This window comes from Psychrobacter sp. PSi21, from assembly GCF_054960615.1.
In genome coordinates this window covers 113,518-163,867 of the sequence record NZ_JBHNYR010000007.1, presented here as the reverse complement: position 1 = coordinate 163,867, position 50,350 = coordinate 113,518, and the positions used below count along the sequence as shown (strand labels likewise).

Here is a 50,350-nt window from a genome sequence, read left to right as displayed (position 1 = left end):
TCAGAGGGCTTTTTTTTGGTTGCGGCTTTGACACAGTATTTTGCCATAGTGACCATGAGTAAACAGACGTTAACATAATTGGTAAGGTTGAATAACCGCTTTTACCCAGCGATACGCTACAATAAATGCCAGTTTTAAGCGATACAGATACTTTTATCGGTATTTAAGAACCGCGCTAACAAAGTGATATAGCGCATAACAAGCGCGGACGATAATAACAAACAACCAGCAGTAATGATTATTAAATCAATACGATCAAGGAGAAGACGATGTTAGGTGAACCTGATTACACAATGAATGATTTGTTTGCCCAGTTGGGGCTCGATAGCTCAGATGAAGCCATTGATGACTTTATAGCCAAAAACAAGCTGGCTGCGGATGAAAAACTGGTCGAGTCTGATGTTTGGGATGAAAAGCAGCGCATGTTCTTACAAGAAGAATGGCGAAAAGATGCCGCATGGGTTGAGTTGATTGATGAGCTGAACGTCCGTATGCACCCCAGTGCTTAATAGCATCTTACTTTGCAGACCTATTTAAGCGATAAAAAAGCCACAAGAGAACTTGTGGTTTTTTTGTGGCGTATGAACAATATTGAGATACTGAGACGTGTTCCTCATTCAAACGTTTATCACTATTTTTAAAATAGAAACACGCCCTAAAAATATCTGCCTTTCGCTTATGAAGAAAGCTGCTTTTCGCGCCAATCAAGCAAGACTTCCACGTCATTGGTAATTCCTGCTTTTAGCGCCGCAAAATTTTCATAATGACGTTCACCATGTAAAAAGTGCAAAAAGCGAACTTGTAATGTCTGATCGTATAGATCGGCTTGTAGCTGGGGGAAGTGCACTTCGAGTCGCCACGCTGAGCCTTTGTCAACAGAGGGGCGCGTGCCAATATTGGCTGTGCCAAACAAGCTGTTTGGGCGCAGTCCAGCCAGTCCTGTTTTGCCATCCACGGCTTTTTCTAACAGCCCATCAGGTATGATTTGACCCTGTTCATCCAAGCGCACCACATCCACGGCATAGATACCGTGCAAAGCAGGTTTTATTCGATCTAGTGCAATGTTGGCAGTTGGGAACGCCATGGTACGCCCAATCTGATCGCCGCGTACCACATCACCGGTAATGGCATAATCACGACTCAGTAGATGTTTAGCCGCATCAAGCTCACCTGCCAATAGACAGTCGCGCACCCGTGTAGAGCTGATCCGTTCGTCAGTGCCGCTATCGGTCACGGTGTCAAGATTGGTCACCTCTAGGCCATAGTTGCGCAAAAATTGACTGTCGCCTGTGCGGTCGTGACCAAAACGGAAGTCATCACCCAGCACCAATGCCTGTACATTCAGACACTGAGCCAGCATATCAGCAAACGCTTTGGCACTCAGGGCACGAAAGTCTGCATCAAAATTGGCCACGATTAAGGTTTCAACACCTTGTTCGGCCAAAAGCGCCTGCTTTTCAGCCAAGTTGGTTAAGCGGGCGGGAGCTTTGGCTGGCGCAAAAAACTCACGCGGCTGCGGCTCAAATATCATCACCGCCGAGCTGAGCTGCTTTGCCTCTGCCAGCGCGTGCATTTTTGCCAGCATGGCCTGATGACCCAGATGTACGCCGTCAAAATTGCCAATTGTTAATACACAAGGTGGCAGCACCACGCGCGCTGCACCGCTCGCGGGGTTTGCTACAGCATCTTTAGGGGTAATCAGTTGCTCAAGAAAATAAATATTCATAAATTTGCAGCTATGATAAGACCTTGTAAAAGCGAAAAAACAACAGTGTTTGTGGCGGTTTAGGCGCTCAAAGTCTGTCATTATAAAGTAAAATAGCGCCACTCACATCACTAACCATTGACCATCTATAATAAGGATAGCCATGTCTAATGATTTAAAAGCGCAAGTAGCCACACGGCTGACGGATGACTTTACCATAACACATGCCAGTCACGATGATCTGCCTGCGATTTTGGCGGTGTACAATCAAAGCATCGCTGGGAAGACCGCAACTGCGCAGCTGACGCCAGCGACCCCTGAAGAGCGCCGCGCGTGGTTCGATGAGCATCTCAACAGCCATGCGCGCCCCATTTATGTGGTCAGAACCCATCCAGACGAAAATGGCAGCACTGACATGGTCGCTTGGGGCAGTTTTAGTGACCTATACGCGCGTCCTGCTTATCATATCAGCACCGAAATCAGCATTTATTTGCACGATGATTATCAAGGCCGAGGGCTTGGCAGCGCACTGATTCGCTGGATGATCGCCGAAGCGCCAGCACTGGGTATTTGTAATGTGGTGGCGCTGATTTTTGCCCACAATCAACCAAGCCTTGCGCTGTTTAAAAAGTTTGGCTTTGCCCAATGGGGCTATATGCCGCACGTTTGTGACATGCAAGGCTTTATTGCCGATGTGGTGATGCTGGGCAAAGCGGTCTCACCCTCTGACCAAACGCAAGCCATATAGTCAGGGTTGTTAGCCTAAGATTTTCCAGCGGCCATCGATTTTTTGTAGTTGGTAAGTCAAGGGTTCGCGGGTATTTTGGCCTTTGAGCTTGATCTCACCGTCAATGGTGGCGCGGGTTTTGTCATCGTTGTAGGTGGTATCCATGAGGGTCACGCTTTCAACCGTTTGTTGAAAAGCGTCTTGGGTGTTGGCCAGCTCTTCTGCAAAGTTGGCCATATCCACTTGATAATAATTCGCTGCGTCTTTGGCACTACCATAATATAAGCTGTCTAGGGCTTTTTTGACGGTATCTTCTGGGCTACCTGTGGTGGTGCTGGGGTTGGTTAACAGGCTTTGCTGATCTTGGGTGCTGCTTGCTGGTGCTGTGCCGACAGGGTCAGCGCTGGCTGTATCGGTAGCTGCGGCGCTGGCAAAGGCAGCGTCATCGGTTTGATTGTCCATATCCATGCTGTCACTCATGGCCGTATCGGTTGTCTCTGCGCTCTCAGGGGCGGCGTCAGTTGGCGTTGCCACCGCTGCTGTGTCTGTTTGTACTTCTGCAGCTGGTTCGCTGGCAGCGGCTTCGGTACTCGCTTTATCGCTACAACCTATCAATAGCCCTGTGCCCAAAATAGACGTTGCGAGCAAGGTAGGCAGTCGTTGACCCATCAGGCGTTTTGCGTTCATATCAAACCTCAAGTTTACCAATGAATAAAACCAAAATATATGAATGGGTCATTATGACGGTTCACACGCCTGCTGACAGTGCAAAATTGCGCGCAGCGTGTGTTGGTTTGGTAAACAAAGCCAAACCAACCTTGCTGTTTTAGCCGTGTTTGAGTTGATGCGGTCTAAAGCCAGTGGCGATCAGCACAACGCCATAAACCAATGCACCACCAACACAAATCAGCAGTAGGGCAATCAGCCGTTGCCACTGCGCCGCGCCAGTAGGGAAGTAAGGCAGCATCAGGTACAGCGCAGCGACCATCGCACTGGTCGAAAGTACAAATTGTGCAAATATTTTTTTCCAGTGCGGGCCAAACTGGAAGATACCGCGCTTGTGCAAGAAGTAATACAACAAGCCTGCGTTAACAAAGGAGGCTCCTGTCGTTGCCAGCGCTAAGCCGCCATGTAAGGGCATGTCAAAAAAGTAAAAAATACCGATAAATAGTACACTAAAGAGCATATTGGCAAAGACAGAAATGATGCCAATCTTGACAGGGGTACGGGTATCTTGCCGCGCAAAAAAGGCGGGGGCAAAGATTTTGATCAGCATAAAGCCCAAAATACCGCCTGCCATACTGCGCAGCGCCAGCGCACTCATTTGCGCGTCACGTAGCGAAAACTCGCCGCGCAAAAACAGCGCTTCCATCAGGGTTTCTGAGAGGACAAACAACGCTGCAGCGGCAGGCAAGCCGATTAAAATAATCAGACGTGCTGCCCAGTCGATGGTCTTTTTAAACGTTACATCGTCTTTTTTGGCTTCACTGGCAGAAAGGCTGGGCAAAATCACCGTACCAATTGCCACACCAATCAGACCGAGTGGCAACTCACTCATACGCTCAGCCGCATATAGCCACGATACTGAGCCACCAATCATCAGTGATGCAAAGACAGTATTTAATAGCAAGTTAATCTGCGTGACTGATACCCCAAAGATCGCAGGTAGCATCAGCTTAAGAATACGTTTGACGCCTTCGTGCTGAAAATCAATTTTTGGGGCGACCAGCAGTTTTTGTTGCCATAGCTGAGGCAGCTGGAGAAATAACTGGAGCAACCCTGAAATGGCCACCGCATAACCAAGTGCCATGATTGGCGTGTCAAACATTGGCGAAAAAATCAGCGCCGCGCCAATCATACATAAGTTCATCAGCACAGGTGCAAAGGCAGGCGCAGCAAAACGGCCATAGCTTTGCAAAATACCGCTGGCAAACGCAGTCATCGAAATAAAGAGTAAGTAAGGGAAGGTGAGTCGCAGCAGCTCTGAGGTAGTGGCAAATTTTTCAGGTTGATCGGCAAAGCCTGGGGCAAATAAGGTCACCACCCACGGCGCAATCAAAATCACCACCACGGTCAGCATGGATAAAATCAGCAATAGCGCCCCTGAGGTGCGACTGATTAAAATTTGTACTTGTTGCAGGGTGTATTTTTCTTTGTATTCTGATAATACGGGGACAAACGCTTGGCTAAATGCGCCTTCGGCAAACAACCGCCGCAAAAAATTGGGGATCTTAAAAGCGACCAAAAAGGCATCCATCAAGCCGCCAGCACCAAACACACTTAACAACACCACATCACGTACCAGTCCCAAAATACGAGACAACATGGTCATACTACTGACCACCATGGTAGAACGAAACAATCGACTTTTTGCCATGAGAACCTATTGTGCTTAATTTGCTAACGTCAAAAAACTGACGGATTATAGCATCTTCAGCATAGGGATAAATGGATTGCTGATGAAAATGCCGCGCGCGTGCGCGTCATCACTTCGGCGATAGCGGTCTTAAACGGGCTAAGCCTCGCTATCGACATGATCATACGCCCTAGGTTATTTTTCTCAAGCGTTTATACTGTCTTTTGGTGTATCCTCAGCAGGCGTCTCGCCAGTTTGGTTGCGACTTGCCAGCAGCGCCCGCAGTCGTGACCATTCAAAATAGTCGCCAGGGTCGGTTTTTCGCTTGGGGGCAATATCACTATGGCCAGTGAGATGTCGCCGCGTTTTGGGATAGGCTTGATAAATGGCCGTGATAACCTGTGCCAGCACCTCATATTGCACCTCAGTGAAGGCAGTAAAATCAGAGCCTTCAAGCTCAATACCAATGCTATAATCATTACAGTCAGTGCGCCCAAGGTAGCTTGAGCGGCCTGCATGCCATGCGCGTGCGTCACAGTTGACAAACTGGGTGAGATGGCCATCGCGCTCAATCAGTAGATGTGCTGACACCTCAGCGCCTTTGATGGTCTGAAAATAGGGGTGAGCATCCCAGTCTAACTGATTGGTAAATAGCGCCTTGACATAATGCTGCCCAGTATCGTCACACGCGCCAAACTCATTGGGCGGTAGACTGATATTATGAATGACGATGGTATCGATACTCATGCCGTCAGGGCGTGTATTTTGATTTGGCGAACACAGCCATGTGGCGGCAGACAAGCGGCCATGAGTGATGGTCATCGGTGCGGCAGTGGGGGTAGGGCTTGGCATAGCGATCTCGGTGGTGGTGCGAAGTGGTGAAAAGTGGTCGTGTGGCAAGCGCAATAGGTGCGCGCCACGATTAAAGTAAACGCCGATTTTAGCGTAAATACGATTAAGGCGCAGCGCCGATAGCGGCAAATACGCCTATCGGCTACAAAAGTCCTTTAAAACCCGTGCAAAAATACCTTGGTATGCAAAATCCAATAGCGCAAGCAGTCAGCGATCTGCTATATATATAGCCCATCACCTTTATGATTCCAGAAATTAGCCCATTAACGCCCAAACGTGAGTGCTGCACCATGCCAACCACAAATGACCTTGTTACTGCTTTGCCAGCCAATCTTGCATCTGCTTACCGCTCGTGGGTTGTTGCTGGTGTGTCTATGATGCTGGCCACGTCACTACTGTCGCTATCCGCGCACGCCGTTTTGCCCACGCCGCTGTCGGTTGTCCAGACGGGCACACTGGCTGATACCGTGCCGACACCAGAGGCCCAGCGCATCGCTCTGAATCAACCTGCTGCTACATCCCAGCGACTGGCCACATGGCGCGCCGCTGCCACAGCAGCCAATCTGGCTGAGCAGACCACATGGCGACGACTGTTGTACTTTGTCGATAACAATAAAGGCATTCAAGACAAAAAAGCAGCATCGAGCTTGGTTGCTGATCCGCGCTTTTATCTGTCCGATAACGGTCAGCATGACGCGGCAGCGGAGCTTGATGCTTTATTGGTGGCCTTGGACCAAGAGATGAATAGTGGCGTGGCAGAGGCGTCATCTAAAAATGCAACCGATTCTGTGCTTTGCCGCTTTCCTGCGCGTGTGCACTGGGTTAGTCGCATGCTAAAGATAGATGATCCTGACTTACAAAACATACAAAGCGCATGTCCTGAGTTTGATGAGTGGATGACCATGTTGTCACCCAAGCAGTTGTCAGTGATGTTTGCTCAAGAGTATTTGGACAACCCGCAGTCGGCCTTTGCCCATACATTGCTAAGGATTGATTCGCAAACGGGCGCTGCCGATTTTGATAATATTCAAGACGCGCATGCCTTAAATGATACGGTCGACGGCAATCCTGATGATCCGTTTGTGCTGTATGCCGTCAAGTCAATGACAGGTGGCTATGACAATATCATCGAGATCGACCCCTATCCCAAAAAGTTGGCGCAATATCTAAAAGATGATGAGCGTGATGTGTGGACTTATGCGCTGGCGTTGACTGCTGCTGAAAGACAACAGATCATGCGCCATGTTTGGGAGACTAAAGATTTATCACTGCCGTATTATTTTACCACTGACAACTGTGCGTCTGAGATTTTGCGGCTGATTGATGTGGTGCGTCCGCAGCAGCAGTTGCTCAGCCAGCTGCCTTATGCGGTGATTCCTTCCGATGTGATTCAGCTGCTTGATCGAGAGCAACTGTTAGGCGCGCATCATTACACGCCGTCAGACGGCACTGTCAGACAAGCGCAGCGCAATCAAGCCGCTAAGCAAGATTTATCACCAGCATCTAATAGCAAGATTGACAGCACCTCAAGCGTTTCTGCTGGTGGTCAACGTCTGCTGGATTTGCCCATCAGTCCGTCAGATAACAACCCGTTAGATCGCCATCCACTACAAATGGCAAGCATCGGTGTCGGGCAGCGTGGTGAGCAGTGGTATACCGATCTTAAGGTGCGCGCAGGCTATCATGATTTGCTTGATCGTCCGTCAGGGTTTTCTCAGTTTTTTAACCTAGAAGGTGCGGCGGCGACCTTGCGACTGTATGACGCTGACCATGGGCAGGCGGGTGCAGCGTCTGATCGCGTGGTGTTACAGAACGCGACGTTGATTCGTGGCCGTTCTTTTAACCCAGTCAATACCGCCAAGAAGGGCAAAAGCTGGGGCACCAGCATTGAGGCCAAACAGGTCAATGATGGCTCTCAGCAAGGAGGTGAAGCGCATTTGGTCGGTAGCGCCAGCTACGAGACGGGCTGGTCGTGGGCATTTGGTACGCCGCATGTCTATCAGCAGCAGGCAAGCGAAGTAACGGGAGAGATGCCGCCGCAATTGTGTTACACCTTAGCCGCAGGTACAGCACAAGTGGGCAAGGGTATCAACAAAGGATTTCGCGTCGGGGCTGGGCTACATGCTGGCTGTGACTACCAGATTAACAATCAGTTACGCGTACAAGCCCAATTACAACTGCCATATTGGTATCATGGCAGCAGCAAAGATTCAGACGTGCGCGGCCACTATTGGCAGCCTGTCACCATGCTGGGGTTACAGTATGATGTTGACCGTCAGCAAGCGCTGCGTCTTGAGGCCAATTATGATTGGCAAGACCGCGTTGCTCAAAGCAGTGACGTGCAGGTGTCTTATCGACGCTATTTTTAATACCAGACAATACCAGAACAGAAGGAATCACGATGCGTACTTGGCAAGGCTTAATCATCGGGCAGGGCGATATTGGCTTACCCGTGACCAACACGCTGGCGGTGCAGGATAAAAAAATCACTGGGCTGGCACGCCAAAACCGCGCCCATTATGCACTTGATGCCAACGCCGATTTTATCCAAGCGGATGCGTTGACTGTGAGTGCTGAGCAGCTGAGCGATTTTACCCATATTGCCGTTATCGTGACTCCAGATGAATACTGCGCCAGTGGTTATGAGCGCAGCTATTTGCACATTTGCCAGCATTTGGCCTCGCTTGCGCCGCAGCTGAATGCGCTTGAGCGTGTGGTATTTATCTCCTCAACAGGTATTTATGGGGAGGATGCAGGCGAGTGGATAGATGTGCATACCACACCGAAAACGCCGTCACGGGCTGCCTCCAAAGTAATTTTGCAAGCAGAACAAGCCTTACAGCAAGGTTTTGGTGACAAAGCGGTCATCATTCGCCCAAGCGGTATTTATGGCCGCGAGCGCTTGATGCGGCTGCGTCATGCCAAAGAGACGGACAAAGCGCCCATGCCGCAAACGCACTGGAGCAATCGCATTATGGATCGCGATCTGGTGACCATTGTCAGCCGTGTATTGACGAGCGACAACCCTGAGCCACTATACATCGCCACCGATTATCGACCTGTGACCACGCTGACCCTGAGCACATGGTTGAGTCAGCAGTTGGGTACGCCTGTCCCTACGGCGGACAGCACGCAGACGGCGGTAACGGGCAAACGACTGCACAGCAATATTCCGCTGACGTGGCTTGCTTATCCTGATTGGCAAACGGGATATGCTGATATTCTGCAACAGCAACAGCAACAGCAACAGCAACAGCAACAGCAACAGCAACAGCAATAAAGCCAAATACCCTTTATCATCATGATTGAATTGATCTTACCGCTCACGGAGCCACTATGACCCAGCCCCTTACTTCTGATGATGGTTTGCCCGTGTCCAAAGAGGCAGTCGGACAGGACAAGCCAACAGAAGCGCAGGCTGAGTCAAGTGGTCAGCCTGCCATCGTGCACCCCAACTTTGACCCTAAACAAACGCCGCTTGATCCGGCGCGCTCGCTACAAGACATTCCTGAGCCTGCGCGGCGGATGAACCGTCAGCTGCGCCGCTTGTATGGTCAAAATGCTGTCTACCAGCCCAGCCGCCGTAACTTATCCAAATGGCAACTGATGGCATCTGAGCCTTTTGCCGAGCATTTGGCATTACTACAAGCGGCCAAGCTGATTGAGCTGCCTGACAGCTTTTATTACAACCACAGCAGCCAGCCGTTATTGTCCTCGCTTGAGCCGCTTTTGCTGCTCGATATGGCCGATATTCAAAGTGCGCTGCGAGATTATCCCGCGCTGACGCGCTATGGCTTTGTGACTGAGTCTAAACAACCTGAGTCTGACCAAACCAGGCTTGAGAAAGACAAGCTTGAAAAAGCCAAGTCCGACAACACTATGTCAGCCAAAGCAAATGATACGCAAAACAATATGAGCCTACGCGCCGTCACCAAGCGCTATGACCCTGATGAGCTGCTCAGCAGTGCTTATGCTGATGATTGGCAGGTTATTTTGCAGCCACAGGATTTTGATAGCGGTTTGGGTAGCTTAAGTACCGATATCATGGCGTGTAGCGTCGCGGTACAGGCACTTAAGCAGTGCGACACGCGTCAGAGCATCAATACCAGCTATTGTGCTACCGACATCTGCCAGCATGTGCGCAGCTATTTGCTCAGTCAGATTACGGTCTCACCCGCCCGCCGCGACCATTATCGTCAGATTCGCTTATTCGCAGGTCACATCATCGTCGCTGCCCACTATTTGGGCTGGGATATACAGGTGCGTGCCGATGGCGAGTGTTGTTTTAACCTCTCGTCACGCTGCGGGTTGCTGACGCGCTACGCCAATATGCAGGACTACCACATCAATGGTTGGTCAAGCTGAGCAATAATGCGTACAATAATGCCAATTTTTTGCTGATACATATTTGACCATAAGGACGCTTCATGCATACTGACTCATTTTCATCGCACCGTTTTATCCAGCTGGCTTTAGACAATGGCGTGTTAAAGTTTGGCGAGTTTATCCTCAAGTCTGGCCGCATCAGTCCTTACTTTTTTAATGCAGGCCTATTGGCTACTGGGGAGATGCTCTCGCTATTGGCACGCGGCTATGCACAAGCGCTTGCGGATCAAATCCAAAGCGATGACCGTACCAGCAACGATGAACTGGTCATTTTTGGTGCCGCGTATAAAGGCATCCCCTTTGTGGCAGCGACCGCGCAGGCATTATGGCTACATCATGGTATCAATGCCAAATGGGGTTATAACCGCAAAGAAGCCAAGACTCACGGCGAAGGTGGCAACTTGGTCGGCACAGACGTGAGCGGCAAATCAGTCTGGATTTTAGATGATGTCATCACCGCAGGTACCGCTATGCGCGAAGTGGTCGATATCCTAAATGCTGCTGGCGCGAGTGTGGCAGGTATTATCGTCGCCCTAGATCGTAAAGAAAAAGGCTTGGCTGAGCATTCTGCCATTCAAGAGCTTGCAGCAACCTTAGAGGTGCCTGTCCGTGCGCTTGTTGACATGGACGATCTGATTGGCTATTTGGCCAATACCAGCAGCGCGCATCAAGACGCTACCCAACTTGCAAAAATGCAGCATTACCGCGAACAATACGGCGTATAATTTTTAATTTTTCGCCTTTGGTCGCCATTTTTATCCTTTTATGATTACTATTAAGTGAGCGCTCTCATGACCCCAGCGAATACCAAGCAGTCGTTGCACATACTTGTCATTATGGACCCTATCGAGCGGGTGAATTATCAAAAAGACACCACGCTTGCGATGATGTGGGCGGCGCAAGATCGCGGCCATCAGCTTGGCTATTGTCAAATTCATGACTTGTGGCTCGATCAAGGGCAACTGCGCGTTGACGCACAAGCGGTCAGCGTGCAGCGTGATCCTGATCACTTTTATACGTTAAGTGATAAAAAGACGGCACCCATCTCAGATTATGATGTGATTTTGATGCGTAAAGACCCGCCGTTTGATATGCGTTTTATTTATGCAACCTATATGCTCGACCATGCCAAAGCTGCGGGCGTACTGGTGGTTAATGATCCAAAAGCGATTCGTGATTGCAACGAAAAGCTGCTTGCTACGTGGTTTAGTGAATACATGAGCCCCACCATTGTGACCAGCAAGCAAGCACATATTCGCCAGTTTATCAGTGACTACCAAGACGTGATCGTCAAGCCGTTAGATGGCATGGGTGGCACTGGTATTTTTCGATTGACCGAAGACAGCCCCAACATTGGTGCCACGCTCGAAATGCTCACTGAGCTTGAGACCCTACCGATTATGGCGCAGCGCTACTTGCCAGAGATTGCAGACGGTGATAAGCGCGTATTGATCGTTGATGGTGAGGTGGTCGATTACTGCTTGGCACGTATTCCAAGTAAAGGCGAGACGCGTGGCAATCTGGCCGCAGGCGGTCGCGGTGTGGCCATGCCCATCACCGATGCTGAGCGTAAAGTGGCCGAAGCTGTCGCACCGATTGTCAAAGAAAAAGGCCTTTTGTTTGTGGGGCTTGATTTGATCGGCGCGCGCATTACGGAAATCAACGTGACCAGTCCAACGTGCGTCCGCGAGATCGACAAACAGTGCGGTACCGACATTGCCACACAATTGATGGTGGCGATAGAAGCACGCTGCTGATAATCGCAGATATTGATGCCCGTATTGCCTGCGCTGCGTGATGATGATCACCATTTTTATGGTAAGTGTTCGGCATAAACAAGGGCGAAATCAGAAAAATTACGGTTGTTATTTTGCCCAAAAAATGAGTAACAAAACACGGTGTATGTGCGCATGGTTTGCTCTATACTATGCCAAATTTTGCGCCCACAGCGCCGTGTTTGGCACAAGCAAACCAGCCACTACCTCCCATAGATTTAGACAATAAAAAGGCAAGCGTTGATGAAGACACCGCACATATTAATGATGGCTGCTGGTACAGGTGGGCATGTGTTTCCAGCTTTGGCAGTCGCAGAAGTATTGACGCAGCGCGGCGCGGTCATTCATTGGCTGGGCACGCCCAATGGGATGGAAAACGACTTGGTCAAGCCTGTTGGCTACGCGTTTCATCCCATTGCCATGCAAGGCTTACGCGGTAAAGGCATGGGACGCATGCTTAAGCTGCCAGTCACGCTGTTGTCGGCGACCATGGCCGCCATTAAAGTGATTCGTAGCAACAATATCGACATGGTGGTCGGCTTTGGTGGTTATGTTTCCGCGCCGGGTGGTCTTGCCGCACGGATGACGGGCACGCCGCTGATGATTCATGAGCAAAATGCTATTGCGGGTATGAGTAATCGCTATTTGGCCAAAATTGCTACTAGGGTCATGCAGGCATTTGAAAATACCTTTGCCAACAGCCAGTTAGATCACAAGTTGGAAACCGTTGGAAACCCAGTACGCAATACCATCACGGGTGTCAGTGCACCAGAGACGCGCTATGATCTTAATGATACTTCACCGCTGAGATTGTTGGTGGTGGGCGGCTCACTGGGCGCGCAAGTGCTCAATGAAACTGTGCCAAAAGCGCTGGCATTATTGGATCGCCCCTTTGACGTTCGTCATCAATGCGGACGCAATAACGAGCCAGCCACGCGGTCTGCTTATGAGCATGAAGCGCTGGACAATCATCAGTTTACCGTACAGCCCTTTATCGATGATATGGCTGCCGCTTACAACTGGGCTGATATTATCGTTTGCCGTGCTGGGGCGCTGACCGTAACTGAGATCCAAAATGTCGGTATCGCTGCGATTTTTGTGCCGCTACCGCATGCGGTTGACGATCACCAAACGGCAAACGCGCGTACCCTAACCGCGCATGATGCCGCGATTTTACTGCCACAGCGCGACATGACGGCGCAGCGACTCAGTCAAGAGCTTGCGTCGCTTGATCGCCAGCGCTGTCTGGACATGGCTAAAAAAGGCCATGCTTTAGCCCATCGCGGTGCCAGTCAGCAAGTTGCTGATCTTATTGAAAAGACGCTCGCGTCTAAAGCTTAATATAGCCAGTATTAAAAAAACCAATTATCATGACCGACTATCGGTTTTTTTGACCTTTGGTTTTGCTAGCGCTATTTCACATTGTCTGATTTTACTCCCCTTATTATAGAGAAACCGTTATGTCTCCCACAGAATTTGCCAACCAGCCAGCTACCACGCCAGCCAGTAAAACGTTGCCAAAACGCTTGATCGAAATTCCTGAAATGCGCCGTATTCAGCATCTACATTTTGTTGGCATTGGTGGCTCTGGTATGTGCGGTATCGCTGAGGTGATGTGCAATCAAGGCTATCACGTGAGCGGCTCAGACATTAACGAAAGCCCAGTTACCCAGCGTCTACAGAGTATTGGTATCGAAATATTCATCGGCCATGACTCAAAAAATATCGCCAACGCAGATGTGCTGGTGGTGTCTTCCGCCATTGACCGCAGTAACCCTGAAGTGATGGCCGCGCTCAAAGCCCGCTTGCCTGTGGTGCGCCGCGCAGACATGCTTGGTGAGCTGATGCGTTATCGTCACGGTATCGCCGTTGCGGGCGCGCATGGCAAAACCACCACTACCAGCTTGCTGACTACCATGCTTGCTGAAGGGGAGCTGGATCCAACTTATGTCATCGGTGGTAAGCTCAATGCGTCAGGTAAAAATGCCGCGCTTGGTAGTAGCCGCTTTTTGGTTGCTGAAGCGGACGAATCGGATGCGTCATTTTTGTCCTTGCATCCGATGGCGGCGATCGTGACCAATATCGATCAAGATCATATGGAAACCTATGAAAACAGCTTCGATAAACTAAAAGCAGCCTATATTCAGTTTTTGCAAAACATGCCGTTTTATGGTTTGGCAGTTGTTTGCGGTGATGACCCTGAACTGTACGCGATGATTGATGACATCTCACGTCCCGTGTTGACCTTTGGTCTTGAGCCTTATAATGATGTCCAAGCCATTGATGTGGTGAGTGAGGGCACCAAGACGCATTTTACCGTGTTGCGCCGTGACCGTGAGCCGTTACGCCTGACCTTAAACATTCCTGGTATTCATAACGTGTATAACGCCTTAGCCGCCATCACCATGGCCACCGATGAAGGCGTAGACGATGAGGCCATCAAGCGGGCACTACAAAAATTTGCAGGTGTTGGCCGCCGCTTTGAGCAACATGCTTCAGTCGCCCTTGATGATGGCAACGTATTACTAATCGATGATTATGGCCATCATCCAAAAGAAGTGGATGCCACCATCAAAGCGGCGCGCCAAAGTTTCCCTGACCGCCGTTTGGTCATGTTGTTCCAGCCGCACCGTTACAGCCGTACGCGTGATTGTTTTGATGATTTTGTTGAAGTGCTGTCGACGGTTGACGAACTGCTGTTGCTCGATGTGTATTCTGCTGGAGAAAGCCCAATTATCGGCGCAGATACCAAGACACTGGCACGCAGTATCCGTCTGCGCGGTGCTGTTGAGCCGACGATTATTGACAAAGACCATATCGCGCCAGTCATGCAGCGCTTGTTAAAGGCCAACGACCTATTACTGACGCAAGGCGCGGGTAACGTGGGCCAGATTGCTATTGAATTGGCGGCCAATGAGTTATATCTTAACGCCTAGACTAATGTCAGATATGCCAATACGCTTTCATTGTAATTTATAGTCGCGCGCCGTTATTGGTGCCAGACCGCACGATAGGATTCATCATTATGATCGATCAAAGCTTAAAGACGTCCGCTGATAACCACAAGGGCAGCCAAAATACCGACTTTGCTACTGAGCCTTTAGAGGCCAAGAGTAGCAACGAGGCGATATCAAAAGACCCCAGTATTTTTGGTCGTGTGGCTGTGGTATATGGCGGCAGCAGCAATGAACGCAGCGTGTCACTCGACAGCGGCGCCGCGGTGTTACAAGCGCTACAAAACCAAGGCGTCGATGCTGTACATTTTGATCCCAAGTATCAAGACATCACCGAGCTGCGCGAGTATGACCGAGTCTTTAACGTCTTGCATGGCCGCGGCGGTGAAGATGGGGTACTACAAGGCGTACTACAGTGGATGGACATTCCGCAAACGGGTTCAGGCGTGATGGCCTCAGCGCTGGGTATGGATAAAGTACGTACCAAGCAGTTGTGGCAAGGCTGCGGTTTGTCTACCGCGCCGTTCTCACTGCTGACTGCGGATACCGACTGGCAACAAGTGGTCAATACTTTGGGTTTACCGATCATTATCAAGCCTGTTCATGAAGGCTCAAGCATTGGTATGACTAAGGTCAATCATTTAGATCAGCTGCCTGCGGCTTACGCCACTGCGGCTGATTGCGGTGACGCGGTCATGGCGGAGCGCTGGATCACAGGCCGCGAATTTACCATCGTGATTATCGACGATGAGGCCTATCCTGTGATTCGCTTAGAGCCAGCAGATATTACCAATTTTTATGATTTTGAAGCCAAATACAACCGTAATGACACCAGCTACTATATCCCTTGCGGCTTAAGTGACAGCGAAGAACAGCACTTACAAGCCTTAAGCTTAGCTGCTTTTCGCGCAGTCGATGCCAAAGGCTGGGGCCGCATTGATGCCATGCAAGATCACAATGGCAACTTTTGGTTGTTAGAGATCAATACCGTGCCTGGTATGACCAGTCATAGTCTGGTGCCGATGGCGGCCAAAGCGCATGGTATGGACTTTGATAGCCTATGCTGGCACATTTTATCGCAAACATTAGCGACGGATACTGCAGCATAATTGGTGGTTAACACTTTGCTTCATACCGTCAAGATGATGGCAATGGTCACTAGGTGCACAGGTAGGAAGCTATCTCATTGTGGTCATTGCCAATTTTAATGTAAACTTGTGTAACTTCATGCGCTGCAGCCAGTGTTGTGCTATTGTTTATAGGCAAAATGCGTTAATATTGCAAAGGACGCGTCTATCAATATTGACTTTACTGAATTTTTCGTGAAAATGTCAAAAACTCATGTAAAATCAATAGCCGTTGATTAAAAATCGACGGTCATTATCAATGGCGATAGCAGGTTTTAGGCAGCGGTGATCGCGGTTAGCAACATCAGATTTGGATATAGGAATACAAACAATCATGGCTCAAACTGTCAATGACGTAGCTGACGTGATGAGTAATAATGACCGCCGTCCAAAACGCAGTATGCCAATACCAACCTCTGCCAAATATCTCATTATGGCCGTCATGGGTGCGTTGCTGCTGCTGATATTATTTATGGGCGGCAAAGCCCTACGCGACGCCCCGCCTGCCAAGATTGAAATCAGTGCCGAAAACTTAAACAGTGCCCAATATCAAGTGCTCCAGCGCACGATGGATCAGCAAGCCGTGAGTAATTTTTTTACGACTGACTTGCAAGCCTTACGTGATATCGCTGTTGGTTTGCCTTGGGTTGATCAAGTCAGCGTCACCCGTGATTGGCAGCGCGGTATCGTATTGACGGCACTGCCTAAGCAAGCGGTGGCCAATTTTGGCACTGAGCGTTTGATTGATGCCAAAGGCTCGGTATATGTCCCCGCTGATAGTGCCGAGCTAAGCCGTAGCGACTATGCCACCTTACAAGGTGAGCAGTCAAAAGCGCCAGTCATCATGCAGCAAATGCAGCAAATTAATGACTGGTACGCACCGCTTGGTATGCGGGTAGTAGATATTATCCTGACCCCGCGTATGACATGGTTGGTACGTTTTGATAACGGTTTACGTGTGATTGTCGATAACGAAAATACCGCGCAGAAATTACTGAGCTTAAGTCAGTTATTGGGCAATCAGCTTAGCGAGCGCCGTGATGAGATGCAGTCGATTGATTTGCGCTATAAAAATGGGTTTACCATTGCTTGGGACATGAACCAGCCCTAGTACTGGATAGGATGTAACCGCGTGACATCGCGGCAGAGCAGTAACCACAACTCAAGCATGACGTTATATAAGACCAAGATAAAGCTGTCTCATAGATACCTTCTATCACGGTCATTATCACCAAGGCTTTTAATGATTTAATGGAGACATCATAAGATCTCCTGTTTAGCGATAATTTGTTTGTTACCATGAAAAATACTGAAAATCTGGTTGTTGTCCATTTAAGTGCCACGGCAGTTTATGTCGTGATTGGTAGCGTCGTGTCCGCAAAAGACATTCGCATCATGGGTGTTGGTCACGTCAAAAATAGTGACTTTTATCAAGGTCAAATCAAACATCGCGAACGACTACAAAGCGCCATTAAGCAAGCCATTCAAGAAGCAGAGGACATGGCCAATTGCCGTGTACACAGTGTGTGGCTGACGCTTGCAACCCCAGACTTGTTAAGTAAAAATAGCATTGGTCAGGTTGCTGTAGAAGACAAAGTGGTACACGCGCAAGATATGGTGCAAGCGTTAACCAATGCAAAAAGACAGGATCTGGCTTCCGATTATTATTTGATGCACTGCTGCCAGCAAGGTATCTATGTGGATGATCAAGACCATATGGTTGATGATGCCATAGAGATGATCGCAAGTGACATCACGGTCATGTATCATATGATGATGATGCCTGTATCCAATCGGCAAAATATTCAAAAGCTACTACAAAGCTGTGATGTCGCCGTCGATCATGTGGTATTTGATGCTGTAACCAGCGCAGAATACAGCTTAATGCTTGAAGAACGTCAGCAGGGTGTATGCTTGATAGATATTGGCGCAAGCACCACCAGTATCTGTGTGTACAAAGAAAACAAGTTGATTTTTACCCATTGTATCCCAAGCGGTAGCCATGAAGTAACCATGGATATTTCCGCTGATATTGGCATATCTATGGTTGAGGCCGAAAAACTTAAAAAACTACATGGTACCGTTGATGTCAGTAGCGTCGATCCCAGCTCGTTTTTTATGTTCAAGCCTCAAGGTGTGCCTGATGCCATCAATATCCATTTGTACAATCTAACGCAGATTATTGAAGCGCGTTATATTCACATTTTCACAGAAGTGATTCGTCAATTGCATGACGCTGAGCTGCTTGGTTTTATTGACCGTGGCATCGTTCTGACAGGTGGCGGTAGTGCGATTAAAGGCATGATACCTTTTGCTAAAAAGCTGTTAAAAATGCCTGTCGTGATGACCACTACGCACCCTTATATCAGTGCTTATGATCACATCAATAACAAAGAAACATCCAAGCACTTAAACATGCAGATTAATGATCGTGCTTATCAGACGGCATTTGGTACGTTACTGTATAGCCAAAGCGAGCAATTTCGCCATAGTGAACAAAGTGAGCCTGAAGCGATTGATAAAGACCGAGCACCAAGCCTATTTCGCAGTGTGCGTCAGGGTTTTGGTAATGCGCTCAAAAAGATACTATAATCAGTCGCTGTAACTCAGTCAGATAAGCTGCGCCCCTAATTTATTTGTACACATTTATAAAGTAAGTTAATAGCACGTCATGCGAATGCACCATCACTGCCGACCATCACGCTATTTGCAACTGGAGAATCCTTTTTATGTCTAAATATACCATGCCAGATGACAGTCAAGCTCAGAACAACGGCCAAGCAAACTTCACCGTTTTCGGTGTTGGTGGCGGCGGCGGCAATGCAGTCGAGCATATGGTACAGCAAGGTATCAAGGGCGTGACGTTTGTTTGCGCCAACACAGATAAACAAGCGCTTGATCGCTTGACTACCCCGCACAAACTGCAATTGGGTGCCAAGAGCAACCGTGGTCTTGGTGCTGGTGCAAACCCAGAGGTTGGCCGCGAAGCAGCAGAAAGTGAAGAAGAAGCGATCCGTGCGCTACTTGCCAATTCCGATATGGTCTTTATTACCGCAGGAATGGGCGGTGGTACGGGTACGGGCGCAGCACCTGTGATTGCGCGTATTGCAAAAGAGATGGAAGTACTGACAGTTGCGGTTGTAACCACACCCTTTAAATTTGAAGGTGGCAAGCGCGTTAAAGCCGCTCAAGCAGGTATCGAGCAGCTGGCAAACTTCGTAGACTCAATCATCACGATTCCAAATGATAAGCTGATGAGCGTGTATGGCAACATCTCTATGAAAGATGCGTTCAAAAAAGCAGATGATGTGTTGCTGCATGCAGTACAAGGTATTGCTGAGACCATTGCTAGCGAAGGTATTATCAACATTGACTTTAACGATATCCGTACCGCGATGACCGCCAAAGGTCATGCAATGATGGGTATTGGCCGTGCAAGTGGTGATGATCGCGCCCGTCAAGCGACTGAGAAAGCCATCAGATCACCGCTACTTGATGATCTTCGTCTTGAAAATGCCAAAGGTCTATTGGTTAACGTTATCTCTTCAGAGTCGCTATCTCTTGACGAATTCAGCAAAATCAGTGAAATTGTTGAAGACATTACGGATATCGATGATGCACATATCTTCTACGGTTCAGTGATTGATGAGCAAATGAATGACGACTTGCACGTGACGGTCATTGCCACGGGTTTAACGCTCAACGAAAATGTCGAACCTGAGCCAAAACCAGTACCATCAGCGAACAGTACCCAAACGGTTGATCCTAATGTGCATACCAGCGCCCTAAACAGCCAGAAACAGACAAAAACCCAATCTTATCAAGATACGGTAGTGCGTCCAGCAGCAGCACAAGAGCAGCCACAAACCAAAACTAATAGTATTCAAGATTACTTAAAACGTCAGCAAAACAAATAATTTTTCAGTTTTTAGCAAAAATGAACCAACGCGTCAGCGTTGGTTTTTTTTGTTTTTGTTCTCGTGAAAATATGGCAAGAGTAGGGTGCAGATGCTAGATATTTCCTAGGTTTGCAGGGATTTTTGTAGACAAAGATAAGCTGTATTTATCTATCGATAAGCAAATTTAATCAAAGAAATCAGAAAATTAGCATTTTTTGGCTATAGCGAACCAAGTGCTGCTAATGGTACACTAAGCCAATTGTAACAAATTATGTGAGAAGCAGCCATGAATCAACGCACTATCAATACAGCAATTGCTGTCACAGGTATCGGTTTGCATAGTGGTGAGCCTGTCGACTTAGCCTTTTATCCTCAGCCTACTGATACAGGCGTCGTGTTTGAACGCTCTGATATCATCGGTGCGGAACCTATCCCTGCCAGTGCTTTTTTGGTACAAGACACCATGATGTCCTCCAATTTAGTATTTGGTGGAACGCGTGTGGGTACGGTTGAGCATTTATTAAGTGCTGTCGCTGGCTTGGGTATTGATAACTTGTTGATCCGTGTTTCAGCAGCCGAAATTCCGATTATGGATGGCAGTGCTGCACCATTTGTGGCTTTGTTATTGGATGCGGGTATCTGCGAGCAGGACAGCCCTAAAAAATTTTTGAAAATCGTGAAACCTGTACGCGTTAAAGTAGATGATAAATGGGCAGAGTTACGTCCATATGACGGTTTTGAATTAAATTTTGAAATTGACTTCGATCATCCTGCTTTTGATAAAGACTTTCAACATGCTCAGCTGCAGTTTTCGACGCATAATTTTATCGAACAACTCAGCAGTGCGCGCACTTTTGGTTTTTTGCGTGACATTGAAATGTTGCGTCAAAATAATTTGGCTTTGGGTGGTAGTATGGACAATGCTATTGTCATTGATGATGCGCAAATCTTAAATGATGATGGTTTACGTTTTGCTGATGAATTTGTGCGCCATAAGATTCTTGATGCACTTGGCGATTTATATCTGATCGGCTATCCTTTATTGGGTCGTTTTAATGCTTATAAGTCAGGTCACGCATTAAACAATTTGCTGGTACGTGAAATTTTATCCGATCAAAGTTACTTTGAAATTGTAACATTTGATGACAATGTAAACTGCCCAGTTGAATATTTGCCTTTAGCTGGTATCGCTGTTGGAGGATGAATACATGAATATACAGGATGTATCGCAACATTTACGCAATATTACATAAGTCAGTGATAATTTGATTGCTAGCACCTAATAAAGACTGTTTAAAATTTAAACAGTACTCACCGAAGCCCAGATGGTGCCGTCGATCTGGCGACCTCAAAAAATACCCAAAAACTGCTCCTAAAACAGGAGATAGGTTTTTGGGTATTTTTTTGTTTGTCAAACCAATCGAAATGAAGCGCAAAATGTGCATTTTATATATTGAAATTTACATAACTTTACAAAGTAACTATAAGAACATTACTCACCAAGAAGACGCAAAAGTGCATTTTTGAGCTTTTTATCAGTGGTGACATGCTCAGCAGCCTGTGATATAGTCCGCTTTGTGTTTTGGCTAAGAGCCTGATTTTCATTGGCTTTGTAAGGCCTTGACAAGACATCTGGCGATACTGATGAGGCATCAGATGCCACATGTCCTACAGGATGTTGAGTGACGACCACGCGAATTTCTTTAAGTTGTTTAAATGTAAGCGATTGCTCAGTTAACACTCGAAGATACGCGTTCTGTAAGTAACGAATATGATTGGCCGCAGTCATCGAACACACACTAAGCGTTAATTGTGCTTGAGTCAGTCCCACTACCCAGCAACTTGCCAGTATTTCTTCTGGCAGACAATCGCCCAACAGGGTTTTGATTTCATGGGTAGCTTCGCTGTAACGACGAATATTGTCGGATAAGCTTCGAGGTAGGGCGCTACCAGCAAACGCTTGATGATCGATAAGTTGAGCGAGCCGATTAGGCTGTTTTTTTGACATCGTATTTACTCATTGATGGGATAATGCGGAATCAAAAATTCATATGGATAAGAGGCAAAGCAAACCATTTACGAGGTAATTGACGCACTTAGCAATGATGCTGATGTCAATCACTGTAGACCAAAAGGTTATGTGCTATAGAGATTTTACCATGATTGCTGAATGGTCATATCTTCTAAATTAATTGATGTCTTGCTACGGATGGCAGACAGTCTTGCATTAACAAATAGGTATCAATTTTATGAAACAAGCTTTATTAATTTTGTCAGTATTGGGAATGGGCATGGCACAGGCAAACGGTGCTATCGAAACGACCTTTCAGTCAAATAATACCTTGACTCATACCATCACAAATATCTCAGCAGCCACCAATTATGGCTCTGCTAAGAATATTTATAGTACCAATAGTGGTGCGCATGTCTTTAGCAACGACGAGATCAGTCAAGCTATCGACAACCTAAATGCACATGCTCAGCAAAAAGAGCAGCAGTTGGCCTCATTGACCAGCCGCTTGTCTTATGAAAAACAGCAGCAAGCCAGTACTGTACCAGATCGTTATTCAGCGCCTGCTATCGCGGCGGCCCGTGCCTCACGCGTTGCCCTATCAAGGAGCTCAGGTTACTGCGCACGCTACGTTCGTAAAGCGCTGCAATCAGCGGGCTATGAATTTACGCCAAACCCTTCGGCCTATCAATACGCCACTCGCGGCACGTTGGCCAATGCAGGCTTTAGCAAAATCAGTAATGATATGCCGCCACAAGTTGGTGATGTGGTCGTCTATGATCGCAGCTCAAAGCACCCGCATGGCCATATCCAAATATTTGATGGCAATGATTGGGTTTCTGACTTCCGTCAAAACAGCATCAGCCCTTACAGCGGTGTTTACAGCTACACCACTTGGCGCGACTCGCAATATGTCGATGATGCCTCAAGTCGCGGTATTTACTTAGCTATGGCAGAAAAATAACTTCTGCCAGTATACGCGCAGCCTTTGGCCGCTATAAGATAGGGTTTCTCCTAACTCAGTAATGCACCTTTATGCGTTACTGAGTTTTTTTTGCCTTATTTTTTAGCCATGAAAGCGTGACCAATGACAGCATTGATGAAAATCAGGTGGGGTGGCATGGTTGGGGGCAAAGTAAAGATCAACGTCACCAAACCACAAAATCACACAAGGATGTATCCAACCGATAGCATTCTGCGGTGTGCTGCCAAACACATCACTTGGCAATTGTGCCAGCGGCAAGCTAAATTGGCGGCAATAGTGTTGGCAGGGGACAAAAAGGTGCTCAGTTAAGTAATCTCTATTGAGAGGTTGAGCGGTTAACCGCGTAGGATATGTTAAAGGTTGGTCGGCCATCGTTTGATTCCAGCACAAATGAGCACGTTCTCTTTGATCGGTCGTCAGCAGCGGCGTAGGCGGCATCAGTGACGGTGTACGGTAAGCGGTGAATTGGTAGAGGGCGTATTGACCACAAGGGCTGGCATTGAGTTCGACATACTCAGTACCTTGGTTGGGCGCAATAAAGCACTCAAGACACGTCTGTTGCCACAGATAGTCTGTGAAGACAACGTGTTCAGCATGCCACTGTGGCCAGCATAAGCGCGCGGCCAGCTGAGCACTTGGCAGGATAATATCATAAGTCAATTGGAGTACGGGTTCGGGCTGTACGATGACAGTAGCCGTTACTGTGATGCTGATATGGCGTAGTAACGATGGTGCGACACCAAGTCTTAAGGCATCGGTTACAAGAGTGTGGTCGGGGGCATGAAGGCGGAAAGCGTGAGACATGAGTCGCTTTTATCAGAGTGGGGTAAAAAATAAAGCCACCAGAGGGGTGACCGTAGAAAGGCCGCCAGCAAGGTTGCGTGGCGGCCCGTTTGTTATAGGCAGATCAGTGCCTGCGCTGACCAACGGTCGCGCGCTTGGGCTCTATTAAGCGTGGCGCGATAGGTTTGAGAGTTTGGGGTTGGCATTTGGGTTCTCACGAAGCAGCAGTGCCATACGACCAATGGTATGAATCAATGCCGCATTGGCAGTCGTTGCCAGCTCTGTACTGACCACGTCGCGGTCATGCTTGCTACCTGCAGGCAGTTTGACTTTGATCAGTTCGTGATCCGACAATGCCCGATCGATCTCTTCAATGATCGCTGGGGTCACACCATTGTTGCCAATCATGACGATAGGCTTTAAATCGTGACCGATGCCTTTTAGGCGTTTAATTGTAGCGTTATCAAGTTCCATAAAATTCCTAGCGTTAGTAAAAATAAAAACAAGTCGTTATCGTTATCCGATGACCGACAGGATAACAAACATGGCAAATCTTAAAAAATCTCATTAAAAAATTTAATGAGCATCATAAGTAATCTGTGATCATCTTGCGTGAAATCGGCTGGATTTCGCACGATTTTACGCGATGAAAATGTTAAACTGCCTGTATATGCCTATTATAAACACAGCTGCCGCATAAAGCTGTTAAATCATTCACTTTACAGCGTATTTGTCTACATAAATGATGATTTTAATGACATTATTAATATTGTAATGACGTGGCAGTGGTATGAATATAAAAGCGTTTTAGAAATACCCACATTTTTGATATTCAAAAAATAAAGGTGTGCGCCCATGATTATTGGGAAGGGCGCGGATTTGACTGAGTAAGAGGAGCAAGATTTTGGCCACGCGTATTGAAAACAAAAAGCTGTCAAAGAGTAGTCGCGCTTGGATGAAAGAGCACATTGATGACTATTATGTACAGCAAGCCCAAAAAGAGGGCTACCGTGCGCGTGCGGCTTACAAACTGCTCGAAATTAATGACAAGACCAAGCTGATTCGTCCAGGAATGACCGTGGTTGATTTAGGCAGTGCGCCTGGCAGCTGGTCACAGGTGGCAGGCCGTCTGGTTGGCGATTATGGCACCTTAATTGCCTCAGATATTCTGCCTATGGATGCTTTAGAGAATGTTACCTTTATCCAAGGCGATTTTCGCGAAAATGATGTTTTCGAGGAAATCATGGGTGTGGTCGGTAACCGTCAAGTGGATGTGGTGTTGTCTGATATGGCACCCAATACGTCAGGTAACACCACGGTCGATCAGCCACGTATGATGTATTTGTGTGAGCTTGCGGTTGAGTTTGCCGAGGCAACCTTGCCAGAAGGTGGCGCGCTTATTATGAAAGTGTTTCAGGGTGAGGGATCGCAAGAGCTGCGCAAACAAATACAAGAAAAGTTTAGTAAGATTCGTAGTATCAAACCTGGTGCCTCGCGTCCGCGCTCCAAAGAGATGTTTTGGGTGGCTATCAAGTAAGGCTTTTGCTGTTGCCAATAGTTGCTAATACTTTGTATTTGCAGTATTTTTTGTTATATAGCGTAGACTGGCGTAATAAACACGGCTTGCGCTTGAATTATGCGCGGCAAAACCACATATCATGATATATTAACTTTGTTTGCTTCAAGCAAAGTCGTCTAACAATAAGTGACTCACAGCATCAAATTCTTGTCTATCATGCACTGCCATGATAAGTGTAGTAGGCCAAACAGCGATAAATGCTAGAGTATATTGCAGAGGGCATCAGAATCAGGTTGCCAAGCTTGGCACAATGTGGCAAGTTGCAGGTCAGGGATAAATGATGACCTTTGAAACGTGAGTGAGACCTGTATAGGCGTTACGTGTTGAGTAAACACACCAATAAGTAAGGGATGGGAATAACTAGTGAGCGACATGGTAAAAAATACCTTATTGTGGCTGGTGGTAATCGGCGTTTTGGTGCTGGTGTTTAGTGGCTTTGATCAATCAACAGAGCCAGATAACCTTAACTACTCTGAATTTGTGACCGCAGTGTCCGAAAACCAGGTAGCCAGTGTTGAAATTGACGGCGAGCAAATCACCGGCGAGAAGAAAAATGGTTCCTCTTTTGAGACCATTAGACCTGCTGTGTCTGATGATCAGTTGATGCCAATGCTGCGCGAAAATAAAGTTGAAGTGCAGGGCACTGCGCCAAAACGCCAAAGCGTCTTGATGCAGTTATTGATTGCCAGTTTCCCAATTTTACTGATTATTGGTCTGTTCTTGTTCTTCATGCGTAACATGCAGGGCGGCGCTGGTGGTAAAGGCGGCGGCCCAATGAGCTTTGGTAAGTCAAAAGCAAAAATGCTGACTGAAGATCAAATCAATGTGAACTTTGAAGACGTGGCTGGCTGCGAAGAAGCCAAAGAAGAAGTGGTCGAAGTTGTGGACTTCTTGCGTGACCCTGACAAATTTACCAAACTTGGGGCAACGATTCCTCGTGGTATCTTGATGGTTGGTCCACCAGGTACTGGTAAGACCTTGCTAGCACGCGCCATTGCTGGTGAAGCCAAAGTGCCATTCTTTTCCATTTCAGGCTCCGACTTTGTTGAGATGTTCGTTGGTGTTGGTGCATCACGTGTACGCGACATGTTTGAACAAGCGAAGAAGAGTGCGCCATGTATCATCTTTATTGATGAAATTGATGCAGTCGGCCGTCATCGCGGCTCTGGTATGGGCGGCGGTAATGATGAACGCGAACAGACATTAAACCAATTATTGGTTGAAATGGATGGTTTTGAAGGTAATGAAGGCGTGATCGTCATTGCAGCAACCAACCGCGCTGATGTACTGGATAAAGCATTGTTGCGTCCTGGTCGTTTTGACCGTCAGGTACAAGTCGGATTGCCAGATATTAAAGGTCGTGAGCAGATCTTAAAAGTGCATTTGAAAAAATTGCCGAATACGATCAGTGTTGATGCAGGGTCACTGGCTCGTGGTACGCCTGGCTTTAGCGGGGCACAGCTGGCTAACCTAGTAAACGAAGCGGCACTGTTTGCCGCACGTCGTAACAAGACCAGCGTCGATATGAATGACTTCGAAGATGCCAAAGATAAGCTTTATATGGGCCCTGAGCGTAAATCTATGGTGATACGTGAAGAAGAACGCCGTGCAACAGCTTATCATGAGGCAGGTCATGCGTTAGTGGCTGAGATGCTACCCGGCACTGATCCTGTGCATAAAGTGACCATTATGCCGCGTGGTTTTGCACTTGGTGTGACATGGCAGCTGCCCGAGCACGATCAAACCAGCATGTATAAGTCAAAAATGCTCAGCAATATTGCGATGTTATTCGGTGGCCGTATTGCTGAAGAAGTCTTTATCAATCAAATGTCTACAGGTGCGTCAAACGACTTTGAACGGGCAACCAAGATGGCACGTGCAATGGTTACCAAGTACGGCATGTCTGATGCGCTGGGTGTTATGGTCTATGAAGATGATGACAGCTCACAAGGTTATTTTGGCGGCGGTGGACGGACTATTTCAGAAGCCACGCAGCAAAAGGTTGATGAAGAAGTACGTCGTATGCTAGAGGAACAGTATGATATCGCGCGTGAGTTGATCGAAGGCAATAAAGATAAGATGCATGCAATGGTAGATGCCTTAATGAAATGGGAAACTATTGACCGTGATCAATTGCAAGATATTCTAGCAGGTGAAGCTCCACGTCCACCAAGAATCTATCAGCACAACGAAGTAAATTTGTCGAAAAATGACATCAAAACGACGGGGTCTACACCGCCACCATTACCAGCCATGTGATAATGGATTAATATTTTAATGACCAATCATAAAAAAGCCCTTTTTTAAAAAGGGCTTTTTTATTGTCGCAAATTTACTGGTATGATGGCAAGGTATTACAGACTGCTGGTCTTTATTCCTTTTTTGAGTGTGATGAGCGTATGATGTCGTTGTTTCAGCCTTTACCCCGTTATACCATAAGCAGCCGAGATAAGACGTTAGCGCTATCTCAGCCGCATGTTATGGGCATCTTAAACGTAACGCCAGATTCTTTTTCAGATGGTGGTCAGTTTAATGCGGTAGCCACTGCAGTGCAACACTGTCAGGACATGGTCGCAGCAGGGGCGAGTATCATTGATATTGGCGGTGAATCGACACGGCCACAGGCGGATGCTGTCGCTACTGAAGAAGAAGTGGCACGCGTGATACCGGTAGTTGAAGCGATCAGAGCGCAGCTTGGCGACGAGATTTGGTTGTCCATTGATACCAGTAATCCAGTGGTCATGCAGGCTGCTTTTGAGGCTGGTGCCGATATCTGGAATGATGTGCGCGCGCTCAAACGTGACGGTGCTGCCAAGATGGCGGCCAAACTTGATATTCCTGTGATGCTGATGCATATGCGTGGTGAGCCGACGACCATGAACGATTTAGCACACTATGACTCGGTGATTGATGAGGTGCGTGATGAGCTGCTGATGCGTATTGACGAGGTGGTCGATGCAGGCGTCAAGCGGGATCATATCATCATTGATCCAGGTTTTGGTTTTGCCAAAGATTATGCGCATCATTGCGAGTTGTTGACTCAGTTAAATCAGCTACAGGCACTGGGTCTGCCGATGATGTTTGGGGTTTCGCGCAAGCGCTTTTTGGCACAAGTTTTGACCAGTAGTGGTATCAGTCAGGTCGCTCAAACTGCGCCTACAGAGCGAGATATGGTCGGTACGGCAGCAGGCCTTTTTGCTATTCAGCAGGGCGCGAGTATCATTCGCACGCATAACGTGGCAATGATGCAGCAAGCTGCTACTTTATGGACTCAATTATCGGAGCATCAACACTGCGGACACTGACTTTGCAGCGATACCTACTGTGCAGCGCCCCTTATGTGACAGGATTAATCGCTATACTGACACCATTTGTTTTTAATAATGAGAGCCTTTTATGAGTACAACCATGCCAGAACCCACCAATGAGCAGCGCCGTATCATTTATCAAGCCCGCCGCGGCCTCAAAGAGTTGGATTTTTATATTGATCCGTATGTAAAAGAGCTGTACTTGGTTACCAGTCCTGCCGAGCAGGCGACATTTGCAGAGATGCTGACTTATGAAGACCCTGATTTGCTTGATTTTTTCACCAATCAAGCCCAGCCTAATGATAAAGCCGTTTGGAATTTGGTCAACAAAATCAAAACATGGCGTCATAGCAGAAACTTATAGTACTGCCATGCCAGCGATAACATGCGCGTTTAAAGTGCTCAAGTACATTGGGCGCGTTCATGTATAAGATGGACGCTTTGCGTATCGATGCGGCACTGCTACCGTACAGCCGTATCCGCACAGGGCTATATGCGTCCTTAGGTGTGGTCATGCTTTTATTGGCATGGCTTGCTGAGCTGTCATGGCTGCAGTATGGCGTGCTCATGATCATCAGCGCGGCTGTAGTGTTTTATATTTGGTTGTCCCAACCAGTGCTGCATCATTTAAGTCAGCCACCGTTTAGCCAGCGCCTGACAGATGACTGGCAGCTACTGATGCAGACCGGGCGTGGTGAAGCGCTGTGGCAAGCAAAGCTGTGTCGTGTAGACGCAGGGGCGTGGTATGTGCGGTTAGAGTTTGCGTTGACTGAACCGTATCAGCGCCCGCTGTCGCTGACGGTATTTCGCGATCAGCTCAATACTGATGACTGGCAAAAGCTTTGTGTACTGACGACTGTTATTGGCCATCAGCAAGCATAGTTGGTGATCGCTGATAGCCATGACCAGTTGTGCTATTGACGAGTTCCTTCCAAGTTTACCTATTCGCGCTGTTTTTTGCGGCCAATTTTTTGCCTTATCATTTCTGTGGCAATATGTCTTGTTAAACTAAACAAGTGCTACAGGTCATAACAAAACACCTATCTAGTATCTGAGTAGATTTGTTATATTACATTCAAGTTGAAAATAACAAGACTAGAAAAAGGTTGATTTATGAGTTTATTAGGAAGTTTGGTTACCCAGATTGCACGTAGCGCGATGGATCCAGAAGATGGTCAGCGCAATCCAGTCAATCAGCATACCACGACTCGCCGTACAGGTGGCCTAGGTGACGTGCTGGGCAGTGTACTTGGCGGCGCGAGCCAGCAGTCTAATCGCTATGATCCGCAGCGTTATGATCGTCAAGCAGACAACGGTTTTGGCCTAGATGATGTGTTGGGCAGCGTACTTGGCGGCAGTCAGCGCGGCAGTGCTGGCGCGGGTATGGGCGGCTTGGGTGACATCCTAGGTAGCGTGCTCGGCGGTCAGCGCAACAAAAGCGGCTTCGGTGGTAAAGGCATGTTGGTTGCCGCGCTTTTGCCTATCGTACTTGGCTGGATTCAGCGCAATGGCGGCTTGGGCGGCGCATTGTCAAAAATCAAAAATATGGGCTTTGATCATCAAGCACAGTCGTGGATGAGCAACCAATCGCTCAATGATAACCTAGACCCGAATGAGGTTGACCGTCTGTTTGATCAAAAAGAGATCCAGCAGGTAGCTACCCATACTGGGGCTAATGAAATGGAAGTACGCCAAGGTTTGGCAGAGCTGCTTCCTGAAGTGATGAATCAACTGACCCCAAATGGTAACCTGGACAATGAAGCTGAAGCCAACCAAGAGGTTGATACTATTATCAGCCAGCTTTCTAGCCGCTTAAACACGCTAAACTAAGCCCTTTAGGGTGCATTTATGATACATTAGAATCATGGCATGAAGACAAGGAGTACGTTTTTAAAACGTGCTCCTTTTTTTGTGCCGATTTTATAATGTTTTCAAACCAGTGGTTTGAACGATTGATAAAAGCATCATAAGGGGTACTACTATGCCGTTTAAACCGATACCTGCTGCGTTTGCTATTGCCACGGGTTTGATTATTTGGTTTGTCATCCCTGTGCCAGATGGCGTCACACCTGACGCATGGCACATGTTAGCACTGTTTATTGCCACGATTGTTGCCATCATTGGCAAGGTGTTGCCGATTGGAGCGATTGCGATTATTGCGGTGACGCTGGTTGCGCTAACCGGAGTGACCAATGACAGTCCAAAGGCAGCTATTGGTGATGCGCTCTCCAGTTTTTCCAGTCCGCTGATTTGGTTGATTGGTATTGCCGTCATGATCTCGCGCGGATTGATTAAGACTGGTTTGGGCAACCGAATTGCCTATTATTTTATCTCGGTATTTGGTAAAAAAACCATCGGTGTCGCCTATTCACTAGCAGCGGCTGAGTTGATTATCGCGCCGATCACCCCCTCAAATACGGCGCGTGGTGGCGGCATCATTCACCCAATTATGAAGTCGATTGCTCAAAGCTTTCACTCAACGCCTGATGAGGGCACACAAGGAAAAATCGGGCGCTATTTGGCCATGGTCAACTATCATGCCAATCCGATTACTTCGGGGATGTTTATCACGGCGACAGCACCCAATCCACTGGTGGTTGATCTGGTTAATAAGGCCACAGGTGGTGACATACAGCTGTCATGGACCACGTGGGCCGTGGCCATGTTTGTGCCGGGCATGCTGTGTTTGCTGCTGATGCCGCTGGTCATTTATTTCATTTACCCACCTGAGATGAAAGCCACGCCCGATGCCAAAGTTTTTGCTAAAGACAATTTGGCAAAAATGGGTAATATCAGCACACAAGAAAAAATCATGCTTGGTGTATTTGCGCTGATGCTATTGCTGTGGGCTAATATTCCCGCCCTTGTTTTTGGCGATGGGTTTAGCGTCAACGCCACCACCACGGCTTTTATTGGCTTGACCACGTTGATATTAACAGGCGTACTCAGCTGGGATGATATTCTCAAAGAAAAATCGGCATGGGATACCATCGTGTGGTTTGGCGCACTGATTATGATGGCATCATATTTGAGTAAACTTGGACTGATCAGCTGGTTTTCGAGTCATATTGAATCGATGATTGGTATGACCGGTGTCGGCTGGATTGGGGCGGTGGCGATTTTGACGCTGGTTTACTTATACATTCATTACTTTTTTGCCAGTACCACTGCCCATATTACTGCGCTGTTCGCGGCCTTTTATGCCGTCGGTCTCAGCCTTGGTGCGCCGCCAATGCTGTATGCACTGATTTTAGCGGCTGCAGGTAATATCATGATGACTTTGACCCACTATGCCACAGGGACAGCCCCCATTATTTTTAACTCAAACTATGTGACATTGGGTGAGTGGTGGAAGGTTGGAGCGGTGATGAGTGTGGTCAATCTGTTGGTATGGGTAGGCGTAGGTCTACTGTGGTGGAAGCTACTCGGCTATTACTAAATGACCTTTTAGCCGTTAGATAGACCTGAGCGTGATTAAGTAGTGCTGCTTAGTCGCGCTCTTCTAACGTTTCTAGGGTATGGCCAAGCGCCTGAAAGCAGATATCACCTTGAAAGCCGCGGTATTGTAAAAACCGCAGCTGCTTGGCTTTATCCTTGGGGGTGGTTGGTATGTCACTGCCATACTTCTTTGTGCGGGCAGTGACAGCCAGTTTAAGCCAATCAACGGCGCCATTGTCAGAGCCATCGCTGTGCGGCGAGGGCTGATCAATAAAGTCCTGAAATTCATCAGACTCGTTATTTGCCATATCGATCAACTCATCAATATTGCTGGGCATGGCAACCTTTTTGCGATAAAACTCACGCTTGATGTGACCGCGTCCACGCCCTTTACGAATACTTTCACGAATCAGCATCAAGGTGGTGCGATAGTCGCTCTGATAGCCTTTGTCAGCAAATTCATCGAGCAAGTTGTCGATCTGTTCAGGGTCTTGCTCTTTATCCAGCAGCTTTTGCCTCAGCTCAGCTCTGCCGTATTCACGGCGTGACAAATAATAAAACGCCAGCCAACGCAAGCGGCTTTCGGCTTTGATGGCGTCGGCTTCTGCTTGGCGCTGCTCAGGCGTGCGTAAATAGGCTTTAAGAGCGGCGGGGAGGTTGTCCGTGCTACTGTCATCACTGAACGCTTCTATCACTGTATCGGTATCTGCAGCGTGATCTGTTGAGTCTACTTCGCTGCCATGAACCGCTTGTTTGACTTCAGAGAGCATCTCTTTAATGCTTTGCGTTTTTGGGGGTTGATAGGCGGGGGTGTCTGTTGCTTGCGGTACAAAAGTGGCCGCAGGGTGAAAGCGTTTTTGCCGCTTTTTGCTGGATTGACGGCTGCGCTTAGGAGCATGGGTTGCTGGGTCAGCCATGATGTCGTCGCTCGCAGTATGTGTATCAGCGGTACCGGACTCTGCCGAATGATACGCTCGTGATGAGGCGACATATTCTGATGCTTGCTTGCTATAAGAGCGTGATTTTTTTGTGTTGGATCGGGCATTCTTCTTGGGTGGCGCAGAGGTCTCTGACTGAGTGGTAGAATGTTTTTTCTCTTGTTTTGGACGTGCAGAAGCGCTGGCTGAATCGGTATCCGATTCAGCCAGTATTTGTGCCAAGGTTTTAATCTGCATAATAAGTCGTCATCAATGGCTGATTATGACGTGGCTGCTGCATCTGCTTCTTGGTCAGCATCAGCAGTAGTCTCTTCTTCGCCTGCACCAAGTTTTTCAGCACGAATTTTCGCTTCAATTGCTTCAGCAATCTCAGGATTTTCTTTTAAAAACAGAACGGAGTTGGCTTTACCTTGACCGATTTTTTCGTCGCCGTAGCTGTACCATGCGCCTGCTTTACCAACTGCACCGACTTCTACACCTAGATCGACCACTTCAGCCAAGTGATTGGTACCCGCGCCGTAAGTAATCTCAAACTCAGCTTGACGGAAGGGCGGTGCCATTTTGTTTTTGATGACTTTCACACGAGTTTGGTTACCGATGATTTCGTCGCCATTTTTGACCGCACCGATGCGGCGAATATCCATACGCACTGAGGCGTAGAATTTGAGTGCGTTACCGCCAGTTGTGGTTTCAGGGCTACCAAACATGACACCAATCTTCATACGGATTTGGTTAATAAATACCACCATACAGTTAGAGCGTTTGGCATTACCTGTGATTTTACGCAGGGCTTGGCTCATCAAACGCGCTTGTAAGCCCATATGTGAGTCACCCATTTCGCCTTCAATCTCAGCACGCGGGGTTAGGGCGGCGACCGAATCGACGACGATCATGTCGACCGCACCTGAGCGCACCAGCATGTCGGTGATTTCAAGCGCTTGTTCGCCGTTATCTGGCTGCGAGATCAATAGATCATCGGTATTTACACCTAGCTTACGGGCATAGACGGGATCAAGCGCGTGTTCGGCATCAATAAAGGCACAAGTACCGCCTTGTTTTTGACACTCTGCAATCGCTTGCAAGGTCATGGTGGTTTTACCTGAGCTCTCAGGGCCATAGATCTCGACAATACGACCCTTTGGAAGTCCGCCAATACCAAGCGCGATATCCAGCCCAAGTGAGCCTGTTGAGACCACGTCAACATTATTGAGCGCGGCTGACTTGTCACCCAATTGCATAATGGTGTTTTTACCAAACTGTTTCTCAATTTGACCTAATGCGGCTTTGAGTGCTTTGGCTTTGTTCTCGTCCATAATGGACTCCTTGTCATCAGTAAGTTATCTAAAAGTAGGGCATTATCAATTATAGGTAGCGCCGTGCGTGCCGTATGACGATCACAAACCGTATCGGCTACAGCAAAAAAGCAAAATAATGTTCGTATAAAAACGTTTGTACAAGATACCACGCTCACAGCAGTTGCAACAGCCAAAATGCCTTAATAGCCGCGCCAGTAGCGCAGGCATATGACGGTAAGTAAATATCAGTACAAATGACTAATAGCGTTGTGGTTAGGATCACATTAGGTCTCTAGTAGATAAGGTGATTATAGCAAACTACAATGGCTATCGCAGTGCGTTACAAACGCTAGGCGACAATGAATGTCGTATGAGAAAAAAATGAATGAATCAAAAAAAATAGTAGGAAAGTCAGGGCGGGCTGTGCTAAGTTAAGACCGTTCAAGTTGTGTTTTGTCAATATGAACCGCTAAGAAGTGATACGCTTATCGGCACGGGCTTTAACGCTTTTGTGAAACAATGATGACATTGTTGGCCATTTTGAAAAAAAACATACGCTGCTTTTATTGAGATTTGATGATTGTAAATTATTGATTTTATTACTATTAAAAATTGTACAAAAAATGAACGATTTTACCTTAGCCTTTAGAATACTAAGCCAGTAGACTGTCAAGTGGTGACTTATACACAGGGTTATCCACAGCTTATGGGGAAAACTCGTGTATCCCTTATGTTATCACGGTTTGCGAAAATACAAGGTAGCGATTGATGTCGATAACGCGCATGATCATATCCTCAGATTTATCGCCAAACCCCCTAAAATCACGCGTTAGCATAATGTTTCACAAGTATTGAGAATGTTGACGATCACGTCAATTAACGTGCGATATGACCCCGTGTTGAATAAAAATCCTTACTACCTTTGATGATACCCTTCACTAAGCGATGCCCCTCTTTATTGTTTTCCGCGCAGACGCTAGCGCTGTTTTGATATCAGTCACTGTCCATCCTGACGTTATGCGGTATGGCGTTTGATTCATGACCTGATTTTTCCATGCAGAGCCTTTATGGTGCGGACATAAAAAAACGGTCGCGGCTAGGTATGATAGCGGCGACCGTTTTTAGTATGGATACGTCGTGCATTTAGTCTTTAGTATAGATCAAATCCCATACGCCGTGGCCACGAGTGATACCGCGTTTTTCGAACTTGGTCATTGGACGAAAGTCTGGTCTATCTGTAAAGTTACCCTTGCCTGCTTGATTGCTCAAGCCTTCAAAGTTGTCCAAAACGTCAACCATCCAAAACGCATAGTGCTCCCAGTCGGTTGCGGTATGGAACCAGCCGCCACGCTTTAAGCTGCGGGTGACGATGGTCATGCGCTCAGGGCTAACAAAACGGCGTTTGTAATGACGCTTTTTTTGCCATGGATCAGGAAAATACAACTGAATGCGGTCGATGTGGTTTTCAGGCAGCTGTTTTAGCAACTGGATGGCATCGCCATTGATGATTTTAACGTTACTCAGGTTTTGCGTACCCGCCATATAAGCGCATTTGCCAATGCCAGGCTCATGAACTTCAATACCGACAAAGTTGCGTGCCGGCTCAGCCATAGCCATTTCAATAAACGAATCACCAAGGCCAAAACCAATTTCCAGCGTGAGCGGTGCCTCGCTGCCATTTGGGGTATTGGCAAAGAGTGCACGCAAATCATCAATGCCCTCAAGATTACCGTCACCAAAGCTGTTATTGACCAGATATTCTGCAAATTCAGGATCAGTCAGCGCCTGTTCAGCGTTTTTGTTCATGTGCGTGCGCCGCTTCATGAAAGTGTTGACGATGCGTTTGTGCTTATCGCTTGGCGGCTGAACTGTATCAGTAGCGGTGCTGGTAGTCGCATCTGCATCAGTAGGTAGATCGGTGATCGTATCGGGGTGAGAATGTGGACTCATAGGGTTTTATGGCTTAATTTGTTGACGGATATGGCATCATTATAAGTTAAATTGCCGCTGGTGGGAACGCGCAATCAACATGCATAAATCGTTGCAAAAATGCAGGGTCAGATAAGGCGGTGGCGGTCGCAACCAAAGGGGCGTTATCATATAATATGAAGGCTGATATTTGGCGATAATAGGCCGCTTATGCCGCCCTAATCGTACGCTCATTTTTTACTAGGCTTATAGCTATGCTATTTATTGAGACTGACTCACCGCCGCCGTTCTATCAAGAGCATCTGACCCCTGCCAAGCGCAAACAACTGGATCAATGGTTTATCGGTCATCGTACCCAAGCCTATTATCTCAAGCGCTTTGCGCAATTTGATGAGCAAGGATATCTGTCGCCAAAATGGCATTGGGCTGCCTTTTTTATGACCTTTCCGTGGCTGCTGTATCGTAAGCGCTATATGGACGCGATCGTTTATAGCGTCGCTGGTTGGTCGTTTATTCAGCTGAATATCACCATCGTATTGGTGGCGTTTGAAACGCTGGCCATGTCATATGTGCCAGATGCTTATCATATGGTCACTCGGGTGGGGATTGCGGCGCTGATTTGGTTGTTTTGGTCATTTATGGTAGCGCGCTGGACGGACGCTTATTATTATCGTATGGCGCGCCGTGAGATCGCTGATGCCATCAATGATCACCCACGCGATGAGGCAGCGCAGCAAGCACATCTGCGCCGTGAGGGCGGGGTCAGTCTGGTCGGCTTGGGACTGGGTTTTGGTTTTTTTGCGTTTACTTTGTCAGTAATTAATGGACAGTTTTTGCCCATCATTGCCAAACAAAAAGAGCGGGAAATCGTATTCGAGGCCTATAATGCCACCAAAAATGCGCAAAATCGAGTGGCGCTGATTTATGAGCAAACGGGCAGCTGTCCTGTCAATTTGCCGCTAAATATTGCTGATCAACAGGTCAAATTGCGGGTGGCTACTGAGGCGGCAGGCGTGGCATCGACTGACTGCACCGTGATTGCCACGGTACAAGGCGCGCGTTTTCCCACACGTTACCTCAATGGCCAGACGATGGTGTTCTATCACAACATTGAATCGCAGGGCTGGCACTGCATCAGCTCGCTCAATAAAAAACAAGCCCCAAAAAATTGTACCGCAAATTGATCGCAAGCTGAGTATTGCAGCTACAGTCATCAATTATGATGATGGCAGTTTAACTTAAGACTGTGGCTTGTCGGTGCTGTCGGTAGTGATGTCAAGATTACCAGTCGTGCTGCTTTGTGTGTCATCACTACTGTCAGCCCCATCAACTGGAATGGCTTGATCCTTGAGCACGGCATAAAAATCGCTCAAGTCCATTTTGCGCGCTTTGCCAATATCTTCATCAAACAAGCTCTCCAGCTCGGCAATCGCGGATTGTGATGACTCGATCATCCGCGCTTCATCATCATAAATGGCTTGCTGACGTTCGATCAGGTCATCGTCATAATCGCGGAACGTTTGGATGGTCTCACGCGCTTTTTCAGGCGTGATGCCCAAAAGCTGTAGCGACTCGCGGGACATATCAAGCGACGACAGATAAGTCTCGCGCCAGATATGGCGTACGCCCACTTCGCGCAAGCGGTAATAATGCTGGCGATCACGTGCTCGTGCCAGTACCACAAGGTCTGGATAGTTGTGATGCAAGTACTCTGCTGTGGTGATGGAGCGCTCTAAATCATCAACCGCAATGATAAAAATACGCGCCTTGCTGATGCCTGCGGCTCGCAAAATCTCAGGGTTTTTTGGATCGCCATAATACACTTGGTTACCGAACTTACGGACAAAATCGACGCGATTGGCTGAGCGTTCAATAGCGGTAAATTCGATATTGTGCATACGCAGTACCCGCCCAATGATTTGGCCAAAGCGGCCAAAACCAGCAATGATCACAGGGTGCTCGTGATCAGGTATGGTGTCGTATTCACGGCTGGGTTTGCGCTTGGCAAAGTAAGGCTCGCCCAGCTTTTCAAGCAATAAAAAGGCCAGTGGTGTGAGTGCCATCGAGATGGTAACGATGAGGTTTAACACATTGCTCAGCTCAGGGCGTAACACGTTTTGCGCGGTAGCCACGCTAAACAACACAAAGGCAAACTCACCGCCTTGCGCCAACGTGACACCCAAGCGAATACTGGTCGGCCAGCGATTGCCCAATACTTTGGCAATGGCAGCAATGACGGCAAACTTGATAAACATCAGTGCCACCGCACAGCCGATGATAAATAGCGGCTGGGACATGATCAATTTGACATCTGTCAGCATGCCCACAGACATAAAGAACAGCCCAAGCAGCAAGCCTTTAAAAGGCTCGATACTGGCCTCTAGCTCGTGGCGGTATTCTGAATCTGCCAGCAATACCCCTGTCAAAAATGCGCCCAAAGCCATTGATAGGCCGATTTGACCCATCAAAATCGATACACCCATCACAATAAACAGCGCCACCGCCGTAAGCAGCTCTGTTGCCCCGCTTGAGGCGACAAATTTAAAGAAGGGTCGTACCACGTAACGGCTGGCGATAATCAATCCTGCAAAAACGGCAAAAACCTTGGCAAAATAGATCAAGTCATAGGTCTGTTCGCGCACCCCTGACAAAAAGGGAATGACCGCGAGTAACGGAATGACCGCAATATCTTGGAATAACAGGATGGTAAAGGCTTCGCGCCCATGGGTACTCGATAGCTGCTGCTTTTCGGTCAAAATCTGCAACACAAACGCGGTCGAGGACAGCGCGAGACCAAAGCCCACAATGAACGCGGTGTCCAAATGCAGCGCAAAAAACTGGTACAAAATGCCCATGAGCAGCAGGCCAGTTAACCCAACTTGCAGTCCGCCCAGTACAAAAATAGAGCGTCTGAGCGCCCAAAGTCGTGAGGGTTGCAGCTCAAGGCCGATGATAAACAGCAGCATCACCACGCCAAATTCGGAAAAATGCAGCAAGCTTTCGGCATCACCTGCCACATCAAGGCCACTAGGGCCAAGGATCAAGCCAGTAATCAGGTAGCCAAGCACGGTGGCAATGCCAAAGCGCTTACCCAGGGGCACAAAAAGTAGGGCTGCGCCCAAAAAAATGGTGGCTTGTAACATCATGTTTGGTGAGCCGGCGGCGGCAGCGAACATGTCAGCTCCTTAGCAATCGATATAAATGGGGCATTGTCAAAACAGACAATTAAAGAAAAAGGTAGGATTGAACACGGCAAAAATAGTGTTATCTATAGCCTATGCCCTGAGCGTGTTATTTTTTGCGGTAGACCTTCCACACGCCATTGTCCCCTAGTGGATTGCTATACGCATCATTGCGGCGTTTGCGCGGCGTTTGTCTGCTGTCGACGATTTTAAAGTCAGGCAAAGCATGGATGATCAGTCCTGTGCGATAAAAACGCAGACGCTCCGGTTCTAATAGCTCGCCTTTTTGATCGCGGCAAAATACATAAGCCCGCAAATCAATAAACGCCCGATGCGCAACCAGTTGGGCGCTATCATCTTTTTCAAAAACGGCTGTCATTCGCTCGATTTCTTGTGGCGTATACTCACCGCACTTGTCGGTCAATGCCCCAATAGAGCCAAAACTCTTGGATTCTTTAGCGCGGGTTTTGGTTAGGTGTAAACGCTGCACATGATAGACAAACTGCGGTATCTCAAGGCTAGCAGGCAAGGGGAGATAGTCAGGCGGCAGGTAAGCGGCAGGATAAAAGCCCATTGCTCGGTCAATCAAAGGCTGCCAGCGCTGCTGATAGGCCTGCACCTCGGCCAAGTTGCCCGAAAAAATGGGCATATCGCGCACTTGCTGCAAGATATCGGGCGGAAACTGAGCGTCACGAAACTGAGCAATATCGTCTTGTAACGTAGAGAGCAACAATTTGGCATGTTTTTTACCCGCTTTTGAAAGCGGATCATCAATATGACTGGGGGCGACAAAGGCCGCTGAGCGTCTAGACATGGCAGTGATTCATCAAGTGATGGTAAATAAAGTGAGTATCGCTTAAGTATACAGCGTTTATATCTAAGATATGATGGCCTTATCAGGTTTTCATGATTTTGACATATGCTTACCTTAACAGAAATTGGCAGTAGATGAATTTATGACATATGCTGTTTTTATTGATTTGGTTTTTTTATTTGACGCGGTATCGCAAAATACAACAGGATCGTGTCATGGTAACGTTACTTATTATTCAAAATGGCTGGGTATCAATATGCAATCATCAGGTTTGTCTCATGGTCAGCAGCGCCACGCTGTACTAAAACGTATTGGTAAGATCATCGCCGTTATTTTTACTGCTGGTTTGGCATTACTATTGGGTTTTTGGTTGATATTGGCGTCCAACATGGGCCCTGCTTATTTGCCACTGCTGTGCAATGGCTGCTTAGACAGTTGGGTCAGAATACTACTGCTTGGTGCGGGTATCGGTATTTGGACAATCACGGCCATCTGGTTACTGTGGGTCATGTTGCGTTATGGCTATACTTTCATTAAACATCGTGATTGACCTGTCAAAGCAGTAAGAAGGCGTTAACCGATTTAATGATTGTGCCCAATATGCCCACCAGCGCCAGCAGTCACGCGATCTGAGATGTCACAAATTAACGTATCGGCATGCGTGCCAGCATGTGAGTGGGCAGCGCTTTCAACCTGAATGGTGGCGTGACTGATGCCCAAGTCCAATAAACCCTGCTCCAATTCTGCAATCAAGATACTGGCATCGGAGATACTCATATCCCCATCGACCACCACATGACAGGATAGGGCGTGTAGGCCACTGGTAATACTCCAAATATGTAAGTCATGCACCTTTTGTACTTGAGCATGTGCGACCATACGCTGCTCGATATCCTCTAAAGCGATGCCTTTGGGTGTCCCCTCCATCAAAATATGTACTGAGTCGCGCACCACGCGGTAGCCACTGATCAGGATCAGTACCGCAACGATAACCGAAGCGGCCGCATCTGCCCACTGCCAGCCAAATCCCATCATCAATAAGGCAGCGATGATTGCAGCGACAGAACCCAGTAAGTCGCTAAGCACGTGCAAATACGCGCTTTGCATGTTTAAGTTGGCGGGTTTTTTATCTGTTTTTTTAGTGTCACTGCCGTGGCTATGAGCGTGACCGTGTCCATCACCTTCATTTCCATGACTACCGCGATGCATCAGCCATGCCACCAAGATATTGATTAGCATTCCAATGGTGGCGATGATTAACATGCCTTGGGTGGCAATCTCAGGTGGAGAGTTAAAGCGCTTAATGGCTTCATAAAAAATCATTAAGGCGATGATCACTAAGGTCGCGCCATTCACCCCTGCCACCAAAATCTCAAAACGTTTGTAGCCAAAAGTCTTTTGGTGCGTGGCGGCTTTTTCACCGATTTTAAACGCCATTAACGTCGCGCCCAAGGCAACCGCATCGCTCAGCATATGACCGGCATCGGATAGCAGGGCTAAGCTGCCTGTTAGCCAGCCACCAATCGCTTCAATGAGCATGTAGCCTGTGATGATGACAAAGCTAAATAGCAGGGTACGTTGGTAGCCTTTGGTATCACTGGCTGCCTTGCTTTTGCTGGCTGTGTGGGGCGCACTATGGTCATCATGATTGTGTGCGTCATGTGGGCCATGGTCATGATCGTCATGACCGTGCTCACTGGCGTGATGGTCGTGGCTGTGCGGCTTGCTTTGGGAGCGCTTATTCTCTGAAGGGTTGTCCATCAAAACACCACTTAAAAAGATAAGATAAAAGGTCAATGGGTGATTGCTTGGTGCGTCATCAAGCTGGGCGCTAACGGTACTTTGCGTTACGGGTTGCTACTCGGCAATCAAGCATCCTAATAGGTTAAGAATGTAGCATATTTGCGCATCAGACACTGTAATGGCGAGGTAAAGCAGCCAGCAGAATACGGCCAATCGTATCACTGATTGGGTGATACAAAGGCTGGCAAGTACGGGTTAATGTTGATTTACCAGCCAGTGGGATCGATATCCAAGGTCAGCTTTAGGTATTTGGCGCTGGGCAAAGCCAGCACTGTCGGCCACCACTGGCGCAATAGTTGGTGCAAGTGGTTGCGATCTTTGCTAAGGAGCAGCAGCTGGGAGTGATAGCGGCTGTTTTTTTTGCTCATGGGTGCGTCGATAGGCCCCAGCACTGCGAGCTGATGCGGTGTTGGTAAGCTTGCGATGGCATCATTCAATGCTTGAATGGTGGCAGGCAAGGTTTTGCCTTCACAGCGAATCAACGCAGCGTGGCGATAAGGTGGCAAGCCCATCATTTTGCGCTCTTGCAGCAGGGCTTTGGCAAACGACAAGTAGCCTTCTTTGACCAGTTGCAGCAGCAATGGATTGTCAGGCTGAAGGGTTTGGATCAGTACGCGACCTGCTTTGTCACCGCGTCCTGCGCGTCCCGCCACCTGCACCATCAGCTGCGCGGTATGCTCAGGGGAGCGAAAGTCTGCAGACAAAAAGCCGCGATCGGCGTTGGGCAGGCAGACCAATGTCACATTAGGAAAATGATGACCTTTGGCCACCATCTGCGTGCCGACCAATATGGCAGGCTTGCCTTGATTGATCTTTTGATAAATCGCTTCCCAGCTGTCTTTACGGCGCGTGGTATCGCGGTCAATTTGAATGATGGGATAAATAGTTTTGCTGGTTTGCGGGTTGGCAAAAATCGCATGCAAATTTTCACTGAGGCGCGTGGTGCCCATACCGACAGCATCTATATTTTGACTGCCGCAGTCAGGGCAAGCCGCAGGCATGTATGCTTGCCAGTCGCAGTGATGGCATTTGAGATACGCATGGCTCTGGGCTTGGCGACTGTAATGAACCGTTAAGTGAGCATCACAGCGCGGGCAGTCCGCTTGCCAGCCGCAAGCCCCGCAGAGCAGTACAGGCGCATAGCCGCGCCGATTTAAAAATACTAAGACCTGATCGCCCGTTTCCAAAGTCTGACGAATGGCACCGATCAGCTTATCGGTCAGCCCCGTATCGTAGCGCTCGCCATCGTCTTGGGTCTGCTGGTGAGTGCTTTGCTGGCGTGCATCAATCAGCTGCATTTTTGCGGTGGTGGCATTACCTGCGCGCGTGCGCAACTGACATTCTACCAGCTTGCCCTCATCGACCAAATGTAAGTGCTCAAGGCTTGGGGTAGCCGTGCCCAGTACCACTGGAATTTTGTGTTGAAATCCACGATAGAGGGCGACATCCGCCGCATGATAACGCAATGTGTCGTGCTGTTTATATGAGCCATCATGTGCTTCATCAACGATGATCAAGCCCAAATTGGCAAATGGATACAACACAGCGGAGCGCGTGCCAATGACAATCTGGGCATGTCCTGTGCGGCAGTCCTGCCAGCCTTGCATACGGTGGGTGTTACTCATACCTGAATGCAGCAGTACAATGTGCGCGGCAAAACGACTGGCAAAGCGCGCACGGGTTTGCGGCGTCAGACCAATCTCAGGCACCAAAATCAATACCTGCTGTCCCGCCTCTAATACCTTTTGCATGGCTTGCAGATAGACTTCCGTCTTGCCGCTGCCAGTGATGCCATTTAACAAAAAGCCGCTATAGTTGGCTTTATCATGTGCAGCCAAAATCGCCGTGACTGCCTGCTGCTGCTCATCGTTCAAGTCCAGTGGCATCTTTGCCAAACTGACGGGGGCAGGGTCGCCTTTAGGCTGGACATAACGCTCAATCAAACCTTTGTCTTCCAGTGTTTTTAAAAACGTGCGCTCCATACCTTCTAACAACAATACCTCTTCGCTAGCGCCGCGTGTGCCATGCAGCTTGAGCATATCAAATTGCTGCTTTTGTTTGTTAGCGTTGGGGTGGAAATCACTGTTGTTGACATTGGGCATGATGCGCCAGTACGTGATCAGCAAATCAAGTGGTTTGCCTTGACGTATCAGCGTCGGCATCATGACAGATAGCACATCGCCTAAAGGATAGTGATAGTAGCGGGTCAGCCACGATGCCAAGCTCAGCATGGACGCGTCCAATATTGGCGCGTCATCTAGGCGTTGGTTAATGGGCTTGAGCTTGTTTTTTGGCACACTGCTGTCTGCGCGTGCCAGATGTGCAACCACAATACCGATCAGGGTTTGTCGTCCAAAGGAGACCTCAACGCGACTGCCAATAGCAGGTGGCGTCGGCATATCTGCTGGCAGGTCGTAGTCAAATACCCGATAAAGGGGGACGGGTAGCGCAACTTGTACCAACATAAAAAAGGCTCACAGCGGTGCAAAATAAGAAGAAGAGCGTTCTGAACATAAAAGGTGGGATCAGACCAACCACTAAGCGCTGGTCTGAACGTTGCTAAATATCAGTGTTACACCATCATCAAATGGTCATTCAATACAAACTATTCAATATATAAAATAGACTCAATCTCAACCACACCGCCTTTTGGTAAGGCAGCAACCTGTACAGCAGCACGCGCAGGGTACGGCTCACTCAAGTTAGCCACAAACACTTCGTTTAGGACGGCAAAGTCGCTGAGATCAGTCAAAGACACATTAAATTTCACCACGTCATTGAGGCTACCACCAGCCGCTTCACAGATTGCTTTGATATTTTCAAACACCTGCTCAGCCTGCGCTTTGAAACCTTCTCTTAATTCCATCGTTTCAGGATCAAAACCAAGCTGCCCTGAGATATAAACGGTGTTACCCACTTTGACCGCTTGTGAGTAAGTGCCAACAGCAGCAGGGGCATTATCGGTTTGGATGGTTTGACGGCTCATAATAATCCTTATGGTTATGATGTAATAATATCGGCCAGTTATTGGCCGATAGGTTAAATAATGGTACTGAGCGCTATTGTATAAGCATCTCTACAGCTGATACAAGCGCATGATGTTGGGGAAACCTAGAAGCGCGCGCAAATCGCGGATACCTTGCGCCAAGTGTACACGGCTACGCACAATAATATGAATGATGGTGTCGCTATGACGCACATCAACAGTTTCAACCCCGATGTTCAGCTGGCGCAGGTGATAAATCACCTCACTGATTTGTTCATCATTAAGGACGATAGACAGTTTGAGGTAAGCAGGAAAACGGATTTTTTCGCCATATTCGCCAGCGTCATGCTGATTGATGGCACTGTCATCACGCCAGCGCAGTTGAATCGCCTGATAAGGGTTGTCTTTACGGATGTCATCGAGTGAAAAGCATTTGTGACGATGCACCACCAAGCCGTGTCGTGACAAGTGACCAAGGATAGGGTCACCATAGATTGGATGACAGCAGTTGGCAAAGTCCAGCTCAACCCCTGCGGCATTGGCCACCAGTTGTTGTGGCTGCTGCGCCTCAGCGTCTCCTTTTTCTGCCTGCATTTGACTCACTTCATCGCTAAACAACCGTGACACCACCAGTTGCGGCAGAAGGGTGCCAGCGCTGATCTGCTCAAACAACGTGTCTTTATCAGGCACGCCGCGCCATTCTAGTAGATTCTGCCAGTCATTATCGTTTAAGTCATCGAGACTTTTTTGATAGGTTTTGAGCGCGCGGCCAAGGGCTTGCTGTCCGTGATGCTGCTTTTCGGTAACGGATAAGTCTTTAAACCAGCGCATGATTTCTTCACGTGCTTTGTTGGTGACCACAAAGCCAAGCCACTCTGATTTCGGCGCTGCTTGACTATCGACTTCGATTTCAATCATTTGGCCATTTTTGACCACAGTGCCAAGCTTGGCGGCTTTATTGTCAATATTGGCACCCACGGCCACGTTGCCCACCATAGGCCCGACCGCGTAAGCAAAGTCTAGTGCTGTCGAGCCTTGCGGCAGCTCATAAGCACGCCCTTGCGGGCTGTAACATAGGATTTTGCTAGAATGCAGATAATCCATCAAGTCATTAATCGTCGATACCGCTGCTGAAAAATCAGGGCTGTTTTCATTGATAGTGCTGTCATCATCGACCAAGTCTTTCATATTGCGTAGTGACGCTTGGATGACCGACTGGCTCACATCTGAGGCGTGCTCGACGCCAATAACACCAAGTCTGGCGGCGCGCTGCATTTGCTTGGTCAAAATGGTGACTTTAATAAAATCATTGTCCCGCTCGTAGATCAGGGTCAGCGACTGATTACCGCCTGGAAGCGGTCTGCGAATATTGTCTTCAATATGCTGATCGTCAATCTGATATTTTTTAATCAAGTAATACGCCAGCTTATCGCAGGCTTCGACGTTATCGAGCACAATCTCAAACGAATAATGGCGCAGCAACGCATTGATCTCACCGCGATTGCGAAAAAACTGTCGATACATGGCGACGCGGTTGTCCAATATTTTGACATGACCACCCAGCTCTAGGTTGTTCATGACAATGGTTAGATAGCGATGAATGGCTTCTTTTTGAAAGTTGCGACCAAGTCCGTGCTGCAGCAGTTTGTCCGACAGTTTGTTATACATGTTGGAATCAAGGTTACGGTAACACAGCACTTCGATATAATCGGCAATGTCATTGAGACCCATCAGGCGAGCAAAAGGCACGTAAAAATCCAGCGTTTCTTGCGCCGTGGCTCGCTGCTTTTCAGGGCGCACGGCATCAAGCGTGGACATATTATGCAAACGGTCAGCCAGCTTGATGATCAACACGCGTGGGTCATCTAAGGTGGCGATTAAGATCTTATGAAAGGTGGCCGCTTTGTTTTGCTGTTTGTTGTGTTTTGATGATTTGAGCTTGGTGACGCCGTCGACTAGGCGTGCGACCACGTTGCCATAACGAACTCTGATTTCATCATCGCTGACGTCAGTATCTTCGACCGTATCATGCAAGATGGCGGCAATAATGGTGTCACGATCCAAGCGAAAGCCTGCCAATATCTCAGCCACTGCGATGGGGTGGGTGATATAAGGCTCGCCTGATTTGCGTTTGTCTTTGATATGGGCGATATCGCCAAACTTGCAAGCGTCAACGATGTCATGCCTTTCGGCAGCATTCAAATACCCAACAGAACGTAGTAAGTTGTACTGAGCATCGTCAACCATCGGATGACTGAGTTTTGGCAAGTTTTGGCTCATAAATGGCTGTCCTATTAATGATTACTGGTAGTGATTACTGGTTGGATATGGCAATAAAGTGCTCACTGATTTTTTTTGACAATACCAGCATCGACATCTGTCCGTTTCAGACAGGTGCTCAATACGTGTAACGGTTGTTAAGACGGGTAGGTCAGCCTCTAATTAATCGTAAAATGCGTTGAATGTCAACTGCTTCGCCCATTAGCCTTTAAAAAATAAGGCGTACGACCCTCAGGGAGACGATTTTCGATATCGGTGGTGAATATGGTCACGATTGTCGCAAGACAATATGGTGAATCATAAACAACAAAAAGCCACAGCATCACACTATGGCTTTTTTTATTGATGTCGGTTTACAGCAAATTTTAGAAGCTGTGATCGCCTGATAAGGCAAGGTCTAATGAGCTTGTGGCAAAGTTGTGTTCTGGCTGATTTAGGATATCGCGGGTGATTTTGCCAGCAGCGATTTCGCGCAGTGCCAATACCGTTGGCTTGTCGTTGTCCACTTCAACCATTGGCTCAGCGATACCTTTGGCCAGCTGACGCGCGCGCTTACTTGCGACCAAAATCAGCTCAAAGCGATTATCAACATTATCCAAACAATCTTCAATCGTCACTCGTGCCATAGATAGCTACCTCGGTTGGTTTTATCAGCAGTATAGTCAGACCGCTTGCTGATAAAAATTGTATCAAAAATATAAGGGAATAACTGATTATTATAGCACTTTTTTAAGCGCACGCGCAGTTGCTTTTTATACTTAGTGCTGACGTAAGGCTATTTTTCTGCCTCTGCTTCTAATAAGGTGTTGATGGTGCGGCGATAGCGCTGCTGCTGGCGGGGCAGGCGTTGTCTGTCTGCCACGATGATGGCTTTTAGCTCAGCGAGCGCCACCTCAAAGTTATCATTGATGACAATATAGTCAAAATGGACATATTGCGCCATTTCAGTGACCGCGCCTGCCAGTCGCTGCTCGATGACCTCAGCGCTGTCTTGAGCGCGTGTGGATAGACGTTGGCGTAAGGTATCGATACTTGGTGGCAAAATGAATACCATCACTGCGTTGTCAAAGATTTTTTTGACCTGTAGGGCGCCCTGCCAGTCGATTTCTAATATGACGTCAATGCCTGCTTCTAGCTGGGCACGTACACTTTGCTCTGAGGTGCCATAGTAGTTGCCAAACACTTCAGCGTGTTCTAAAAATTGACTCTCGCCAATGCCTTGGGTAAAGGTGGTCACATCGGTAAAGTGATAATGGTGGCCATCAATCTCACCAGGGCGGGGGGCACGCGTGGTGTGAGAGACGCTGACGGTTAAGTCATTGGTCGTGGCAAGCAGCTGTTTGACCAGCGAGGTTTTGCCAGTACCTGAAGCGGCGGTGATGATAAACAATGAACCGGTCATAGCGGTGTCCTAATAATCAAAATAAAGGGTAAGCAAAGATGATGGGGCGCGGCGCATAATAATAAGGTACAAAGCGTCACAAAAAAAGGCGACTGACTAATTCAAATGCAATAAGCGCAAATTATGATAAAGTAGAGCATTCTTTTTTATCCCAAATTATCCAATGATAGGCCGCCTTATGCAAATTTATCTTGCCAATCCACGTGGGTTTTGTGCGGGTGTGGATCGCGCTATTGCAATCGTCAATGAAGCGTTGATGCGTTTTGAGCCACCCATTTATGTGCGTCATGAAGTGGTACACAACAAGTTTGTGGTGTCAGATTTGGCCGAGCGCGGTGCCGTGTTTGTCGAAGAGCTTGATGAAGTGCCTGATGGCTCTATCGTCATTTTCTCCGCCCATGGCGTGTCAAAAGCGGTTGAAGATGAAGCCACGCGCCGTGACTTGACCGTGTTTGATGCCACCTGTCCGCTGGTGACTAAAGTCCATATGGAGGTGGCCAAGTTTGCCCATGATGGTATGGATGCGGTACTGATCGGTCACGCCGGTCACCCTGAAGTTGAGGGTACCATGGGCCGCTTTAGTCAAAAATATGGCGGCCAAATCCATCTGGTTGAAGAGGAGGCTGATGTCACCGCTTTGAGCGTTAAAGATGACAATCATCTGGCGTTTGTGACCCAAACCACCTTGTCGATGGATGATACCGCCCGTGTTATTGATGCGCTGCGTGATAAGTTTCCTAACATTCAGGGCCCGCGCAAAGACGATATCTGTTACGCCACTCAAAACCGCCAAGACGCGGTGAAAGACCTAGCTGCACGCTGCGAGGTGGTATTGGTGGTGGGCTCTCCCAACTCTTCAAACTCCAATCGTTTGCGTGAGCTGGCAGAGCGTATGAGCTGTCAGGCTTATTTGATTGATAATGCCAGCGAAATGCAGCGCAGCTGGTTTGAGGGCATACAAAGCGTTGGTGTCACTGCGGGTGCATCAGCGCCTGAAATCTTGATTCAAGAAGTATTGCAGCAGCTCCAAGATTGGGGTGGCCAGCTGCCGCATGAGTTGTCAGGCATCGAAGAAAACGTGACCTTTAGCTTGCCCAAAGCGCTACGCATACCTGTGACGCAAGTCGGCAAGTAGCTATTTTTTTAAGCGCTATTTAAGTTTTTAAGTGCTATTTAAGCCTTGTTTATTAACGATGATTGATTACCACTCCCCACTGTGCGGTGACAGCATTGTCACCGCATTTGTACTTGTCGATTAAGGATGATCATGGCCATTTATTACCAGTGTCTCTCTCGTCAGATGCAGCCAGAAGGCGACTGCATCACTCACTATCGCCCAACGGAGCACGCCCAAGGGGCATGGAATGAACACGAGCAGCACATGGCACCTGCAACGGGCGTTCTCACCCGTGAGCTAAACCAATTTTGCCCGCAACACAACATGCGTATCGCCCGTATCAGCTTGGATATTTTAGGGCTGATACCGCTTGATGATTTTACCATCCATACCCGCTGTATTCGCCCCGGCAAAACCATTGAACTGATAGAAGCGGTCATGAGTAGTGGTGGCCGCGACTGCATCATTGCGCGTGCATGGCGACTGATGACCCAAGATACCAGTGCCATTGCGGGTCTTGAGGATCCACCTGCCAAGCATCAGCCTGATAAGCTGCCTGTATGGGATGACATGAAAGGCTGGCCGGGCGGCTTTATTGAAAGTGTACGCTTGGTCTCTGAGCCTGATCGCCGTGCGGGTCGCGGTATGGTATGGATTACCAATGATATCGACATGATAGACGGTGAGCCGACCGATGATATGGTACATCTTTTAGGTAT

Annotated in this window: 44 protein-coding genes (1 of these 44 cut by a window edge); 26 read left to right on the top strand and 18 right to left on the bottom strand. The window is 48.0% G+C overall.

What is annotated here, in order from left to right:
* Nucleotides 1-269 precede the first annotated feature (269 nt).
* Complete coding sequence (locus ACFI32_RS07005) at nucleotides 270-509, top strand: DUF2789 family protein (RefSeq protein ID WP_462625789.1); 240 nt, start codon at nucleotides 270-272, stop codon at nucleotides 507-509.
* A gap of 167 nt (nucleotides 510-676) precedes the next feature.
* Here ACFI32_RS07005 and ribF read toward each other — a convergent pair whose 3' ends face one another.
* Nucleotides 677-1,726 carry a riboflavin biosynthesis protein RibF gene (gene ribF, locus ACFI32_RS07000; RefSeq protein WP_462625788.1) on the bottom strand — a complete coding sequence of 350 codons (1,050 nt, stop codon included), beginning with the start codon at nucleotides 1,724-1,726 and terminating at the stop codon, nucleotides 677-679.
* Nucleotides 1,727-1,868: 142 nt separating this feature from the next.
* On the opposite strand from ribF, the gene ACFI32_RS06995 reads away from it, so the two are divergent.
* Nucleotides 1,869-2,453 (top strand): N-acetyltransferase family protein, encoded by a 585-nt coding sequence (locus tag ACFI32_RS06995; RefSeq protein WP_462625787.1) that lies wholly within the window; start codon nucleotides 1,869-1,871, stop codon nucleotides 2,451-2,453.
* 9 nt (nucleotides 2,454-2,462) lie between these two features.
* Here the strand turns inward: ACFI32_RS06995 and ACFI32_RS06990 are convergent, their stop codons facing one another.
* The 3 genes from ACFI32_RS06990 to ampD all read right to left on the bottom strand — a co-directional run bounded on the left by ACFI32_RS06990 (nucleotide 2,463) and on the right by ampD (nucleotide 5,640).
* On the bottom strand, nucleotides 2,463-3,119 hold the full coding sequence (locus ACFI32_RS06990; RefSeq protein ID WP_462625786.1) for a nuclear transport factor 2 family protein: 657 nt from the start codon (nucleotides 3,117-3,119) through the stop codon (nucleotides 2,463-2,465).
* 139 nt (nucleotides 3,120-3,258) lie between these two features.
* Complete coding sequence (gene murJ, locus ACFI32_RS06985; RefSeq protein ID WP_462625785.1) at nucleotides 3,259-4,809, bottom strand: murein biosynthesis integral membrane protein MurJ; 1,551 nt, start codon at nucleotides 4,807-4,809, stop codon at nucleotides 3,259-3,261.
* 183 nt (nucleotides 4,810-4,992) lie between these two features.
* Nucleotides 4,993-5,640, bottom strand: a complete 648-nt coding sequence (gene ampD / locus ACFI32_RS06980; protein WP_462625784.1) for a 1,6-anhydro-N-acetylmuramyl-L-alanine amidase AmpD — start codon at nucleotides 5,638-5,640, stop codon at nucleotides 4,993-4,995.
* 290 nt (nucleotides 5,641-5,930) lie between these two features.
* On the opposite strand from ampD, the gene ACFI32_RS06975 reads away from it, so the two are divergent.
* The 12 genes from ACFI32_RS06975 (at nucleotide 5,931) to lpxC (ending at nucleotide 20,985) form a co-directional block, all read left to right on the top strand.
* Entirely contained in the window at nucleotides 5,931-8,009 is a 2,079-nt protein-coding gene (locus ACFI32_RS06975; RefSeq protein ID WP_462625783.1) for an Lnb N-terminal periplasmic domain-containing protein, read from the top strand.
* Nucleotides 8,010-8,041: 32 nt separating this feature from the next.
* Complete coding sequence (locus ACFI32_RS06970) at nucleotides 8,042-8,920, top strand: SDR family oxidoreductase (protein ID WP_462625782.1); 879 nt, start codon at nucleotides 8,042-8,044, stop codon at nucleotides 8,918-8,920.
* Nucleotides 8,921-8,976: 56 nt separating this feature from the next.
* Nucleotides 8,977-10,005, top strand: coding sequence for a hypothetical protein (locus tag ACFI32_RS06965; RefSeq protein ID WP_462625781.1), 1,029 nt, complete (start codon nucleotides 8,977-8,979; stop codon nucleotides 10,003-10,005).
* Nucleotides 10,006-10,067: 62 nt separating this feature from the next.
* Nucleotides 10,068-10,751 carry an orotate phosphoribosyltransferase gene (gene pyrE, locus ACFI32_RS06960; protein ID WP_462625780.1) on the top strand — a complete coding sequence of 228 codons (684 nt, stop codon included), beginning with the start codon at nucleotides 10,068-10,070 and terminating at the stop codon, nucleotides 10,749-10,751.
* 66 nt (nucleotides 10,752-10,817) lie between these two features.
* A complete protein-coding gene (gene gshB / locus ACFI32_RS06955; RefSeq protein WP_462625779.1) occupies nucleotides 10,818-11,783 on the top strand; it encodes a glutathione synthase in 966 nt (321 codons plus the stop codon).
* A 261-nt stretch (nucleotides 11,784-12,044) separates the two neighbouring features.
* Nucleotides 12,045-13,142 carry an undecaprenyldiphospho-muramoylpentapeptide beta-N-acetylglucosaminyltransferase gene (gene murG / locus ACFI32_RS06950; RefSeq protein WP_462625778.1) on the top strand — a complete coding sequence of 366 codons (1,098 nt, stop codon included), beginning with the start codon at nucleotides 12,045-12,047 and terminating at the stop codon, nucleotides 13,140-13,142.
* Between the two features lie 119 nt (nucleotides 13,143-13,261).
* Entirely contained in the window at nucleotides 13,262-14,737 is a 1,476-nt protein-coding gene (gene murC, locus ACFI32_RS06945; protein ID WP_462625777.1) for a UDP-N-acetylmuramate--L-alanine ligase, read from the top strand.
* A gap of 89 nt (nucleotides 14,738-14,826) precedes the next feature.
* Nucleotides 14,827-15,864, top strand: a complete 1,038-nt coding sequence (locus tag ACFI32_RS06940; protein ID WP_462625776.1) for a D-alanine--D-alanine ligase — start codon at nucleotides 14,827-14,829, stop codon at nucleotides 15,862-15,864.
* Between the two features lie 352 nt (nucleotides 15,865-16,216).
* Complete coding sequence (locus ACFI32_RS06935) at nucleotides 16,217-16,993, top strand: cell division protein FtsQ/DivIB (protein ID WP_462625775.1); 777 nt, start codon at nucleotides 16,217-16,219, stop codon at nucleotides 16,991-16,993.
* A 188-nt stretch (nucleotides 16,994-17,181) separates the two neighbouring features.
* Nucleotides 17,182-18,474: a cell division protein FtsA gene (gene ftsA, locus ACFI32_RS06930; RefSeq protein WP_462625774.1), complete on the top strand. Its 1,293-nt coding sequence runs from the start codon at nucleotides 17,182-17,184 to the stop codon at nucleotides 18,472-18,474.
* 137 nt (nucleotides 18,475-18,611) lie between these two features.
* Entirely contained in the window at nucleotides 18,612-19,799 is a 1,188-nt protein-coding gene (gene ftsZ / locus ACFI32_RS06925; protein ID WP_462625773.1) for a cell division protein FtsZ, read from the top strand.
* A 268-nt stretch (nucleotides 19,800-20,067) separates the two neighbouring features.
* Nucleotides 20,068-20,985 carry a UDP-3-O-acyl-N-acetylglucosamine deacetylase gene (gene lpxC / locus ACFI32_RS06920; protein WP_462625772.1) on the top strand — a complete coding sequence of 306 codons (918 nt, stop codon included), beginning with the start codon at nucleotides 20,068-20,070 and terminating at the stop codon, nucleotides 20,983-20,985.
* 288 nt (nucleotides 20,986-21,273) lie between these two features.
* On the opposite strand, the gene ACFI32_RS06915 is transcribed toward lpxC, so the two are convergent.
* Entirely contained in the window at nucleotides 21,274-21,789 is a 516-nt protein-coding gene (locus ACFI32_RS06915; protein WP_462625771.1) for a hypothetical protein, read from the bottom strand.
* Nucleotides 21,790-22,030: 241 nt separating this feature from the next.
* On the opposite strand from ACFI32_RS06915, the gene ACFI32_RS06910 reads away from it, so the two are divergent.
* Nucleotides 22,031-22,756, top strand: coding sequence for a CHAP domain-containing protein (locus tag ACFI32_RS06910; RefSeq protein WP_462625770.1), 726 nt, complete (start codon nucleotides 22,031-22,033; stop codon nucleotides 22,754-22,756).
* Nucleotides 22,757-22,858: 102 nt separating this feature from the next.
* Here the strand turns inward: ACFI32_RS06910 and ACFI32_RS06905 are convergent, their stop codons facing one another.
* Nucleotides 22,859-23,581 carry a DOMON domain-containing protein gene (locus ACFI32_RS06905; RefSeq protein ID WP_462625769.1) on the bottom strand — a complete coding sequence of 241 codons (723 nt, stop codon included), beginning with the start codon at nucleotides 23,579-23,581 and terminating at the stop codon, nucleotides 22,859-22,861.
* Nucleotides 23,582-23,725: 144 nt separating this feature from the next.
* The gene (locus tag ACFI32_RS06900) at nucleotides 23,726-24,034 is read right to left on the bottom strand and encodes a YhbY family RNA-binding protein (RefSeq protein WP_462625768.1); all 309 of its coding nucleotides are present in this window, start codon (nucleotides 24,032-24,034) and stop codon (nucleotides 23,726-23,728) included.
* A gap of 430 nt (nucleotides 24,035-24,464) precedes the next feature.
* Between ACFI32_RS06900 and ACFI32_RS06895 the strand changes: the two genes are divergently transcribed.
* The 7 genes from ACFI32_RS06895 to ACFI32_RS06865 all read left to right on the top strand — a co-directional run bounded on the left by ACFI32_RS06895 (nucleotide 24,465) and on the right by ACFI32_RS06865 (nucleotide 31,886).
* Nucleotides 24,465-25,097: an RlmE family RNA methyltransferase gene (locus tag ACFI32_RS06895; RefSeq protein WP_462625767.1), complete on the top strand. Its 633-nt coding sequence runs from the start codon at nucleotides 24,465-24,467 to the stop codon at nucleotides 25,095-25,097.
* 405 nt (nucleotides 25,098-25,502) lie between these two features.
* Nucleotides 25,503-27,398 carry an ATP-dependent zinc metalloprotease FtsH gene (ftsH, locus tag ACFI32_RS06890; RefSeq protein ID WP_462625766.1) on the top strand — a complete coding sequence of 632 codons (1,896 nt, stop codon included), beginning with the start codon at nucleotides 25,503-25,505 and terminating at the stop codon, nucleotides 27,396-27,398.
* A gap of 143 nt (nucleotides 27,399-27,541) precedes the next feature.
* Nucleotides 27,542-28,444 (top strand): dihydropteroate synthase, encoded by a 903-nt coding sequence (folP, locus tag ACFI32_RS06885; protein ID WP_462625802.1) that lies wholly within the window; start codon nucleotides 27,542-27,544, stop codon nucleotides 28,442-28,444.
* A 91-nt stretch (nucleotides 28,445-28,535) separates the two neighbouring features.
* Nucleotides 28,536-28,811, top strand: a complete 276-nt coding sequence (locus ACFI32_RS06880; RefSeq protein ID WP_462625765.1) for an FAD assembly factor SdhE — start codon at nucleotides 28,536-28,538, stop codon at nucleotides 28,809-28,811.
* A 59-nt stretch (nucleotides 28,812-28,870) separates the two neighbouring features.
* Nucleotides 28,871-29,329, top strand: coding sequence for a hypothetical protein (locus ACFI32_RS06875; protein ID WP_462625764.1), 459 nt, complete (start codon nucleotides 28,871-28,873; stop codon nucleotides 29,327-29,329).
* A gap of 231 nt (nucleotides 29,330-29,560) precedes the next feature.
* Nucleotides 29,561-30,277 (top strand): YidB family protein, encoded by a 717-nt coding sequence (locus ACFI32_RS06870; RefSeq protein ID WP_462625763.1) that lies wholly within the window; start codon nucleotides 29,561-29,563, stop codon nucleotides 30,275-30,277.
* A gap of 151 nt (nucleotides 30,278-30,428) precedes the next feature.
* A complete protein-coding gene (locus ACFI32_RS06865; protein WP_462625762.1) occupies nucleotides 30,429-31,886 on the top strand; it encodes an anion permease in 1,458 nt (485 codons plus the stop codon).
* 49 nt (nucleotides 31,887-31,935) lie between these two features.
* Here ACFI32_RS06865 and ACFI32_RS06860 read toward each other — a convergent pair whose 3' ends face one another.
* From ACFI32_RS06860 to trmB, 3 genes are all read right to left on the bottom strand, one after another.
* A complete protein-coding gene (locus tag ACFI32_RS06860; protein ID WP_462625761.1) occupies nucleotides 31,936-33,060 on the bottom strand; it encodes a regulatory protein RecX in 1,125 nt (374 codons plus the stop codon).
* Between the two features lie 23 nt (nucleotides 33,061-33,083).
* Complete coding sequence (gene recA, locus ACFI32_RS06855; protein WP_462625760.1) at nucleotides 33,084-34,136, bottom strand: recombinase RecA; 1,053 nt, start codon at nucleotides 34,134-34,136, stop codon at nucleotides 33,084-33,086.
* Between the two features lie 1,125 nt (nucleotides 34,137-35,261).
* The gene (trmB, locus tag ACFI32_RS06850) at nucleotides 35,262-36,068 is read right to left on the bottom strand and encodes a tRNA (guanosine(46)-N7)-methyltransferase TrmB (protein WP_462625759.1); all 807 of its coding nucleotides are present in this window, start codon (nucleotides 36,066-36,068) and stop codon (nucleotides 35,262-35,264) included.
* Nucleotides 36,069-36,301: 233 nt separating this feature from the next.
* Between trmB and ACFI32_RS06845 the strand changes: the two genes are divergently transcribed.
* Nucleotides 36,302-37,231 (top strand): pilin, encoded by a 930-nt coding sequence (locus tag ACFI32_RS06845; RefSeq protein WP_462625758.1) that lies wholly within the window; start codon nucleotides 36,302-36,304, stop codon nucleotides 37,229-37,231.
* Nucleotides 37,232-37,285: 54 nt separating this feature from the next.
* Here ACFI32_RS06845 and ACFI32_RS06840 read toward each other — a convergent pair whose 3' ends face one another.
* The gene (locus ACFI32_RS06840; RefSeq protein WP_462625757.1) at nucleotides 37,286-39,223 is read right to left on the bottom strand and encodes a monovalent cation:proton antiporter-2 (CPA2) family protein; all 1,938 of its coding nucleotides are present in this window, start codon (nucleotides 39,221-39,223) and stop codon (nucleotides 37,286-37,288) included.
* A gap of 115 nt (nucleotides 39,224-39,338) precedes the next feature.
* Nucleotides 39,339-40,043, bottom strand: a complete 705-nt coding sequence (locus tag ACFI32_RS06835) for a hypothetical protein (RefSeq protein ID WP_462625756.1) — start codon at nucleotides 40,041-40,043, stop codon at nucleotides 39,339-39,341.
* 142 nt (nucleotides 40,044-40,185) lie between these two features.
* Between ACFI32_RS06835 and ACFI32_RS06830 the strand changes: the two genes are divergently transcribed.
* Complete coding sequence (locus ACFI32_RS06830; RefSeq protein ID WP_462625755.1) at nucleotides 40,186-40,593, top strand: hypothetical protein; 408 nt, start codon at nucleotides 40,186-40,188, stop codon at nucleotides 40,591-40,593.
* 32 nt (nucleotides 40,594-40,625) lie between these two features.
* On the opposite strand, the gene ACFI32_RS06825 is transcribed toward ACFI32_RS06830, so the two are convergent.
* The 6 genes from ACFI32_RS06825 to gmk form a co-directional block, all read right to left on the bottom strand.
* Entirely contained in the window at nucleotides 40,626-41,804 is a 1,179-nt protein-coding gene (locus tag ACFI32_RS06825; RefSeq protein WP_462625754.1) for a cation diffusion facilitator family transporter, read from the bottom strand.
* 248 nt (nucleotides 41,805-42,052) lie between these two features.
* A complete protein-coding gene (locus ACFI32_RS06820; protein WP_462625753.1) occupies nucleotides 42,053-44,311 on the bottom strand; it encodes a primosomal protein N' in 2,259 nt (752 codons plus the stop codon).
* A 140-nt stretch (nucleotides 44,312-44,451) separates the two neighbouring features.
* On the bottom strand, nucleotides 44,452-44,832 hold the full coding sequence (locus tag ACFI32_RS06815; protein ID WP_462625752.1) for a RidA family protein: 381 nt from the start codon (nucleotides 44,830-44,832) through the stop codon (nucleotides 44,452-44,454).
* A 90-nt stretch (nucleotides 44,833-44,922) separates the two neighbouring features.
* Nucleotides 44,923-47,112 (bottom strand): RelA/SpoT family protein, encoded by a 2,190-nt coding sequence (locus ACFI32_RS06810; RefSeq protein ID WP_462625751.1) that lies wholly within the window; start codon nucleotides 47,110-47,112, stop codon nucleotides 44,923-44,925.
* Between the two features lie 365 nt (nucleotides 47,113-47,477).
* Entirely contained in the window at nucleotides 47,478-47,738 is a 261-nt protein-coding gene (gene rpoZ / locus ACFI32_RS06805) for a DNA-directed RNA polymerase subunit omega (protein WP_201504946.1), read from the bottom strand.
* A 149-nt stretch (nucleotides 47,739-47,887) separates the two neighbouring features.
* Nucleotides 47,888-48,514: a guanylate kinase gene (gene gmk / locus ACFI32_RS06800; protein WP_462625750.1), complete on the bottom strand. Its 627-nt coding sequence runs from the start codon at nucleotides 48,512-48,514 to the stop codon at nucleotides 47,888-47,890.
* Nucleotides 48,515-48,692: 178 nt separating this feature from the next.
* On the opposite strand from gmk, the gene ispH reads away from it, so the two are divergent.
* Complete coding sequence (gene ispH / locus ACFI32_RS06795) at nucleotides 48,693-49,649, top strand: 4-hydroxy-3-methylbut-2-enyl diphosphate reductase (RefSeq protein ID WP_462625749.1); 957 nt, start codon at nucleotides 48,693-48,695, stop codon at nucleotides 49,647-49,649.
* 132 nt (nucleotides 49,650-49,781) lie between these two features.
* Nucleotides 49,782-50,350 carry the 5' portion of a thioesterase family protein gene (locus ACFI32_RS06790; protein WP_462625748.1) on the top strand. Its footprint extends 247 nt past the window's final position, so only the first 569 of its 816 coding nucleotides appear in the window; its start codon is at nucleotides 49,782-49,784; the stop codon falls past the right edge of the window.

Coding starts and splice junctions, on each gene's coding strand:
- ACFI32_RS07005 (WP_462625789.1), top strand. CDS start 270: ATGTTAGGTGAACCTGATTACACAATGAATGATTTGTTTGCCCAGTTG.
- ribF (WP_462625788.1), bottom strand. CDS start 1,726: ATGAATATTTATTTTCTTGAGCAACTGATTACCCCTAAAGATGCTGTA.
- ACFI32_RS06995 (WP_462625787.1), top strand. CDS start 1,869: ATGTCTAATGATTTAAAAGCGCAAGTAGCCACACGGCTGACGGATGAC.
- ACFI32_RS06990 (WP_462625786.1), bottom strand. CDS start 3,119: ATGAACGCAAAACGCCTGATGGGTCAACGACTGCCTACCTTGCTCGCA.
- murJ (WP_462625785.1), bottom strand. CDS start 4,809: ATGGCAAAAAGTCGATTGTTTCGTTCTACCATGGTGGTCAGTAGTATG.
- ampD (WP_462625784.1), bottom strand. CDS start 5,640: ATGCCAAGCCCTACCCCCACTGCCGCACCGATGACCATCACTCATGGC.
- ACFI32_RS06975 (WP_462625783.1), top strand. CDS start 5,931: ATGCCAACCACAAATGACCTTGTTACTGCTTTGCCAGCCAATCTTGCA.
- ACFI32_RS06970 (WP_462625782.1), top strand. CDS start 8,042: ATGCGTACTTGGCAAGGCTTAATCATCGGGCAGGGCGATATTGGCTTA.
- ACFI32_RS06965 (WP_462625781.1), top strand. CDS start 8,977: ATGACCCAGCCCCTTACTTCTGATGATGGTTTGCCCGTGTCCAAAGAG.
- pyrE (WP_462625780.1), top strand. CDS start 10,068: ATGCATACTGACTCATTTTCATCGCACCGTTTTATCCAGCTGGCTTTA.
- gshB (WP_462625779.1), top strand. CDS start 10,818: ATGACCCCAGCGAATACCAAGCAGTCGTTGCACATACTTGTCATTATG.
- murG (WP_462625778.1), top strand. CDS start 12,045: ATGAAGACACCGCACATATTAATGATGGCTGCTGGTACAGGTGGGCAT.
- murC (WP_462625777.1), top strand. CDS start 13,262: ATGTCTCCCACAGAATTTGCCAACCAGCCAGCTACCACGCCAGCCAGT.
- ACFI32_RS06940 (WP_462625776.1), top strand. CDS start 14,827: ATGATCGATCAAAGCTTAAAGACGTCCGCTGATAACCACAAGGGCAGC.
- ACFI32_RS06935 (WP_462625775.1), top strand. CDS start 16,217: ATGGCTCAAACTGTCAATGACGTAGCTGACGTGATGAGTAATAATGAC.
- ftsA (WP_462625774.1), top strand. CDS start 17,182: ATGAAAAATACTGAAAATCTGGTTGTTGTCCATTTAAGTGCCACGGCA.
- ftsZ (WP_462625773.1), top strand. CDS start 18,612: ATGTCTAAATATACCATGCCAGATGACAGTCAAGCTCAGAACAACGGC.
- lpxC (WP_462625772.1), top strand. CDS start 20,068: ATGAATCAACGCACTATCAATACAGCAATTGCTGTCACAGGTATCGGT.
- ACFI32_RS06915 (WP_462625771.1), bottom strand. CDS start 21,789: ATGTCAAAAAAACAGCCTAATCGGCTCGCTCAACTTATCGATCATCAA.
- ACFI32_RS06910 (WP_462625770.1), top strand. CDS start 22,031: ATGAAACAAGCTTTATTAATTTTGTCAGTATTGGGAATGGGCATGGCA.
- ACFI32_RS06905 (WP_462625769.1), bottom strand. CDS start 23,581: ATGTCTCACGCTTTCCGCCTTCATGCCCCCGACCACACTCTTGTAACC.
- ACFI32_RS06900 (WP_462625768.1), bottom strand. CDS start 24,034: ATGGAACTTGATAACGCTACAATTAAACGCCTAAAAGGCATCGGTCAC.
- folP (WP_462625802.1), top strand. CDS start 27,542: ATGTCGTTGTTTCAGCCTTTACCCCGTTATACCATAAGCAGCCGAGAT.
- ACFI32_RS06880 (WP_462625765.1), top strand. CDS start 28,536: ATGAGTACAACCATGCCAGAACCCACCAATGAGCAGCGCCGTATCATT.
- ACFI32_RS06875 (WP_462625764.1), top strand. CDS start 28,871: ATGTATAAGATGGACGCTTTGCGTATCGATGCGGCACTGCTACCGTAC.
- ACFI32_RS06870 (WP_462625763.1), top strand. CDS start 29,561: ATGAGTTTATTAGGAAGTTTGGTTACCCAGATTGCACGTAGCGCGATG.
- ACFI32_RS06865 (WP_462625762.1), top strand. CDS start 30,429: ATGCCGTTTAAACCGATACCTGCTGCGTTTGCTATTGCCACGGGTTTG.
- ACFI32_RS06860 (WP_462625761.1), bottom strand. CDS start 33,060: ATGCAGATTAAAACCTTGGCACAAATACTGGCTGAATCGGATACCGAT.
- recA (WP_462625760.1), bottom strand. CDS start 34,136: ATGGACGAGAACAAAGCCAAAGCACTCAAAGCCGCATTAGGTCAAATT.
- trmB (WP_462625759.1), bottom strand. CDS start 36,068: ATGAGTCCACATTCTCACCCCGATACGATCACCGATCTACCTACTGAT.
- ACFI32_RS06845 (WP_462625758.1), top strand. CDS start 36,302: ATGCTATTTATTGAGACTGACTCACCGCCGCCGTTCTATCAAGAGCAT.
- ACFI32_RS06840 (WP_462625757.1), bottom strand. CDS start 39,223: ATGTTCGCTGCCGCCGCCGGCTCACCAAACATGATGTTACAAGCCACC.
- ACFI32_RS06835 (WP_462625756.1), bottom strand. CDS start 40,043: ATGTCTAGACGCTCAGCGGCCTTTGTCGCCCCCAGTCATATTGATGAT.
- ACFI32_RS06830 (WP_462625755.1), top strand. CDS start 40,186: ATGACATATGCTGTTTTTATTGATTTGGTTTTTTTATTTGACGCGGTA.
- ACFI32_RS06825 (WP_462625754.1), bottom strand. CDS start 41,804: ATGGACAACCCTTCAGAGAATAAGCGCTCCCAAAGCAAGCCGCACAGC.
- ACFI32_RS06820 (WP_462625753.1), bottom strand. CDS start 44,311: ATGTTGGTACAAGTTGCGCTACCCGTCCCCCTTTATCGGGTATTTGAC.
- ACFI32_RS06815 (WP_462625752.1), bottom strand. CDS start 44,832: ATGAGCCGTCAAACCATCCAAACCGATAATGCCCCTGCTGCTGTTGGC.
- ACFI32_RS06810 (WP_462625751.1), bottom strand. CDS start 47,112: ATGAGCCAAAACTTGCCAAAACTCAGTCATCCGATGGTTGACGATGCT.
- rpoZ (WP_201504946.1), bottom strand. CDS start 47,738: ATGGCACGAGTGACGATTGAAGATTGTTTGGATAATGTTGATAATCGC.
- gmk (WP_462625750.1), bottom strand. CDS start 48,514: ATGACCGGTTCATTGTTTATCATCACCGCCGCTTCAGGTACTGGCAAA.
- ispH (WP_462625749.1), top strand. CDS start 48,693: ATGCAAATTTATCTTGCCAATCCACGTGGGTTTTGTGCGGGTGTGGAT.